Source organism: Enterobacter cloacae complex sp. P6RS (assembly GCF_014982245.1).
Lineage (GTDB): Bacteria > Pseudomonadota > Gammaproteobacteria > Enterobacterales > Enterobacteriaceae > Enterobacter > Enterobacter bugandensis.
Map to the genome: position 1 here is coordinate 56326 of NZ_JADCLB010000018.1, position 57671 is coordinate 113996.

At 59.0% G+C, this 57671-nt stretch carries 44 protein-coding genes and 1 pseudogene (2 of these 45 only partly in view); 31 read left to right on the top strand and 14 right to left on the bottom strand.

What is annotated here, in order from left to right:
• From INF73_RS11730 to INF73_RS11745, 4 genes and pseudogenes are all read right to left on the bottom strand, one after another.
• A pseudogene (locus tag INF73_RS11730) lies at window positions 1-622 on the bottom strand (MurR/RpiR family transcriptional regulator) (it extends 149 nt beyond the left edge of the window).
• Window positions 622-1467, bottom strand: coding sequence for a 3-mercaptopyruvate sulfurtransferase (gene sseA / locus INF73_RS11735; RefSeq protein ID WP_069733425.1), 846 nt, complete (start codon window positions 1465-1467; stop codon window positions 622-624). Before sseA ends, INF73_RS11730 begins: the two are co-directional and overlap by 1 nt.
• 90 nt (window positions 1468-1557) lie before the next feature.
• On the bottom strand, window positions 1558-2925 hold the full coding sequence (locus INF73_RS11740; RefSeq protein WP_047364170.1) for a 6-phospho-alpha-glucosidase: 1368 nt from the start codon (window positions 2923-2925) through the stop codon (window positions 1558-1560).
• A 12-nt stretch (window positions 2926-2937) separates the two neighbouring features.
• On the bottom strand, window positions 2938-4482 hold the full coding sequence (locus INF73_RS11745; protein ID WP_193540779.1) for a PTS transporter subunit EIIC: 1545 nt from the start codon (window positions 4480-4482) through the stop codon (window positions 2938-2940).
• Window positions 4483-4769: 287 nt separating this feature from the next.
• On the opposite strand from INF73_RS11745, the gene INF73_RS11750 reads away from it, so the two are divergent.
• From INF73_RS11750 to INF73_RS11830, 17 genes are all read left to right on the top strand, one after another.
• Window positions 4770-9722 carry an alpha-2-macroglobulin gene (locus tag INF73_RS11750; RefSeq protein ID WP_193540777.1) on the top strand — a complete coding sequence of 1651 codons (4953 nt, stop codon included), beginning with the start codon at window positions 4770-4772 and terminating at the stop codon, window positions 9720-9722.
• A gap of 1 nt (window position 9723) precedes the next feature.
• Window positions 9724-12051 carry a peptidoglycan glycosyltransferase PbpC gene (pbpC, locus tag INF73_RS11755; protein ID WP_193540775.1) on the top strand — a complete coding sequence of 776 codons (2328 nt, stop codon included), beginning with the start codon at window positions 9724-9726 and terminating at the stop codon, window positions 12049-12051.
• An 88-nt stretch (window positions 12052-12139) separates the two neighbouring features.
• Complete coding sequence (locus INF73_RS11760; protein WP_305038826.1) at window positions 12140-14518, top strand: DMSO/selenate family reductase complex A subunit; 2379 nt, start codon at window positions 12140-12142, stop codon at window positions 14516-14518.
• The gene (locus INF73_RS11765) at window positions 14515-15144 is read left to right on the top strand and encodes a DMSO/selenate family reductase complex B subunit (RefSeq protein WP_193540771.1); all 630 of its coding nucleotides are present in this window, start codon (window positions 14515-14517) and stop codon (window positions 15142-15144) included. Before INF73_RS11760 ends, INF73_RS11765 begins: the two co-directional genes overlap by 4 nt.
• Entirely contained in the window at window positions 15137-15925 is a 789-nt protein-coding gene (locus tag INF73_RS11770) for a DmsC/YnfH family molybdoenzyme membrane anchor subunit (RefSeq protein WP_192971206.1), read from the top strand. The genes INF73_RS11765 and INF73_RS11770 overlap by 8 nt, the downstream gene beginning before the upstream one ends.
• Window positions 15925-16800 (top strand): 4Fe-4S dicluster domain-containing protein, encoded by an 876-nt coding sequence (locus INF73_RS11775; protein WP_193540769.1) that lies wholly within the window; start codon window positions 15925-15927, stop codon window positions 16798-16800. Before INF73_RS11770 ends, INF73_RS11775 begins: the two co-directional genes overlap by 1 nt.
• A 122-nt stretch (window positions 16801-16922) precedes the next feature.
• Window positions 16923-17354, top strand: coding sequence for a nucleoside-diphosphate kinase (gene ndk, locus INF73_RS11780; RefSeq protein ID WP_003860625.1), 432 nt, complete (start codon window positions 16923-16925; stop codon window positions 17352-17354).
• A 147-nt stretch (window positions 17355-17501) separates the two neighbouring features.
• Window positions 17502-18668, top strand: a complete 1167-nt coding sequence (locus INF73_RS11785) for a bifunctional tRNA (adenosine(37)-C2)-methyltransferase TrmG/ribosomal RNA large subunit methyltransferase RlmN (protein ID WP_028014062.1) — start codon at window positions 17502-17504, stop codon at window positions 18666-18668.
• A 291-nt stretch (window positions 18669-18959) separates the two neighbouring features.
• Window positions 18960-19967 (top strand): cytoskeleton protein RodZ, encoded by a 1008-nt coding sequence (rodZ, locus tag INF73_RS11790; protein ID WP_126345901.1) that lies wholly within the window; start codon window positions 18960-18962, stop codon window positions 19965-19967.
• Window positions 19968-19993: 26 nt separating this feature from the next.
• Window positions 19994-21112 carry a flavodoxin-dependent (E)-4-hydroxy-3-methylbut-2-enyl-diphosphate synthase gene (gene ispG / locus INF73_RS11795; RefSeq protein ID WP_025757688.1) on the top strand — a complete coding sequence of 373 codons (1119 nt, stop codon included), beginning with the start codon at window positions 19994-19996 and terminating at the stop codon, window positions 21110-21112.
• Window positions 21113-21192: 80 nt separating this feature from the next.
• Complete coding sequence (hisS, locus tag INF73_RS11800; protein WP_193540768.1) at window positions 21193-22467, top strand: histidine--tRNA ligase; 1275 nt, start codon at window positions 21193-21195, stop codon at window positions 22465-22467.
• Between the two features lie 13 nt (window positions 22468-22480).
• Window positions 22481-23101 carry a YfgM family protein gene (locus tag INF73_RS11805; protein ID WP_028014059.1) on the top strand — a complete coding sequence of 207 codons (621 nt, stop codon included), beginning with the start codon at window positions 22481-22483 and terminating at the stop codon, window positions 23099-23101.
• Between the two features lie 10 nt (window positions 23102-23111).
• Window positions 23112-24290, top strand: a complete 1179-nt coding sequence (gene bamB, locus INF73_RS11810) for an outer membrane protein assembly factor BamB (protein ID WP_028014058.1) — start codon at window positions 23112-23114, stop codon at window positions 24288-24290.
• Between the two features lie 112 nt (window positions 24291-24402).
• Window positions 24403-25878 carry a ribosome biogenesis GTPase Der gene (gene der, locus INF73_RS11815; protein ID WP_028014057.1) on the top strand — a complete coding sequence of 492 codons (1476 nt, stop codon included), beginning with the start codon at window positions 24403-24405 and terminating at the stop codon, window positions 25876-25878.
• 299 nt (window positions 25879-26177) lie between these two features.
• Window positions 26178-27722: a peptide MFS transporter gene (locus tag INF73_RS11820; protein ID WP_045630992.1), complete on the top strand. Its 1545-nt coding sequence runs from the start codon at window positions 26178-26180 to the stop codon at window positions 27720-27722.
• Window positions 27723-27780: 58 nt separating this feature from the next.
• Window positions 27781-28815 carry an oxidoreductase gene (locus INF73_RS11825; RefSeq protein WP_193540765.1) on the top strand — a complete coding sequence of 345 codons (1035 nt, stop codon included), beginning with the start codon at window positions 27781-27783 and terminating at the stop codon, window positions 28813-28815.
• A 47-nt stretch (window positions 28816-28862) separates the two neighbouring features.
• Window positions 28863-29084 carry a zinc ribbon domain-containing protein gene (locus INF73_RS11830; RefSeq protein WP_028014054.1) on the top strand — a complete coding sequence of 74 codons (222 nt, stop codon included), beginning with the start codon at window positions 28863-28865 and terminating at the stop codon, window positions 29082-29084.
• Here INF73_RS11830 and INF73_RS11835 read toward each other — a convergent pair.
• From INF73_RS11835 to xseA, 3 genes are read right to left on the bottom strand one after another with little or no spacing between them, the layout of a single operon-like run.
• Window positions 29081-29431, bottom strand: a complete 351-nt coding sequence (locus INF73_RS11835) for a protealysin inhibitor emfourin (protein WP_028014053.1) — start codon at window positions 29429-29431, stop codon at window positions 29081-29083. The genes INF73_RS11830 and INF73_RS11835 overlap by 4 nt on opposite strands.
• Window positions 29432-30451 carry a M4 family metallopeptidase gene (locus INF73_RS11840; RefSeq protein WP_193540763.1) on the bottom strand — a complete coding sequence of 340 codons (1020 nt, stop codon included), beginning with the start codon at window positions 30449-30451 and terminating at the stop codon, window positions 29432-29434. It lies immediately after the preceding gene.
• A gap of 58 nt (window positions 30452-30509) precedes the next feature.
• On the bottom strand, window positions 30510-31883 hold the full coding sequence (gene xseA, locus INF73_RS11845) for an exodeoxyribonuclease VII large subunit (RefSeq protein WP_193540761.1): 1374 nt from the start codon (window positions 31881-31883) through the stop codon (window positions 30510-30512).
• 158 nt (window positions 31884-32041) lie between these two features.
• Here xseA and guaB point away from each other — a divergent pair, with 158 nt between their 5' ends.
• Both guaB and guaA read left to right on the top strand, forming a co-directional pair.
• Window positions 32042-33508, top strand: coding sequence for an IMP dehydrogenase (gene guaB / locus INF73_RS11850; RefSeq protein WP_014884799.1), 1467 nt, complete (start codon window positions 32042-32044; stop codon window positions 33506-33508).
• A gap of 66 nt (window positions 33509-33574) precedes the next feature.
• The gene (guaA, locus tag INF73_RS11855; RefSeq protein WP_003860599.1) at window positions 33575-35152 is read left to right on the top strand and encodes a glutamine-hydrolyzing GMP synthase; all 1578 of its coding nucleotides are present in this window, start codon (window positions 33575-33577) and stop codon (window positions 35150-35152) included.
• Window positions 35153-35208: 56 nt separating this feature from the next.
• On the opposite strand, the gene INF73_RS11860 is transcribed toward guaA, so the two are convergent.
• Entirely contained in the window at window positions 35209-36039 is an 831-nt protein-coding gene (locus tag INF73_RS11860) for a MurR/RpiR family transcriptional regulator (RefSeq protein WP_008502123.1), read from the bottom strand.
• A gap of 292 nt (window positions 36040-36331) precedes the next feature.
• On the opposite strand from INF73_RS11860, the gene INF73_RS11865 reads away from it, so the two are divergent.
• From INF73_RS11865 to iolB, 10 genes are all read left to right on the top strand, one after another.
• Complete coding sequence (locus INF73_RS11865) at window positions 36332-37837, top strand: CoA-acylating methylmalonate-semialdehyde dehydrogenase (protein ID WP_045260198.1); 1506 nt, start codon at window positions 36332-36334, stop codon at window positions 37835-37837.
• 11 nt (window positions 37838-37848) lie between these two features.
• Window positions 37849-39774, top strand: a complete 1926-nt coding sequence (gene iolD / locus INF73_RS11870; protein ID WP_193540759.1) for a 3D-(3,5/4)-trihydroxycyclohexane-1,2-dione acylhydrolase (decyclizing) — start codon at window positions 37849-37851, stop codon at window positions 39772-39774.
• Between the two features lie 300 nt (window positions 39775-40074).
• Window positions 40075-41061 (top strand): inositol 2-dehydrogenase, encoded by a 987-nt coding sequence (iolG, locus tag INF73_RS11875; RefSeq protein WP_126327192.1) that lies wholly within the window; start codon window positions 40075-40077, stop codon window positions 41059-41061.
• A gap of 31 nt (window positions 41062-41092) precedes the next feature.
• Window positions 41093-42022: a sugar ABC transporter substrate-binding protein gene (locus INF73_RS11880; RefSeq protein WP_041908742.1), complete on the top strand. Its 930-nt coding sequence runs from the start codon at window positions 41093-41095 to the stop codon at window positions 42020-42022.
• A 48-nt stretch (window positions 42023-42070) separates the two neighbouring features.
• Complete coding sequence (locus INF73_RS11885; protein ID WP_028014046.1) at window positions 42071-43618, top strand: sugar ABC transporter ATP-binding protein; 1548 nt, start codon at window positions 42071-42073, stop codon at window positions 43616-43618.
• 11 nt (window positions 43619-43629) lie between these two features.
• On the top strand, window positions 43630-44658 hold the full coding sequence (locus INF73_RS11890) for an ABC transporter permease (protein WP_028014045.1): 1029 nt from the start codon (window positions 43630-43632) through the stop codon (window positions 44656-44658).
• A gap of 8 nt (window positions 44659-44666) precedes the next feature.
• Complete coding sequence (locus tag INF73_RS11895; RefSeq protein ID WP_193540757.1) at window positions 44667-45800, top strand: Gfo/Idh/MocA family protein; 1134 nt, start codon at window positions 44667-44669, stop codon at window positions 45798-45800.
• Between the two features lie 12 nt (window positions 45801-45812).
• Window positions 45813-47717 carry a 5-dehydro-2-deoxygluconokinase gene (gene iolC / locus INF73_RS11900; RefSeq protein ID WP_182035058.1) on the top strand — a complete coding sequence of 635 codons (1905 nt, stop codon included), beginning with the start codon at window positions 45813-45815 and terminating at the stop codon, window positions 47715-47717.
• An 11-nt stretch (window positions 47718-47728) separates the two neighbouring features.
• Complete coding sequence (gene iolE / locus INF73_RS11905; RefSeq protein WP_028014042.1) at window positions 47729-48619, top strand: myo-inosose-2 dehydratase; 891 nt, start codon at window positions 47729-47731, stop codon at window positions 48617-48619.
• A gap of 9 nt (window positions 48620-48628) precedes the next feature.
• Entirely contained in the window at window positions 48629-49453 is an 825-nt protein-coding gene (iolB, locus tag INF73_RS11910; protein WP_193540755.1) for a 5-deoxy-glucuronate isomerase, read from the top strand.
• Between the two features lie 89 nt (window positions 49454-49542).
• On the opposite strand, the gene INF73_RS11915 is transcribed toward iolB, so the two are convergent.
• Genes INF73_RS11915 through INF73_RS11925 form a run of 3 tightly spaced genes read right to left on the bottom strand, consistent with a single transcriptional unit; the run spans window position 49543 to window position 52044 of the window.
• A complete protein-coding gene (locus INF73_RS11915) occupies window positions 49543-50286 on the bottom strand; it encodes an alpha/beta fold hydrolase (protein WP_193540753.1) in 744 nt (247 codons plus the stop codon).
• Between the two features lie 11 nt (window positions 50287-50297).
• Window positions 50298-50765 carry a DUF6130 family protein gene (locus INF73_RS11920; protein WP_047368080.1) on the bottom strand — a complete coding sequence of 156 codons (468 nt, stop codon included), beginning with the start codon at window positions 50763-50765 and terminating at the stop codon, window positions 50298-50300.
• A 49-nt stretch (window positions 50766-50814) separates the two neighbouring features.
• Entirely contained in the window at window positions 50815-52044 is a 1230-nt protein-coding gene (locus INF73_RS11925; RefSeq protein WP_193540751.1) for an MFS transporter, read from the bottom strand.
• Between the two features lie 97 nt (window positions 52045-52141).
• On the opposite strand from INF73_RS11925, the gene INF73_RS11930 reads away from it, so the two are divergent.
• Window positions 52142-53032, top strand: a complete 891-nt coding sequence (locus tag INF73_RS11930; protein WP_045631007.1) for a LysR family transcriptional regulator — start codon at window positions 52142-52144, stop codon at window positions 53030-53032.
• Here the strand turns inward: INF73_RS11930 and INF73_RS11935 are convergent.
• Window positions 53029-53199: a YfgG family protein gene (locus INF73_RS11935; protein WP_023337595.1), complete on the bottom strand. Its 171-nt coding sequence runs from the start codon at window positions 53197-53199 to the stop codon at window positions 53029-53031. The two genes, INF73_RS11930 and INF73_RS11935, sit on opposite strands and share 4 nt — an antisense overlap.
• 371 nt (window positions 53200-53570) lie before the next feature.
• Between INF73_RS11935 and INF73_RS11940 the strand changes: the two genes are divergently transcribed.
• Window positions 53571-55811: an EAL domain-containing protein gene (locus INF73_RS11940; RefSeq protein ID WP_028014035.1), complete on the top strand. Its 2241-nt coding sequence runs from the start codon at window positions 53571-53573 to the stop codon at window positions 55809-55811.
• Window positions 55812-55815: 4 nt separating this feature from the next.
• Here INF73_RS11940 and ppx read toward each other — a convergent pair whose 3' ends face one another.
• Window positions 55816-57354 (bottom strand): exopolyphosphatase, encoded by a 1539-nt coding sequence (gene ppx, locus INF73_RS11945; RefSeq protein WP_028014034.1) that lies wholly within the window; start codon window positions 57352-57354, stop codon window positions 55816-55818.
• A 3-nt stretch (window positions 57355-57357) separates the two neighbouring features.
• A protein-coding gene (gene ppk1 / locus INF73_RS11950) for a polyphosphate kinase 1 (RefSeq protein WP_028014033.1) crosses the window boundary here: on the bottom strand, window positions 57358-57671 show its end. 1747 nt of this gene lie beyond the right edge of the window; the window shows 314 of its 2061 coding nt (coding positions 1748-2061); its start codon lies beyond the right edge, outside the window; its stop codon occupies window positions 57358-57360.

Here is a 57671-nt window from a genome sequence, read left to right on the forward strand (position 1 = left end):
AGGCGCGGGTAAAGGCGACGACCGTCATGCCGACGTTTTTGGCAATCCGCGCCTTATCCAGCACCTGTTCCGTTTCGCCGCTGCGGGAGACGGCAATAAATACCTGATAACGCGCGGCGTTGCTGAGAAAAATGTTTCGGCTGCCCCCCGGCCCGGAGATGAACGCCGTTTTGCCCAGCACCTGCAGCTTCTTGGTCAGGTATTCGGCAAAGAGATAGGAAAACCCGGCCCCGTAGAGGAAAAAGCTTTCTTTCTGCCGCAGCAGGTCGGCGAACTGCTGGCGCTTCTCCTGCGTGATCCACTGGAAGGTGTGCTGATAGTTAGCGATAAACTGATTAAACAGCGCCGGGAGCTCAGGAAGGGATTGAGCCTGAGCGGCAATATGTGGCGTGTCGGAGAGCAGCTGCTTGCAGTGCCAGATAAACTCGCTAAAGCCGCTAAACCCCAGCTTCTGACACAGCCGCATAATGGTGGCGGTAGAAACAAATGTCGCCTGCGCCAGTTCGCGCACCGTGATGTTGCCCACCAGCAGCGGATGCTCCGTCAGGTGGGCGAGGACGCGTTACTCCGCGCGGGTCAGGGACGCCCCGCGCGTTAACAGCGTGGCCAGGCGGTTATCCATTATTTCGCCGGTTCAACTGGCAGATCGTCACGCGCCCCCCATTCGCTCCAGGCGCCGTCGTAGAGCGTAACGTCGTTGACGCCGAGGGTGGCGAGCGCCAGGATCACCACGCAGGCCGTCACGCCGGAGCCGCAGCTGGCAATAATCGGGCGATGTAAATCCACGCCCGCGCGGTCAAAAATGGCACGCAGCTCGTCGGTAGTTTTCAGCTCGCCCTCAAACACCAGGTCGCCCCACGGCACGTTCAGCGCACCTGGAATATGGCCTCGTCTCAGCCCTGGACGTGGTTCATCCGCTTCAGCGTTAAAGCGTGGTGCAGGGCGCGCATCGACGATTTGCGCCGTCTTTTCATGGCTCGCGACCAGTACGTCGGTCAGGCGCTTTACCACGTTGACGTCGAACGTCGCGTCGAACTCGCCTTCCGGCAGCGTCACGTCGCCCTGCTGGAGCGGCAGCTCGTCACGCTTCCAGCCCGCCAGACCGCCCGCCAGAATCGAGACTTTTTCCACGCCAAACTGTTTCAGCATCCACCATGCGCGCGGCGCGGAGAACAGATTGCCTTCATCGTAAACAACAAGATGTTTGTCTTTGCTGACGCCCAGCTCGCGCATCGCCACGGAAAAAGCTTCCGGGCGTGGCAGCATGTGCGGCAGGGGAGAAGTATGATCGGAGAGGGCTTCGATATCAAAAAATACCGCGCCAGGCAGATGCCCTGCGCGGTATTCACCGGGAACGTCACGATGTTCCTGGCCCGGCGGGGCCATACGCGCGTCAATAATCTGGACTTCCGGATCGTCGCCGTGCTCAATCAGCCAGTCGGCGGCGACAAAATATGAGGTGGACATGGGTTGCCTCCATTCTTTTCCGTAAAAAAGGATTGTCGGTGTTTTTTCTGACACCGACAAGCAAACCACGTTCAACTCGCGAGCAAGCCCCTACTTTTTCACCGTTTCGCCGTCCTGCCAGGCTTTTTGCAGCGCAGGCCAGTAGTCGCGGTTGGCTTCTATCATCTCATCCAGAATCGCTTTTGCGTGCTCCATGGTGGGCACGGTGCGGTTGAGGGTGAACGCCTGAAGCGCTTTCTCATAGCTGCCTTCGATGGTCGCCTCTACCAGCAGCTGTTCAGACGCCAGCTGCTGTTGCAGCAGGGTCTGGTGGAACAGCGGTACCAGCCCCACGCGCACAGGCTCCGGCCCTTCGGAGGTGATGTAGGCGGGTACTTCCACCACCGCATCGTATGGCAGATTAGTAATCGCCCCGCGGTTCTCCACCATTACCAGATGGCGTTGGCGCAGGTTAAAGGCCAGCGAGCAGGCGACATCGACGATAAACTCGCCGTGAACGCCCACGTGGAAGGCATCCGGTAAAATCCCGGTGTGCTTGTACTCTTCGGCGGCGGCGAACAGCTTTTTCTCACGCCCGTTCATCACTTCATTGGCGCGGGTATAGTCCGGGTTCTGATGCTCCACAATCTGGTTCGGCATCAGGTAGTACTGCAGGTACGGGTTCGGCAGGTACTCCGGGAAGTTATCCATAATCGGCTTGATGTTGCGCCAGGTTTTAACCCACGAAGGATCCGAGTGCTGCGGATCGGTTTTTGCCGCATCTTCCGTCAGCAGGCCAAACTTCGCGATATGTTTACGCAGCTCCGGTAATTTGTCCTCGCCGTCCACCAGCACGCGGGTAAACCAGCCGAAGTGGTTCAGGCCAAAGTAGTCCACCTCCAGTTTGCGACGATCGACACCCAGAATGGCCCCCATATTACGCATCGCCGCGACCGGCATATCGCAGATGTTCAGCACGCGAGCATTTGGTCGCAGGCGTCGCACGCCCTCCGCGACGATCGCCGCCGGGTTGGAGTAGTTCACGATCCAGGCTTTCTCATGCGCGTAGCGATCCACCAGATCGATAAGCTCGACCATCGGCAGGATCGTGCGCAGTCCGTAGGCCAGCCCGCCGGGGCCGCAGGTCTCCTGGCCGACCACGCCGTGACGCAGCGGGATCTTCTCATCCTGCTCGCGCATTTTGTACTGGCCGACGCGCATCTGGGCGAAAACGAAATGCGCGCCGCTGAACGCCACTTCCGGGTCACTGGTGACGGTAAATTTGATGCTCTGACTGTGGTCGCGAATCACTTTCTCAACCACCGGCGCAATGGTGTTCTGACGCGCCTCGTCGATGTCATAGAGGCGGATTTCGGCCAGCGGGAAATCCTGCAGGCGCACCATCAGGCTTTTCACAATACCCGGCGTGTAAGTGCTGCCGCCGCCGGCAATCGACAGAATGAATGGGGGTGTAAACATCTTTAGCTCCTTTCAGAGAAACGTCTCAACGGCTTCTCGCATTTTTTTGACGTGCAGCCCGTAGACCACCTGAACGTTGTTACCTTGTTTGATAACCCCTTTCGCGCCGGTCGCCTTCAGGCGCGGCTCGTCGATGATGGCGACATCCTTCACCGTGACGCGTAAGCGGGTGTAGCAGTTATCCACAACCTCAATATTTTCCCGGCCGCCCAGGCCCACCACGATGGACTCGCCCAGCCCGTCGTTATTGCCCTTCGCCTGGTACTCCTGCTTGCTGTAGAGGCGCGTCTCCTGGTCCTCATCTTCACGGCCCGGTGTTTTCATGTTGAAGCGCAGGATCAGGAAGCGGAACACCACAAAGTAGAGGGCAAACATGATCAGCCCAACCACGATGTACATCGGCCAGTTGGATTTCTCGGTGCCGAGCGGCAGGTTGTAAAGAATGAAATCGATAATCCCGTTGGCGCCGATGGCATGAACGCCCAGCAGCGAGAACAGCATCATGCCAATACCGGTCAGGACCGCATGCACCACGAACAGTAGCGGGGCGACGAACAGGAAGGAGAATTCAATCGGTTCGGTCACGCCGACCAGCACTGAGGTTAGCGCCGCTGGGATCAGAATGGCTTTCGCAACGGCTTTACGCTCCGGCTTCGCGGTCATGTACATCGCCAGCGCCGCGGCGGGCAGGCCGAACATCTTGCTGATGCCGCGCGCGTCCCACACTACCGTGCTGCTGAGCTGCTTCACATCCGGGCATGCCATCTCGGCGAAGTAGATATTGCGCGCGCCCTGGTAAGCCGTGCCGCACACCTCCTGCGTGCCCCCCAGTTCGGTATACAGGAACGGCGTATAAACCAGATGGTGCAGGCCGGTCGGCACCAGAATGCGCTCAAGGAAACCGTAGATCGCCACCCCGAACGGGCCAGAGCCTTTAATTGCCAGCGCCAGGGCGCTAATCCCATGCTGCGCGTACGGCCAGAGTTCGCTCATTACCACGCCGAGCAGCATAGAGACGGGCAACATGACAATGGCGACAAAACAGTGGCCGGAGTAAATCGCCATCGCGCCGTTAAACTGTACGCCGGAGTATTTGTTGTACAGGTAACCGGAGAGCGCCCCGGTCAGGATCCCGGCGAAAACGCCCATCTCCAGCACCTGAACGCCCAGCACCATGCTTTGCCCGGCGGCTTTCATCTGCTCAGCAGGGGCCAGCTCGCCCTGCAGCTGCAGCGTCACGTTCATGGCGTTGATAAACACCACGAAAGTCACCAGACCAATCAGCGCCGCGTAGCCTTTATCGCGCGTCGCCAGACCAATCGGGATCCCGACGGCAAACACCAGCGCCAGGTTGACCAGCACCGACACGGCAGATTTGGCGATCAGCTGGCCGATACTCTGGATAAGCGGATGACCAAGGAACGGCAGGTATTCGGCCAGGTTACCGTTGCCCAGCACATTGCCAAAGGCGATAAACAGACCGACAATCGGTAAGATAAGTACCGGTCCGTATAATGATTTTCCGAAATTTTGTAGGGCGTTCACGGCTCGTTTCATGGCTTTCTCTCTTTTTGAACCGCGCACTCGGGGTGCGTCATGGTCATAAAACTAGCAGGCTCTGAGCGAACATATCCAGCTATCTTCTTGTTTTAAAAACAAATGACGTAAAAGGTAACATGTGACGTTATGCGCTGTGATCGCGGTTCCATCACGGTGTAGCGGCGTGATGCCATTCTGCGAGGCGCTTTCCAGATTCTTAAATTGGACTTTTTGTATTAACGAAACTTGCGGATAATACTTATCCGGACGACGACCAACAGGCCCCCTCAGGCCAGGGACACAGGATGAAACCGTTTCGCTTAGCCGCGATCTCTCTCGCGCTGCTCACCACCTTTACGCTTGTCGCCTGTGATAACAGCGACGATAAACCTCAGGCTGCGGCTGCCGCAGCATCCACCGCATCAACACCGAAAGCCGCGGAAAAGCCCGACGCTGAAAAGCTGGCTAAAATGGCCGCCCAGAGTCAGGGAAAAGCGCTGACTCTGCTTGATGCGTCTGAAGTGCAACTGGACGGCGCCGCTACGCTGGTGCTGACCTTCTCTGTCCCGCTGGATCCGGAACAGGATTTCGCGAAAACAGTGCATGTTGTGGATAAGAAAAGCGGCAAAGTTGACGGGGCGTGGGAACTTGCGCCTAACCTGAAAGAGCTTCGCCTGCGCCATCTGGAGCCAAACCGTAATCTGGTTATCACCGTGGATCGTGGCCTGGTGGCGCTGAACAAAGCGACCTTTGGCATTGATTATGAAAAAGCCCTGACCACGCGAGATATAGAGCCGTCGGTCGGTTTCGCCAGCCGCGGCTCGCTGCTGCCGGGCAAGGTGGTGGAAGGGCTGCCGGTGATGGCGCTTAACGTCAACAATGTGGACGTCAATTTCTACCGCGTGAAGCCGGAATCGCTGGCCTCGTTTGTCAGCCAGTGGGAGTACCGCAACTCGCTGACCAACTGGGAATCTGACAATCTGCTGAAGATGGCGGAACTGGTCTATACCGGTCGTTTTGACCTCAACCCGGCGCGCAACACGCGTGAAAAACTGCTCCTGCCGCTCAAGGATATTAAGCCGCTCCAGCAGTCCGGCGTCTATATCGCGGTCATGAGCCAGGCAGGGCACTACAACTACAGCAATGCCGCAACGCTCTTTACCCTGAGCGATATCGGTTTGTCTGCTCACCGCTATCATAACCGGCTGGACATCTTCACCCAGAGCCTGGAAAACGGTGCGGCGCAGTCCGGGGTCACCGTCACGCTGCTGAATGACAAAGGTCAGACGCTCGCCGAAGCCAGCAGCGACGCCGATGGCCATGCGAAGCTTGAAACAGACAAAGAAGCCGCGCTGATCCTCGCCAGCAAAGACGGCCAGACTACGCTGCTCGATCTCAAGCTGCCAGCGCTCGACCTGGCAGAGTTCGACATCGCCGGTAGCCCCGGCTTCAGCAAGCAATTCTTTATGTTTGGCCCGCGCGATCTTTATCGTCCGGGTGAAACTGTGATCCTTAACGGCCTGCTGCGCGACAGCGACGGAAAACCGCTTCCCGATCAGCCCGTGAAGCTTGACGTGCTGCGCCCGGACGGCCAGGTGGCACGCACGATCGTTGTTCAGCCTGAGAACGGCCTCTACCGCTTCAATTACCCGCTGGATAGCGGCGCGCAGACCGGCATGTGGCATATTCGCGCCAATACGGGCGATAACCAGCAGCGCCTGTGGGATTTCCACGTCGAAGATTTTATGCCCGAGCGTATGGCGCTCAATCTGACGGGACAAAAAGCACCGGTTTCCCCACAGGATGAGGTGGACTTCAACATCGTGGGCTATTACCTGTATGGTGCTCCGGCCAACGGCAATTCTCTTCAGGGCCAGCTTTTCCTGCGTCCGCTGCGCGACGCGGTCGCCGCGCTGCCGGGCTTCCAGTTTGGTGATATTGCGGAAGAAAACCTGAGCCGCAGTCTGGATGAAGTGCAGCTTACGCTGGATGAGCAGGGGCGCGGGCAGGTGACCACCGAAAGCCAGTGGAAAGAGGTACACTCTCCTCTGCAGCTGATCCTGCAGGCGAGCCTGCTGGAATCAGGCGGTCGTCCGGTGACGCGCCGCGCGGAGCAGGCTATTTGGCCGGCGGCGCAACTGCCGGGTATCCGTCCGCAGTTCGCCAGTAAGGCGGTCTACGACTACCGTACCGATACCACCGTCAACCAACCGATCGTCGACGAGAACGGTAACGCCAGCTTTGACATCGTCTATGCCGATGCCAGCGGCGCGAAAAAAGCGGTATCCGGTTTGCAGGTACGCCTGATCCGTGAACGCCGCGATTATTTCTGGAACTGGTCCGAGAGCGAAGGCTGGCAGTCTCAGTTCGATCAAAAAGATCTGATTGAGGGCGAGCAGGAGCTTAGCCTTAAGGCCGATGAAACCGGCAAAGTCACCTTCCCGGTGGAGTGGGGCTCATACCGACTGGAAGTGAAAGCGCCTGATGATGTGGTCAGCAGCGTGCGCTTCTGGGCAGGTTACAGCTGGCAGGATAACAGCGACGGCACGGGTGCGGCGCGCCCTGACCGCGTGACCCTGAAACTGGATAAACCGGCCTATCAGCCAGGCGATACCATCCAGCTGCACATTGCAGCGCCAGCCGCAGGTAAGGGCTATGCCATGATCGAATCCAGCGAAGGACCGCTGTGGTGGAAAGAGATCGACGTACCGGCAAACGGGCTCGATCTTTCCATTCCGGTGGATAAAGCCTGGAAACGTCACGATCTCTATCTCAGTACGCTGGTGGTGCGTCCTGGCGATAAATCCAAATCCGCCACGCCGAAGCGCGCGGTCGGTCTGCTGCATCTGCCGATGGGCGACGAAAATCGCCGCCTGAACATCGCGCTGGATAACCCGCAGAAAATGCGTCCAAACCAGACGCTCTCCGTGAAGGTGAAGGCCAGCGTGAAAGAGGGGGCGGTTCCGCAGAAAGTGAACGTGCTGGTCTCGGCGGTGGACAGCGGCGTGCTGAACATTACCGATTACGTTACGCCGGATCCGTGGCAGGCTTTCTTTGGCCAGAAGCGCTACGGCGCGGATATCTACGATATTTATGGCCAGGTCATTGAAGGGCAGGGCCGTATGGCCGCGCTGCGCTTCGGTGGTGACGGCGATGAACTCAAGCGCGGCGGTAAACCGCCGGTGAACCACGTCACCATTATTGCCCAGCAGGCTCAGCCGGTTACGCTGGATGCCAACGGAGAAGGCACCGTTACGCTGCCGATTGGTGATTTCAACGGCGAACTGCGTCTGATGGCGCAGGCGTGGACGGAAGATGATTTCGGCAGCAGCGAAAGCAAGGTTGTGGTGGCCGCGCCGGTTATTACCGAGCTTAATACTCCGCGCTTCCTGGCAAGTGGAGATACCTCACGGCTGACGCTGGATCTCACTAACCTGACCGACAAACCGCAATCGCTGAACGTCGCCCTGAGCGCGACAGGCAAACTGTCGCTGGAAGGAGCACAGCCGCAGCCGGTTCAGTTGCCGCCGGGCGCGCGCAGTACCCTGTTTATTCCGGTGCGTGCGCTGGAGGGTTATGGCGACGGTGAGGTGACGGCGCAGGTTACCGGCCTGGAACTTCCGGGCGAAACCTTTGCCCCGCAGCAGAAGAGCTGGAAAATTGGCGTACGTCCGGCATTCCCGGCGCAGACGGTCAATACCGGTGCCATGCTGAACCCCGGCGAGTCCTGGACCGCACCGGCGCAGCACAGCAACGGTTTCTCTCCTGCCACTCTGCAGGGGCAGCTGCTGCTGAGCGGCAAGCCACCGCTCAACCTGGCGCGCTATATTCGTGAACTGCAGGCGTATCCGTATGGCTGCCTGGAGCAGACCACCAGCGGCCTGTTCCCGTCACTCTATACCAACGCCGCGCAGCTTACCGCGCTTGGTATAAAAGGAGATACCGATGACAAGCGCCGTGCTGCCATTGATATCGGGATCTCCCGTCTGCTGCAGATGCAGCGTGATGATGGCGGTTTTGCCTTGTGGGATAAAAACGGCCCTGAAGAGTACTGGCTGACCGCCTATGTGACTGACTTCCTGGTGCGCGCGGGCGAGCAGGGTTATAGCGTACCTGCCGATGCGGTGAACAATGCCAACAACCGTCTGCTGCGCTATCTGCAGGATCCGGGCATGATGTCTATCCGCTATAGCGACGACACTCAGGCCAGCAAATTTGCCGTGCAGGCGTATGCCTCGCTGGTGCTGGCGCGTCAGCAAAAAGCCCCGCTGGGTGCGCTGCGTGAAATCTGGGATCGCCACGCTCAGGCCGCCTCCGGGCTGCCGCTGATGCAGCTGGGTATGGCGCTCAAACTGATGGGCGATGCGCCGCGCAGCCAGCAGGCGCTGGATCTGGCGCTCAAAACGCCGCGCAACGACAGCAAAACATGGATGGCCGATTACGGCAGCCCGCTTCGCGATAACGCGCTGATGCTCTCCCTTCTGGAAGAGTATAAATTGCTGCCGGATGCGCAAAATACGCTGCTGATTGCTCTTTCTGAACAGGCATTCAGCCAGCGCTGGCTATCCACCCAGGAGAGCAATGCGCTGTTCCTGGCCGGACGTTCGCTGCAAACCCTGTCAGGCGCATGGCAGGCGAAAACCTCCCTGTCTGATACCGCATCAGGCGGCGATAAGGCGCAGGTACAAAACGTAAGCGGCGACCAGCTTGGTGCGCTTCAGGTAACCAATACCGGCACGGCACCGCTGTGGGTACGTCTGGACAGCACCGGCTATCCGGAATATGCGCCTCAGCCGAGTTCCAACGTGCTGCAGGTTGAACGTCATATCCTGGCAACCGATGGCAGCAGCAAATCGCTCTCTTCGCTGAAGAGCGGTGAGCTGGTGCTGGTCTGGCTTGAAGTGAAAGCCAGCCAGAACGTGCCGGATGCGCTGGTTGTGGATCTCCTCCCGGCTGGTCTGGAGCTGGAAAACCAGAACCTGGCGAGCAGCAGCGCAAGCCTGCAGGACAGCGGCAGCGAAGTGCAGAACCTGCTCAGCCAGATGCAGCAGGCGGACATTCAGCACATGGAGTTCCGCGACGACCGCTTTGTGGCCGCCGTGCCGGTAAACGAAGGTCAGCCGGTTACGCTGGTTTATCTGGCCCGTGCCGTAACGCCGGGCACCTACCAGGTGCCGGTTCCGATGGTGGAGTCTATGTACGTTCCGCAGTGGCGGGCAACGGGTGCGGCCAGCGGCCCGCTGATTGTTGTTCCGTAATATGTTGATAGCGCGTCTGACACGCTCCCGCTGGCTTTGGCTGGCGGGAGCGCTTCTCGTTTTAGGGGGGCTGATTGTCGCCGCCGACCGCCTGTGGCCGCTGCCTCTGAAAGAGGTTAACCCCGCACGAGTTGTGGTGGACGAGAAGGGCGCGCCGCTCTGGCGTTTTGCCGACAGCGAAGGCATCTGGCGCTACCCGGTGACCATTGAAGAGGTTTCTCCCCGTTATCTTGAGGCTCTGATCCAGTACGAAGATCGCTGGTTCTGGGAGCATCCGGGCGTAAACCCGCTCTCTGTCCTGCGCGCCGCCTGGCAGGATCTCAGTTCCGGAAGAGTGGTTTCGGGAGGAAGCACGCTTACCATGCAGGTGGCACGCCTGCTGGATCCGCATCCGCGCACCTTTGGCGGCAAAATTCGTCAGCTCTGGCGGGCGATGCAGCTGGAATGGCACCTCTCTAAGCGTGACATTCTTACGCTCTATCTCAATCGTGCTCCGTTTGGCGGCACGCTGCAGGGCGTGGGAGCAGCAAGCTGGACCTACCTTGGGAAACCCCCGTCGCAGCTGAGCTACTCCGACGCGGCGTTGCTGGCGGTACTGCCGCAGGCACCCAGCCGTCTGCGCCCGGATCGCTGGCCCGAGCGGGCCGAAGCGGCACGCAACAAAGTGCTCGATCGCATGATGATTCAGGGCGTCTGGTCAGCAAAGCAGGTGAAAGAGTCCCGTGAAGAGCCGGTATGGCTGGCTCCCCGGCAGATGCCGCAGCTGGCGCCGCTCTTTGCACGCATGATGCTCGGCAAAAGCCGCGACACAAAGATTGTCACTACGCTGGATGCCGGACTGCAACGGCAGCTGGAAGAGCTGGCGATGAACTGGAAATCCCGCCTGCCGGCACGCAGTTCGCTGGCGATGATCGTGGTCGATCATACCGACATGAAGGTGCGCGGTTGGGTCGGCTCGGTGGATATCAACGATGACACGCGTTTCAGCCATGTGGATATGGTTAACGCGATCCGATCCCCGGGATCGGTATTGAAACCGTTTATCTACGGTATGGCGCTGGATGATGGCCTGATCCATCCCGCCTCGCTGCTTCAGGACGTGCCCAGAAAAACCGGTGATTATCGCCCGGGAAATTTTGACAGCGGGTTCCACGGGCCGGTCAGCATGAGTGAAGCGCTGGTGCGCTCGCTCAACCTGCCAGCCGTCCAGGTGCTGGAAGCCTACGGTCCCAAACGGTTTGCCGGGATGCTGAGTAACGCAGGCCTGCCGCTGATCCTGCCTGCCGGAGCGCAGCCGAATCTGTCGCTGATCCTGGGTGGCGCAGGCGCGAGGCTGGCAGATATCGCCGCCGCGTACAGCGCCTTTGCAAGGCATGGCAAGGCGGGCCGGCTGCGCTTACAGCCGGGCGACCCGCTAACTGAACGCCCGCTGTTATCGCCAGGTTCGGCGTGGATTATTCGCCGTATTCTGGCGAATGAAGCGCAGCCGCTGCCGGACAGTGCGCTGCCGCAAATTGCGCCGCTGGCGTGGAAAACGGGCACCAGCTATGGCTACCGCGATGCCTGGGCCATCGGTCTGAATGCCCGCTACGTGATAGGCATCTGGACCGGACGACCGGACGGCACGCCAGTGGCGGGGCAGTTTGGTTTCGCCAGCGCAGTGCCGCTATTAAACCAGGTCAATAACCTGCTTCAGTCGCGCTCGACAATAGACGAAGCCCGTCTGCCGCGCGATCCGCGTCCGGAGAGCGTTGGGCGGGGCGTGATCTGCTGGCCGGGCGGCCAGTCGCTGCCGGAGGGCAGTGAAAACTGTCGGCGTCGTCTTTCGACCTGGCTGCTGGAAGGGAGTGAACCACCCACGCTGCTGCTGCCGGAACAGGAAGGCATTCGCGGCATTCGTTTCCCGGTCTGGCTGGATAAAACGGGCAAGCGTGTGGCGGCAGATTGCCCTGATGCCACAGAAAAAGTTCTCGACGTCTGGCCGCTGCCGCTGGAGCCGTGGCTGCCCGCAGCGGAAAAAAGGGCTGCGCGTCTTCCTGCGAGATCGACGCTCTGCCCGCCGCTGGATAATAACAATGCAGCACCGCTTATGATTTCGGGTATCAGAGAGCGGGCTGTTATTAAGCGACTCCCTGGTGAAGGGAACGTGACGCTATCTGTTATTACGACTGGAGGAGAAGGTGGGCGCTGGTGGTTTTTAAATGGAGAACCGTTAGAAGGACGCAATAATACTCATTCATTAAAATTATATTTGCCTGGCGAATATCAATTACTTGTAATGGATGACTCAGGACAAACGGCGACGGTGAATTTTGAATTAGACCGTTAAGTGTTACCCCCGAAGAGTTAGTTTGATAATTATCAATATTCGTTCCTGAAAAAAAACGAGAATGCGTTTTTATTTTAAGGAACGAGCAATGAAGAAAAATAAAAATCAGGGAGAGGGGCTTATTCCCGCGCTATCCCGGCGTCATTTTATTCAGGCAGGGTCGGCGCTCGCCGCCCTTCCTTTTGTAGCGACAACAGGTAAAGCACAGGCACAGAGTACGGCGGCAACACACGCGACGCCTGAAGAAAAAGTCGTGCAGACCTGCAGCACGTTTGACTGCGGCGGTAAATGTGATATTCGCGCTCACGTTAGTGAGGGCGTTGTTACCCGAATTTCAACGCGTCCGGACAATGCGTTAGATCCGCAGATGCCGATAATGCGCGCCTGCGTTCGTGGCCGCGCTTATCGGAAATTTGTTTATCATCCCGATCGGCTTAAATATCCAATGAAACGCGTGGGTAAACGTGGCGAAGGAAAATTCGAGCGTATTACCTGGGATGAAGCCACCACGCTTATTGCGAATCAATTAAAAACGATTACACAAAAATACGGCGCTGCCTCACGCTATGTGCATGTGGGCACTGCGGTATCCGGCGGAACGTTTTCCGGCGATAAAATGGTTCGTCGTCTGCTCAACTTAACCGGCGGCTATCTCGAAAGCTATCACTCGGTCAGTATGGGCAACACGGCGGCAGCCACGCCGTATACCTACGGCACCGCCGCCAGCGGCAGCTCTCTGGACACGCTGCTGGATACCAAACTGGTCATTCTCTGGGGACATAACCCGACGGAGACGATCTTTGGTCACAGCAACTACTTCTATCAGAAGATGAAGCAAAACGGCACGCGCTTTATCGTTGTCGATCCGCGCTATTCCGATACGGTTTCCTCTCTTGCCGACCAGTGGATCCCGCTGCTTCCCACAACAGACAACGCCCTGATGGACGCCATGATGTACACGATCGTCACGGAGAACCTGCACGATCGCGACTTCATCCAGCGCTATACCCTGGGCTTTGACGAAGCATCCATGCCGGAAGGCGTTCCGGCCAATGAATCCCTGATGGCTTATCTGAGCGGCGCAAAAGATGGCGTGGCGAAAACGCCCGAGTGGGCAGAGAAAATCACCCACGTGCCTGCGCAGACCATTCGTCAGCTGGCGCGCGACTACGCAACCACCAAACCCGCCGCGCTGATCCAGGGCTGGGGACCGCAGCGCCATAACTGCGGCGAGCGCACCGCGCGCGGCTCGACGTTACTGGCAACGCTGACGGGTAACGTTGGGGTCAAGGGCGGCTGGGCGGCAGGCTATGGCGGCTGCGCTAATCGTAAATTTGCTGCCGGGCCGGAGATGCCGGATAACCCGGTAAAAGCCAAAATATCGGTGATGAACTGGGTGCAGGCCGCCGATGATGCTTCTAAGGTAACGGCGGAAGACGGCCTGAAGGATGCAGAGAAGCTGGACAGCAATATCCGCATCCTGTTTTCGCTGGCGGGAAATTATCTGGCTAACCAGAACCCGGATCTGCATCAGGCGACGCGCGTGCTGGAAGACGAGTCGAAAATCGAGTTTATCGTCGCAAGCGATCTGTTTATGACGCCGAGCGCCCGATACGCCGATCTTCTCCTGCCGGAAACCAGCTTTATGGAACGCTGGAATATCGGCGAAACCTGGGGCACGGCAAGCTATCTGATCCTGTCGGAAAAGCTGATTGAACCTGAATTTGAGCGCCGTTCAGACTACGACTGGCTGCGGGAAGTTGCTGCTAAGCTTGGCGTCGAACCTGCATTCAGCCAGGGCCGTGACGAAAAGGCGTGGATTGAGCACATCTGGGAGCAGACGCGGCTCTCCATGCCAGATGAAAACCTGCCGGACTTCGCGACGCTACAAAAGACGCGCCAGCATCTTTTCAAAAGCGCGCCGTTCGTCGCTTTTGAAGACAATATTCGCGATCCGCAAAATCATCCGTTCCCGACGCCCTCAGGGAAAATTGAGATCTTCTCGAAGCGTCTGTACGACATGCACCATCCGGAGATTCCGGCGCTGTCGCACTACGTGCCCGCCCATGAAGGGCCGGAAGACGCGCTGGCTAAAACCTTCCCGCTCCAGCTGATCACCTGGAAAGGCAAAAACCGTGCTAACTCAACCCAGTACGCCAACCCGTGGCTGATTGAGGCGCAGCAGCAAAAGCTATGGATCAACCCGCAGGACGCGCAAAAGCGCGGCATTTCCCAGGGGGATACCGTGCGCATTCATAACGCGCGCGGCATTTGTGAAATTCCGGCTGAGGTCACGCCGCGCATCATTCCGGGCGTTGTTGCCATGCAGGCAGGCGCCTGGTGGCAGCCGGACGAACAGGGTGTCGATAAAGGCGGCTGCGCGAACGTGCTCAGCTCTGCCCGTATTACCGCGCTTGCGAAAGGGAATTCCCATCAAACCATGCTGGTGGAGGTAGCTAAAGCATGAGTCAGTTTAAACACTACGCGCCGGTGAGCGATAAACAGCTGGGTTTCTATATTGACTCTTCCCGCTGCTCGGGCTGCAAGGCATGCCAGGTGGCGTGCAAAGACAAAAACAACCTTGAGGTCGGACGTCGTTTCCGTCGCGTATACGAAGTCAACGGCGGGAATTTCATCCCAACCGGGCAGGGCGGCGTTAGCAACAACGTTTTTGCCTACACGCTCTCTATTTCCTGTAACCACTGTGCGGACCCGATCTGCACCAAAAACTGCCCGACCACCGCAATGCACAAGCGTCCGGGCGACGGCATCGTGCGCGTTGATACGGACAAGTGCGTTGGCTGCGGCTACTGCGCGTGGTCTTGCCCTTACGGCGCGCCACAGCTCAACGAGCAGACCGGGCAGATGTCCAAATGCGATTTTTGCGTGGATCTGCAGGCGAAGGGCGAGCAGCCCGTCTGCGTGGCAACCTGTCCGCTTGAGGCGATCAAATTTGGGCCTATTGATGAACTTCGGGCGAAATACGGTGCGGTATGCGATGTGAAGGGCTTGCCTGATTCCTCGATTACAAAACCGAACCTGGTGATCAAAGCGCATCAGGGCGGAGAGAAAGAGGGGAAACGTCATGCATGAGTTACCGCTGCTGATTTTTACGCTGTTCCTGCAGGGATCGGTTGGCGTGACGCTCTGGCTGGCGTTCGGAGGGGCGCATACTACACCGCGTAGCGCGCTGCTGCCTGCCGCTGGGGCGTTTGTGCTGGCGAGCCTGGGGCTGCTCGCCTCAGCTCTGCATATGGGCTATCCGCTCAACGCCCTGAACGCGCTACGCCACGTCTCCAGTTCGTGGCTGAGCCGCGAGATTATCTTCGCCAGCCTTTACCTGGCGGCGCTTGGCCTCGCCGTGCTGCTGATGTTTTCCAATAAGCCAGGCTGGAAGCTGCTTTTGGCCGTGGCGGGTCTTGTCGGGCTGGTGGACGTGTTCTGCATGGCACAAATCTACATGCACGCGTCCGTGGTGACCTGGCAGCATATCAACACGCTGGTGCTGTTTATCGGCTCGGTGGGCATTATTGGTTCTGCCTGCATGGCGGCAGGGATGCGCTCCCGAGCTGCTCTGCGTGCGGCGGTAGTCATTATCACGCTGCTGGTGCTTGTGCGTCTGGTGATGCAGCCCGTCTGGCTGGCCGACATCTCTGCCACAGACACTACCGTGGTGACGTTCCCTCATGATCCGCTCAAGATGCTGGCGCAGCTGCGAACGTTACACCTTCTAAGCTGGTGCGTCTCGGTTGCGGGTATGCTGTGCTTTGCTGCGGGCGGCCTGAAAGCGGCGCGCGGCACGCTGCTGCTGGGCAGCGCCTTGCTGATTGTGGGTGAGCTGATGCTGCGCTTCGTTTTCTTCAGTATTGGCTGATGGGCAGATTGACGTTTGCCCCGGCGATGGACGTGACGCATGCGTGCGTCCGTCGCCGTTTTCGCCACGCTTCCTGCTGCGCCTGCGCGGACGTTTGTCCAGCGCAGGCTTTTTCTTTTACGGAAACCGGCGCCTCGGTTGATGAAAATCGCTGTATTGAATGCGGGGACTGCCTGTTCGTCTGCCCCTCCGGGGCCATTACCGGCATCGCGCCGCGAAAGCGATTTCTGCGTGGAGATACCCTTGTTGGGCCTTTTACTGAACGCGCACCTGGGGTGAATGAGCTGCTGCTGTGGCACGCGCAGCGCCAGGTTCGTTTTATCAGTATCGACGCAGAGCAATACCCTGACTGGCTGCTGGCGCTTGCCCGGCTTAATCTTGCGCTTCGTCGCCGTGGTGAAGCGGAGTGGGGGTTTAAGCTTATACCGATCGGCGAGGTGAATATTGCTCGTCGTGCGCTGATGCACGTTCCCCGCGAGGATGTGAAAGCCTGTCGCGTTTCCCCGGGGCCGCGGGAGCTGCGCAGGGCATTCTCGACGTTTAGCGAGTCAGATATCGCACTCGATATTAATAAGTGCGTGCTGTGTGGTGCATGCTGGAGAAGCTGCCCGGAAAACGCGATTCGGTTTGAGAACGCCGCGCTGGTGGTGGAGACCGGGCGCTGTACCGGCTGCGGTGGCTGTGAGGCAGTATGTCAGCACGAGGCCATAAACGTCGCAGAAACAGATGGACCGGCAAAAAACGTGGCCACTCCCGCATATAAAGCAGTTTGCCTGACGTGTCAGCGCCAGTTCTGGTCATTTACGCCTGATGAAAAGCAGTGCCCGCTCTGTTTACGCCATCAACACGGTATGCGAAATCCGGCCTGTTGCTAATCTTCGTCTCATTTTAAAAAAATGTTATGCAGAACCATAGGCAATGGCGCTATTGCTCTTTATAATCCGCGCCACACCATACTCAGGTATGCAAAACAACAGAACATTTTACAGAGGTTATCATGGCTATTGAACGTACTTTTTCCATCATCAAACCAAACGCGGTGGCAAAAAACGTTATTGGCAGCATCTTCGCTCGCTTTGAATCAGCAGGGTTTAAGATCGTTGGCACCAAAATGCTGCACCTGACCGTTGAGCAGGCTCGCGGTTTCTACGCTGAGCACGAAGGTCGTCCATTCTTTGACGGCCTGGTGGAGTTCATGACCTCCGGTCCAATCGTGGTCTCCGTGCTGGAAGGCGAAAACGCAGTACAGCGTCACCGCGATCTGCTGGGTGCAACCAACCCGGACAACGCGCTGGCAGGTACCCTGCGCGCTGACTACGCGGACAGCTTCACCGAGAACGGCACCCACGGTTCCGACTCCGTTGAGTCTGCCGCGCGCGAAATCGCGTTCTTCTTCGCTGAAGGCGAAGTGTGCCCGCGCACTCGCTAATAATTTCGTAAATGCCGCGTGCAAACGTGGCATCCCTGCGCCAGACTTTGTACAATGCAACGCCCCGGACGAGCAGACTGCTTACCGGGGCGTTTCTTTTCAACCCACCAAGGGCCACAACGTGTAACAACGAGGCCGGAAAAAATTATGTCTGAACTAGTGAATACCTCCGAAGTCGCCATTCCTGCGGTTCCCAATAAAAATGGAAAAATTAACCTGCTGGACCTGAACCGTCAGCAGATGCGCGAGTTCTTTAAAGATATGGGTGAGAAGCCGTTTCGTGCCGATCAGGTAATGAAATGGATGTACCACTACTGCAGCGACAACTTTGATGAGATGACCGACATCAACAAAGTGCTGCGCAACAAGCTCAAAGAAGTGGCTGAAATCCGCGCGCCGGAAGTGGTGGAAGAGCAGCGCTCGGCAGACGGCACCATCAAATGGGCGATTGCCGTAGGCGATCAGCGCGTTGAAACCGTCTACATCCCGGAAGACGATCGTGCCACGCTGTGCGTCTCTTCTCAGGTGGGCTGTGCGCTGGAGTGCAAATTCTGCTCTACGGCTCAGCAAGGTTTTAACCGTAACCTGCGCGTGTCTGAAATCATCGGTCAGGTCTGGCGCGCCGCGAAAATCGTGGGTGCAGCAAAAGTGACCGGCACGCGTCCGATCACCAACGTGGTAATGATGGGGATGGGCGAACCGCTGCTGAACCTGACCAACGTGGTGCCGGCGATGGAAATCATGCTGGATGACTTCGGTTTTGGCCTGTCCAAGCGCCGCGTGACGCTGTCTACCTCAGGCGTTGTGCCTGCGCTGGATAAGCTCGGCGACATGATTGACGTTGCGCTGGCTATCTCCCTGCACGCGCCAAACGATGAAATTCGTGACGAAATTGTACCGATTAACAAAAAGTACAATATCGAAACCTTCCTCGCTGCCGTGCGTCGCTACCTGGAGAAATCCAACGCAAACCAGGGCCGCGTCACCATCGAGTACGTGATGCTGGACCACGTCAACGACGGTACTGAGCATGCGCATCAGCTGGCTGAACTGCTGAAGGATACGCCATGCAAAATCAACCTGATCCCATGGAACCCATTCCCGGGCGCGCCGTATGGCCGTAGCTCGAACAGCCGTATCGACCGTTTCTCCAAGGTGCTGATGGAGTATGGTTTCACCACCATCGTGCGTAAAACCCGTGGTGATGATATTGATGCTGCATGTGGACAGTTGGCCGGTGACGTCATTGACCGTACCAAACGTACCCTGCGTAAACGCATGCAGGGCGAGACCATTGCGGTTAAAGCTGTTTGATTATTATGCATCACGGCGCATTATCTACGCTGTGATGCATAATCTGACTGAATAATCAGTCAGATTCGTGACGTTTGATTAATAATTACGGTGCGTTTCATATGAGTTTCGGGCAGTATGTAACGACGTAACAACAGTTTAGCCACGCGGGCAGAGCTGCACTGTCATCTACCGGCTGACAGTCTTATACTGTCTGTTCAAGGTTAACTGACCTGAAGTTTCGCGGTGCGGGCGGCATTGTGACTCACCGGCACCTGAACCCTTTTTTTCACGTACCAGTAGTTGTAGCGAATGAATACTGAAGCCACTCACGACCAACATGAAGCACTCTCCACTGGCGTTCGTCTTCGCAACGCCCGTGAACAACTCGGACTCAGCCAGCAAGCTGTTGCAGAACGCTTGTGCCTGAAAGTTTCCACGGTTCGCGATATTGAAGAAGATAAGGCGCCTGCCGATCTGGCTTCAACATTTCTGCGCGGCTATATCCGCTCTTACGCAAAACTGGTGCACATCCCCGAAAACGAATTACTGCCAATGATGGAGAAGCAGGCACCGGTTCGTGCAGCAAAAGTTGCCCCGATGCAAACTTTCTCCCTGGGGAAACGTCGTAAAAAACGTGATGGCTGGCTGATGAGCTTTACCTGGCTGGTGCTGTTTGTTGTTGTCGGCCTGACCGGCGCATGGTGGTGGCAAAACCACAAGGCGCAGCAGGAAGAGATCACCACTATGGCCGATCAATCCTCCGCTGAACTCAATCAGGCGAGCAATGGTGGTGCCCAGAGCGTTCCGCTGAACACCGACGGTGCGGCGGCCTCAAGCGAGCCGCAAACAACGGCTCCGGCAACCGATGCAGCACAGGCTCCGGCCGCAACGGCGAACACCGCTGCGCCTCAGGCTCAGGATCAAAACGCGGTCGTCGCCCCTTCTCAGGCAAATGTCGATACTGCGGCGAACGCCCCTGCAGCGACTCAGCCGGCGAACAACGCCGCGGCGTCTCTGCCGACCGACCCGGCTGCAACCGCCGCGCCAGCCGCCGATCCAAACGCGCTGGTGATGAACTTCACGGCTGACTGCTGGCTGGAAGTCACTGACGCAACAGGTAAAAAACTGTTCAGCGGCCTGCAGCGGAAAGATGGCACGTTAAACCTAACGGGTCAGGCACCTTACAAACTTAAAATCGGCGCTCCGGCAGCGGTACAGATCCAGTATCAAGGAAAACCTGTCGACCTGAGCCGCTTTATCAGAACTAACCAGGTTGCACGTCTTACCGTTAATGCCGAACAATCAGCAGCACAGTAACAGACGGGCAACGCGGGAGATTTTTCATGCATAACCAGGCTCCGATTCAACGTAGAAAATCGAAACGGATTTACGTTGGGAATGTGCCAGTCGGCGATGGGGCACCTATCGCCGTCCAGTCGATGACCAATACGCGCACCACGGATGTGGAAGCAACGGTCAACCAAATCAAAGCATTAGAGCGTGTAGGCGCGGACATTGTTCGCGTCTCAGTGCCCACTATGGATGCCGCAGAGGCGTTCAAGCTGATCAAACAGCAGGTCAGCGTGCCGCTGGTTGCAGATATCCACTTCGACTACCGTATCGCGCTGAAAGTTGCTGAATACGGCGTTGATTGCCTGCGTATTAACCCGGGCAACATCGGCAATGAAGAACGCATTCGCATGGTGGTTGACTGCGCCCGCGACAAAAACATTCCAATCCGTATCGGCGTAAACGCCGGCTCTCTGGAAAAAGATCTGCAGGAAAAGTATGGCGAGCCAACGCCGCAGGCGCTGCTCGAATCCGCCATGCGTCACGTCGATCATCTGGATCGTCTTAACTTCGATCAGTTCAAGGTCAGCGTAAAAGCCTCTGACGTTTTCCTGGCCGTTGAATCGTATCGCCTGCTGGCAAAACAGATCGACCAGCCTCTGCATCTCGGGATCACCGAAGCGGGCGGCCTGCGTAGCGGTTCGGTGAAGTCTGCGATCGGCCTGGGCCTGCTGCTCTCCGAAGGGATCGGCGACACCCTGCGCGTCTCGCTGGCGGCGGATCCGGTAGAAGAGATCAAGGTCGGTTTCGATATTCTGAAATCGCTGCGTATCCGCTCGCGTGGGATCAACTTCATTGCCTGCCCAACCTGTTCGCGTCAGGAATTTGACGTGATCGGCACGGTGAATGCCCTGGAGCAGCGTCTGGAAGACATCATCACCCCGATGGACGTCTCCATCATCGGCTGTGTCGTGAACGGTCCGGGTGAAGCGCTGGTCTCAACCCTGGGCGTAACCGGCGGTAACAAGAAAAGTGGTCTCTATGAAGATGGCGTTCGTAAAGATCGTCTGGATAATAGCGACATGATCGACCAGCTTGAAGCCCGCATCCGCGCCAAAGCCGCGATGATGGACGAGACACAGCGCATCAGCGTTCAGCAGGTTGAAAAATAACGTGATGGGAAGCGTGCCGCTTCCCATGTATGATTGAACCCATTCTTTGGGTTTTTTTTGTATATAGAAAGAGAATAAACGTGGCAAAAAACATTCAAGCCATCCGCGGCATGAACGATTACCTGCCTGGCGAAACCGCCATCTGGCAGCGCATTGAAGGCACGCTGAAGCAGGTGCTCGGCAGCTACGGTTACAGCGAAATCCGTTTGCCGATTGTAGAGCAGACCCCGTTATTCAAACGCGCGATCGGTGAAGTAACCGACGTGGTTGAAAAAGAGATGTACACCTTTGAGGACCGCAACGGCGACAGCCTGACCCTGCGTCCGGAAGGTACGGCGGGCTGCGTACGCGCCGGCATCGAACATGGTCTTCTGTACAATCAGGAGCAGCGCCTTTGGTATATCGGCCCGATGTTCCGCCACGAACGTCCGCAGAAAGGTCGTTATCGCCAGTTTAACCAGCTGGGTGTGGAAGTCTTTGGCCTGCAGGGCCCGGACATCGATGCCGAACTGATTATGCTGACCGCCCGCTGGTGGCGCGCCCTCGGTATCTCTGAGCACGTTTCGCTGGAACTGAACTCAATCGGTTCTCTGGAAGCGCGCGCTAACTACCGCGATGCGCTGGTGGCGTTCCTGGAGCAGCATAAAGAGAAGCTGGACGAAGACTGCAAACGTCGCATGTACAGCAACCCGCTGCGCGTGCTGGATTCCAAAAACCCTGATGTTCAGGCACTGCTGAACGATGCCCCTGCGCTGGGTGACTACCTGGACGACGAGTCTCGCGAACACTTTACCGGCCTGTGCAAGCTGCTCGAAGCGGCGGGCATTGCCTACACCGTGAACCAGCGTCTGGTGCGCGGTCTGGACTACTACAACCGCACCGTGTTTGAGTGGGTAACCACCAGCCTCGGTTCTCAGGGCACCGTGTGTGCCGGCGGCCGTTATGACGGTCTGGTTGAGCAACTGGGTGGCCGTGCGGCGCCTGCGGTTGGCTTCGCGATGGGTCTTGAGCGACTTGTTTTGCTGGTTCAGGCAGTTAATCCGGAATTTAAAGCAGATTCCGTTGTCGATATATACCTGGTGGCTTCAGGCGCGGAAACGCAGTCTGCGGCGATGCAGCTTGCCGAACGCGTGCGCGATGCGCTACCGGGCGTTAAGCTGATGACCAACCATGGCGGCGGCAACTTCAAAAAACAGTTTGCTCGTGCCGATAAGTGGGGCGCAAGTATTGCACTGGTGCTGGGCGAGTCCGAAGTGGCTAACGGCGAAGTGGTAATAAAAGACCTGCGCTCTGGTGAGCAGACAACGGTAACGCAGGACGGCGTTGCGGCGCACTTGCGCACTCTATTGGGCTAAGGAGAAAGACGGCGTGGAAATGTACGAGAACGAACACGATCAGGTCGACGCGATTAAACGCTTCTTTGCTGAAAACGGCAAAGCGCTGGTTGTTGGGGTTATTTTAGGTGTGGGTGCGCTGGTGGGCTGGCGTTACTGGAACAACCATCAGGCGGATTCCGCGCGCGGCGCGTCCCTGTCCTATGAAAATACCGTTAGCGCGATTCGTGCCGACCAGCCGCAAACGCTGGCTGCGGCAGAGAAATTTGCCGCTGACAACAAAAACACCTACGGTGCACTGGCAGCGCTGGAAGTGGCTCAGCAGTACGTTGATAAAAACGAACTGGATAAAGCCGCTGCTCAGCTGTCTCAGGGCCTTGCTGCTGCCAGCGATGAAAACCTGAAAGCGGTGATCAATCTGCGCCTGGCACGTATTCAGGTTCAGCAGAAAAAAGCTGACGACGCGCTGAAAACGCTCGATACCATCAAAGGCGAAGGTTTTGCTGCCATCGTTGCCGATCTGCGCGGTGAAGCACTGCTGAGCAAAGGTGACAAAGCGGGCGCGCGTAAAGCGTGGCAAGCTGGTGTAGAGAGCAAAGCGTCACCTGCGCTGAGCGAAATGATGCAGATGAAAATAAATAATTTGTCCGTCTGAGAGGGACCCGATGCAATTGCGTAAATTACTTCTGCCAGGACTGCTTTCTGTTACGTTATTAAGTGGTTGTTCACTGTTCAGTGGCGAAGAAGACGTTGTGAAAATGTCCCCACTGCCGACGGTTGAAAACCAGTTTACCCCATCCACCGCGTGGGATGTCTCCGTGGGCAGTGGGATTGGTGATTTCTATTCCAACCTTCATCCTGCGTATGCAGACAGCGTTGTCTATGCCGCTGACCGCAAAGGTACCGTGAAAGCGGTGAACGCCGATGACGGGAAAGAAGTGTGGTCCGTTAACCTGGCGGAAAAAGACGGCTGGTTCTCCCGTAAACCGGCACTGCTGTCTGGCGGCCTGACCGTTTCCGGTGGTCACGTGTACGTGGGCAGCGAAAAAGCGCAGGTTTACGCGCTGAATGCCAGCGATGGTTCTGTTGCATGGCAGACCGCCGTAGCCGGTGAATCCTTGTCACGTCCGGTCGTGAGCGACGGGCTGGTGCTGATCCATACCAGCAACGGCCAGCTGCAGGCGCTGAACGAAGCGGACGGTCTGGTGAAATGGACCGTTAACCTGGATATGCCTGCGCTCTCTCTGCGCGGTGAATCCGCGCCGGCAACCGCGTTTGGCGCTGCCATTGTGGGCGGTGACAACGGTCGCGTGAGTGCCGTGCTGATGCAGCAGGGCCAGATGATCTGGCAGCAGCGTATCTCGCAGGCCACTGGCTCAACGGAAATCGACCGCCTGAGCGACGTAGACACTACTCCGGTTATCGTTGACGGTGTGGTTTACGCCCTGGCCTATAACGGCAACCTGACCGCGCTGGACCTGCGCAGCGGCCAGATCATGTGGAAACGTGAGCTGGGCTCTGTGAATGATTTCATCGTTGACGGTAACCGCATCTATATGGTTGACCAGAACGATCGCCTGCTGGCGCTGAGCACCGAAGGCGGCGTGACGCTGTGGACGCAAAGCGATCTGCTGCACCGTCTGCTGACCGCGCCAGTGCTGTACAACGGTAGCCTGGTGGTTGGCGACAGCGAAGGCTATATGCACTGGGTTGATCCAGAGAATGGCCGCTTCGTGGCGCAGCAGAAAGTGGACGGTTCAGGCTTCCTGACCGACCCGGTTGTGGCTGACGGCAAACTGCTGATTCAGGCAAAAGACGGCACGCTGTACGCGATCACGCGTTAATTACCCGGCGGTTGTAGTATACTAAACGGCTCCTGTTCACTCAGGAGCCGTTTTGACATTTTTAAAAACGCCGCGAATGCGACGTTTATTTGAATTTTATGAGGCTTCAAACATGGTACCTGTGGTCGCGCTTGTCGGGCGCCCTAACGTTGGAAAATCCACTCTTTTTAACCGTTTAACACGCACCCGTGATGCGCTGGTTGCGGATTTCCCGGGGCTGACGCGTGACCGTAAGTACGGTCGTGCAGAGGTGGAAGGACGCGAGTTCATCTGTATTGATACCGGCGGTATTGATGGCACAGAAGACGGCGTTGAAACCCGCATGGCGGAACAGTCCTTGCTGGCGATTGAAGAAGCGGATGTTGTGCTGTTCATGGTGGATGCGCGCGCTGGCCTGATGCCGGCGGACTCCGCAATTGCTAAGCACCTGCGTTCTCGCGAAAAGCCAACTTTCCTGGTGGCGAATAAAACTGACGGCATCGATGCCGATCAGGCTATCGCGGACTTCTGGTCTCTGGGCATGGGGGATATCCACCCGATTGCGGCATCGCATGGTCGCGGTGTGACCAGCCTGCTGGAAACCGTTCTGCTGCCGTGGGTGGACGAAGTGAACCCGCCGGAAGAGGTGGACGAAGACGCCGCATACTGGGCGCAGTTCGAAGACGGTGAAGAGGGCGAAGAAGAAGAGCCTGAGGATGACTTCAACCCGCAGGATCTGCCGATCAAGCTGGCTATCGTCGGTCGTCCAAACGTAGGTAAGTCTACGCTTACTAACCGTATTCTGGGTGAAGAGCGCGTGGTGGTTTACGACATGCCGGGCACTACGCGTGACAGCATCTACATCCCGATGCAGCGCGATGAACGTGAGTATGTCCTCATCGACACCGCCGGTGTACGTAAGCGCGGAAAAATCACCGACGTGGTGGAAAAATTCTCCGTTATCAAAACCCTGCAGGCGATTGAAGATGCCAACGTGGTGCTGCTGGTCATCGACGCGCGCGAAGGTATCTCCGATCAGGATCTCTCTCTGCTCGGCTTTATCCTCAATAGTGGGCGCTCACTGGTCATCGTCGTCAACAAGTGGGATGGCCTGAGCAATGAAGTGCGCGAGCAGGTGAAAGAGACCCTGGACTTCCGTCTGGGCTTTATCGACTTTGCCCGCGTGCACTTTATCTCTGCGCTGCACGGCAGCGGCGTCGGTAACCTGTTCGAATCCGTGCGTGAAGCCTACGACAGCTCCACCCGTCGTCAGAGCACCGCCATGCTGACCCGTATCATGAATATGGCAGCGGAAGACCACCAGCCGCCGCTGGTGCGCGGTCGTCGCGTGAAGCTGAAATATGCCCACGCCGGTGGCTATAACCCGCCAATCGTGGTGATTCACGGCAACCAGGTGAAAGACCTGCCGGATTCCTACAAGCGCTACCTGATGAACTACTTCCGTAAATCGCTGGACGTGATGGGCACGCCTATTCGTATCCAGTTTAAGGAAGGGGAAAACCCGTTCGCCAACAAGCGCAACACCCTGACGCCGAACCAGATGCGTAAGCGTAAGCGTTTGATTAAGCACATTAAGAAAAGCAAATAATCATTGCCGATCTCACAAAGGCCCGCGTTTATCGCGGGCTTTTTTTGGCCCAATCATACCGTCGGTTCTCTCTGTGTGAAGTCAATCACTATTCACTCCCAACCATCTTTAAATCCAGAAAAGTAGACAATCGTCGAATTTTCATCTTAAAGTCCCTGGTCCGGTACTAGACAAAACTAGCGACTGGTTATCAAATGGTTAACTAACTTTTCGCCGCATGTAAAAAATCGGTCAGATACGTAACTGGCCGGCGTACCTGCTGGTGTTTACAAGCACGACACATACCTTTCGGGAGAATTATGCAATCCTCTGTTAATCACAAAGAGAGCCGAACCTTCTTCGGCCATCCTTATCCGCTCGGTTCGCTGTTCTTTACCGAGATGTGGGAGCGTTTCTCGTTCTACGGCATTCGCCCGCTGCTGATCCTGTTTATGGCCGCCACCGTCTATGACGGCGGGATGGGGCTGGCGCGCGAAAACGCCTCGGCGATTGTCGGTATTTTTGCCGGTACCATGTACCTGGCCGCGCTGCCGGGCGGCTGGCTGGCGGATAACTGGCTCGGCCAGCAGAGAGCCGTCTGGTACGGTTCGATTCTGATCGCGCTCGGCCACCTGTCGATTGCGCTGTCGGCTATCATGGGCAACAACCTGTTCTTTATCGGCCTGATGTTCATCGTGCTCGGCTCTGGCCTGTTCAAAACCTGTATCTCGGTGATGGTCGGCACCCTGTATAAAAAAGGCGATGCACGTCGTGACGGCGGTTTCTCGCTGTTCTACATGGGCATTAATATGGGCTCGTTCATCGCCCCGCTGATTTCCGGCTGGCTGATAAAAACCCACGGCTGGCACTGGGGCTTTGGTATTGGCGGCATCGGGATGCTGGTGGCGCTGATTATCTTCCGCGTATTTGCGGTTCCGGCGATGAAGCGCTACGACAGCGAAGTCGGTCTGGACTCGACATGGAACAGCCCGGTGGTGAAGCGCAACGGCGTGGGCGTCTGGCTGCTGGCGCTGGCGGCAGGCGTGGCAACGCTCGTGACGCTGATCGCGCAGGGCGTGATTGTCATTAACCCGGTCGCGGTAGCCAGCGTGCTGGTCTACGTAATTGCGGCGTCCGTTGCCCTCTACTTCATCTACCTGTTCATCTTCGCGGGCCTGAACCGCAAAGAGCGCGCCAGGCTGCTGGTCTGCTTTATTCTGCTGGTCTCCGCTGCGTTCTTCTGGTCCGCGTTTGAGCAGAAGCCAACCTCGTTCAACCTGTTTGCCAACGACTACACTAACCGCATGATCGGTGATTTTGAAATTCCTGCGGTATGGTTCCAGTCGATCAACGCCCTGTTCATCATCCTGCTGGCCCCGGTGTTCAGCTGGGCATGGCCAAAGCTCGCGAGCATGAACATTCGCCCGAGCAGCATCACCAAGTTTGTTATCGGTATTCTGTGTGCGGCAGCGGGCTTTGGCCTGATGATGCTGGCGGCACAGAACGTGCTGAGCAACGGCGGGGCGGGCGTGTCGCCGTTCTGGCTGGTGGGCAGTATCTTAATGCTGACGCTCGGTGAGCTGTGCCTGAGCCCGATCGGTCTGGCGACCATGACCCTGCTGGCGCCGGAGAGAATGCGCGGCCAGATGATGGGGTTGTGGTTCTGCGCCAGCGCGCTAGGTAACCTGGCGGCGGGCCTGATTGGCGGTCACGTGAAGGCCGACCAGCTGGATATGCTGCCGGATCTCTTCGCGCGCTGCTCCATCGCGCTGCTGATTTGTGCCGCAGTGCTGATCGTCCTCATTGTTCCGGTGCGCCGCATGCTGGAAAATGCACAAACTAAACCGGCAGCTAGCGCCTCATAAACCTCAGTGTGCCGGGGCAGGCGTTATGCCCCGGCACTGTACTTCCTGAGGTGAAACCATGCGGTTAGGATTTGTTGGTCTTGGTGCGGTAGTGGAAACAGCCTATCTGCCCGCACTACGTAATCTGTTCGATGGCGCTGTTCGTTGTTTCGGCTTTGATGTTCTCCCCGCAAAGCACCCTGAAGGCGTTACGCGCTGCGCCTCGCTTGCGGCGCTTTTAGCCACCCCGCTGGATACCCTTTTTATTACCACCGCATCGCTGCACCACCTTGAAGTGCTTGAGCTGGCGATTGCCTCGCCGGTTCCGCGGATTGTGATTGAAAAACCGATTGTCGCCACGCTTCCTCAAATCGAAAAACTTAACACGCTGCTGGCAACGCCCGGCGTGGCGTCCCGCGTGCTGGCGCTCGACCACTGGATGGCGCGCATCGAAACGGTGAAGCGGTCGCTGGTCGGCCATGTATCTGACATTGCCAGAATCGAAGGTTTTTTGCAGGAGCCGAGCGGATACAACGCCGCAGGGGAACCCATCGCGCTCAATTTCGCGACCGGAGAACCGGATACCAGAACGCTTCGCCACCCGGACGGCGTGATTCTGGATATCGGAACGCACGTGCTGGCGATGCTGCGTGAAACGTTGCGCTATCTGGGCGGTCAGGACGATATGACGCTGCAGATGGTAACGGCTAAAGACCGCCTGGGCCACGATATCGCAAAGGGTGACCAGACCACCGCGGAAGGCGAGGCGCACTTGCAGGGAACCATCAGCGGCGTGCCGGTGGGCATCTGGCTTAATAAATACGCGGGACCCGCGGGCGGGCAAAAGGGCCTGCGTCTCTATTTACGTGACGGCCGCATTATCAACTACGACCGACGCGGCGCGGAAGATGTGCTGGAGCTAGTTAAAGGTAAGACTATTCAGCGCTGGCATATCCCCGGCACGATTTACGAACGCTGTCTTGCCGGTCATATTCTTGGCGCAAACAGTCTGTTTGAGCGCGATCCGCAGGAGGTGAGCCGCACAACGCGCCGCAGGATCGATGAGGTGGCGCTGCTGCTGACCTTGCAGCAACAGTTGCGTGGCCCGCACTGAAGACGTGGTAAAATTATCGCAGACCTGAACGCCCTGAAGGAGACACCATGACCATTACCTGCCCGGATTGCCAGGCACAGCTTGAACCCCTGAACGGAGCGGCGCACTGCGACAGCTGTAATAAAGATATTGCGCTCGAAGCCCGCTGCCCGGAGTGCCATCAGCCACTCCAGGTCTTAAAGGCCTGCGGGGCGGTGGACTATTTCTGCCAGAACGGCCACGGCTTAATTTCTAAAAAGCGCGTGGAGTTTGTTCCGGCCGAAGATTAATCGCACACGCAGTCTTCGCCTTTTTTCCACAGCTCGACCAGCGACTCGGGCGCTTCCTGCTCGGGTACCAGCACGATGATATCGGCGTAGTGCGCCTGATTTTGGCCGGTCCAGATAATCTGGATGCGGAAATAGCGCTGGTCCCCGCTGCCGGGTGACGACGTCTGACCCGGCGGCTGACCGCGCGGAAAGGCCTGCTCCAGGATGCTCACCAGGCGCTGGCGCTGGGCCTCATTGAGCGAGGAGAGCGCGATGGTACGCTGGCCGCTCAGTTTAGGAATAAAAGCGACGCCGCCTTCCCGGGCCAGCTCAACCACGGCGTCATCCGTCAGTTCCGGAACCTGCATTTACAGCACTCCCACCTGTTCCCAGGCCTGTTTTATCGCCGCCCCGACGTCGCTACCGGAGCGTTTCTCTCCGTGCGCTATCGTCAGTTTTGCGAAGGCATCAAAATCCGCATCCTGCGCCAGATTGCGATCGCAAACCGTGTCGTACCAGGCATAACCGGCTTTTTCCCAGGCGTAACCGCCGATCGCCGTCGCGGCCAGGTAAAACGCCCGGTTGGGGATGCCGGAGTTAAGATGGACGCCGCCGTTATCCTCGCGCGTTTTGATGAAATCTTTCATGTGCGCGGGCTGCGGGTCTTTGCCGAGCAGGGGATCGTCGTAGGCGGTGCCGGGTTCAGACATGGAGCGCAGCCCTTTGCCGTTAATGCCCGCGGCCAGCAGCCCTTCACCAATCAACCAGTCTGCTTTATCGGCGGTTTGCTTGAGATGGTACTGTTTCACCAGCGAACCAAACACGTCTGACAGGGACTCATTCAGCGCGCCCGACTGTTCAAAATAGATTAGCCCGGCTTCGGTCTCGGTGACGCCGTGGCTCAGCTCGTGCGCCACCACGTCGATGGCAATCGTAAAGCGGTTAAAGATCTCCCCGTCGCCGTCGCCAAACACCATCTGCTGACCGTTCCAGAAGGCGTTCTGATATTCCCGGCCATAGTGAACGGTGCCGGTCAAAATCAGCCCCTTATTATCGAGCGAATCGCGCTGATATTCTTTCCAGAAGAAATCATGGGTGATACCCAAATAATCGTACGCCTCGTCCACGGCCACATCGCCATTCGACGGCTGGCCCTCGTAACGCGCCTGGGTACCCGGCAGCTCCTGGGTCTGTTTCGCATCGTAGATATCGCGCTCAAGCTGACCGGCTTTATTCACGTGCGGCGCGGCGGGTTTGCCCGGCATATGCGCCATCAGCGTCTGGACGTGGGTTAAGGTCTGACGGGCATAGCGCTGCTGCGGTTCGGAACCGCTTTCGATAATACGACGAAGAATATAAGGGGGAATAACGCTACGAAGATGGGACATGCTGCTCTCCTTATTAAAAAAGGGAATAGCAGCAGTATAGTAAGTAACCGGCGAAGAATTATCCGGTTTTGCGCTGACGCGTCTTTTTCACCGGTTTAATTGATTTCACTTCGCTTTCCACCCAGCCGTCAGACAGGCGGGTGGTAAGAACGTCACCGGTGTTCACCTGTTTGGTTTGCTTCAGCACTTTGCCGTCCGCTGCCGTCGTTACGCTATAGCCGCGCGCCAGCGTGGAGAGGGGGCTGACGGCTTCCAGATGGGTCACCGCGTTGCCAAAACGCTCACGTGTGGTGCTCAGGCGCGCCCGGAGAGTCTCTGCCAGACGATATTCCAGATGCTGAATGCGCGTTTGCGCACGATAGATTTTCGGCTGCGGATTCTGCTGGTTCAGGCGCTGGGTCACACGCTGCTGGCGCGTCACCGCGCGCTTAAGCTGATTATCAAGCGCAAAGTTCATGCGCTGACGCAGGCGTTCCAGCACGGTCTGCTGACGCGCCAGACGAAGCTGCGGGTGCTGCTGCTGAAGACGGTGATGAAGCTGGGTAAAGCGGCGGGTACGGTTGGCAAGGAAGTAGTCTATCGCCATCTCAAGACGCTGCTGGCCGTTCTGAAGCTGACGCAGCAGCTCCAGCTGGTTACGGCTCACCACTTCCGCCGCCGCGGACGGCGTAGGCGCACGCAGATCCGCAACAAAATCCGCGATTGTTACGTCCGTTTCATGCCCGACGGCGCTCACCACGGGGATCTCGCTTGCAAAGATTGCCCGCGCCACGCGCTCGTCGTTAAAGCTCCACAGGTCTTCCAGCGAGCCGCCGCCGCGCCCGACGATCAACACGTCACACTCCTTACGCGCATTTGCCAGTTCAATGGCGCGTACAATCTGGCCTGGCGCATCGTCACCCTGAACGGCGGTCGGGTAGATAATGACGGGCAGGGAAGGATCGCGACGCTTCAGTACGTGCAAAATGTCGTGCAGGGCGGCACCGGTTTTCGAGGTGATGACACCCACGCAGTGGGCAGGCGAGGGCAGCGGCTTTTTGAACTGTTGGTCGAAAAGTCCCTCTTCAGAGAGCTTCGCCTTTAACTGTTCATACTTTTGCTGCAGCAGGCCTTCGCCCGCGGGCTGCATGCTCTCAACGATGATTTGATAATCGCCGCGCGGCTCATACAGGGTGATATTGGCGCGAACCAGAACCTGCTGGCCGTGCTGCGGACGGAACGTCACGCGACGGTTGCTGTTGCGGAACATCGCACAACGCACCTGGGCGGTGTCGTCTTTTAAGGTAAAGTACCAGTGTCCGGAAGACGGCTGCGTGAAGTTTGAGATTTCACCGCTGATCCAGACCTGCCCCATTTCCTGCTCAAGCAGCAAACGCACCGTCTGATTAAGGCGGCTGACGGTATAAATTGAGGGGGATTGAGAGGATAACATGTGAGCGGGATCAAATTCTAAATCAGCAAGTTATTCAGTCGATAGTAACCTGCTGAGAGGCATTCGCAAGCATTTTTTCAAAAAAGTGTAGATGCAATCGGTTACGCTCTGTATAATGCCACGGCAATATTTAACCACCCAGGTCAGAGATATTGCCCATGCTACGTATCGCTAAAGAAGCACTGACGTTTGACGACGTCCTCCTCGTTCCCGCTCATTCCACCGTTCTGCCGAATACTGCCGACCTCAGCACGCAGTTGACGAAAACCATTCGTCTGAACATTCCTATGCTCTCCGCGGCAATGGACACCGTGACTGAAGCGCGCCTGGCTATCGCCCTGGCACAGGAAGGCGGCATTGGCTTTATCCACAAAAACATGTCTATCGAGCGTCAGGCGGAAGAAGTTCGCCGCGTGAAGAAGCATGAGTCCGGCATCGTGTCCGACCCTCAGACCGTTCTGCCAACCACTACCCTGCACGAAGTGAAAGCCCTGACCGAACGTAACGGCTTTGCCGGCTACCCGGTAGTGACCGAAGACAATGAACTGGTGGGCATCATCACCGGTCGTGACGTGCGCTTTGTGACTGACCTGAACCAGCCTGTCAGCGTCTACATGACGCCAAAAGAGCGTCTGGTGACCGTCCGCGAAGGCGAAACTCGCGACGTGGTGCTGGCGAAAATGCACGAAAAACGCGTTGAGAAAGCGCTGGTTGTGGATGCGAACTTCCACCTGCGCGGCATGATCACCGTTAAAGATTTCCAGAAAGCAGAACGTAAACCGAACGCCTGTAAAGACGAGCATGGCCGTCTGCGCGTCGGCGCTGCCGTAGGCGCAGGTGCAGGTAACGAAGAGCGCGTTGACGCGCTGGTGGCGGCGGGCGTTGACGTCCTGCTGATTGACTCCTCTCACGGCCACTCCGAAGGCGTGCTGCAGCGTATTCGCGACACCCGTGCAAAATACCCTGACCTGCAGATCATCGGCGGCAACGTGGCGACGGGCGCAGGCGCTCGCGCGCTGGCTGACGCCGGCTGCAGCGCGGTGAAAGTGGGTATCGGCCCTGGCTCCATCTGTACCACCCGTATCGTGACCGGCGTGGGCGTTCCGCAGATTACCGCGGTTTCTGACGCGGTTGAAGCGCTGGAAGGCACCGGTATTCCGGTTATCGCTGACGGCGGTATCCGCTTCTCTGGCGACATCGCTAAAGCCATCGCCGCGGGCGCTGCTGCCGTAATGGTAGGCTCCATGCTCGCTGGTACCGAAGAATCCCCGGGCGAAATCGAACTCTACCAGGGCCGTTCTTACAAATCTTACCGTGGGATGGGCTCCCTGGGCGCGATGTCCAAAGGTTCCTCTGACCGTTACTTCCAGACCGATAACGCTGCTGACAAACTGGTACCGGAAGGTATCGAAGGCCGCGTGGCCTATAAAGGCCGTCTGAAAGAGATCATTCACCAGCAGATGGGCGGCCTGCGTTCCTGTATGGGTCTGACCGGCTGTGGTACCATTGACCTGCTGCGTACCAAAGCGGAATTCGTACGCATCAGCGGTGCGGGTATCCAGGAGAGCCACGTTCACGACGTGACGATCACCAAAGAGTCCCCGAACTACCGTCTGGGCTCCTGATAAGTTTCCGCGCCCGGCTTCTGCCGGGCGCTTTGTTTTGTTTCACTTGCCTCGGAATTAGCGTCAATGACGGAAAACATTCATAAACATCGCATTCTCATCCTGGACTTCGGTTCTCAGTACACTCAGCTGGTCGCGCGCCGCGTGCGTGAACTGGGCGTTTACTGTGAGCTGTGGGCGTGGGATGTCACGGAAGCACAGATTCGCGAATTCAATCCAAGCGGCATCATCCTGTCCGGCGGCCCGGAAAGCACCACCGAAGAGAACAGCCCGCGCGCGCCGCAGTACGTGTTCGAAGCGGGCGTGCCGGTATTCGGCGTCTGCTACGGCATGCAGACCATGGCGATGCAGCTGGGCGGCCATGTAGAAGGCTCTAACGAGCGTGAGTTCGGCTACGCGCAGGTTGAAGTTGTCACCGACAGCGCGCTGGTGCGCGGTATCGAAGACTCCCTGACCGCAGACGGCAAGCCGCTGCTGGACGTGTGGATGAGCCACGGCGACAAGGTTACCGCCATCCCGTCCGACTTCGTGACCGTTGCCAGCACCGAAAGCTGCCCGTTCGCCATCATGGCGAACGAAGAAAAACGCTTCTACGGCGTGCAGTTCCACCCGGAAGTGACCCACACCCGTCAGGGTATGCGCATGCTGGAGCGCTTCGTGCGTGACATCTGCCAGTGTGAAGCCCTGTGGACCCCGGCAAAAATCATCGACGACGCCGTTGAGCGTATCCGCCAGCAGGTTGGCGATGACAAAGTAATCCTCGGCCTCTCCGGCGGCGTGGACTCCTCCGTCACCGCGATGCTGCTGCACCGCGCCATCGGCAAAAACCTGACCTGCGTCTTCGTGGACAACGGTCTGCTGCGTCTGAACGAAGCGAAGCAGGTCATGGACATGTTCGGCGACCACTTCGGTCTGAACATCGTTCACGTGGAAGGCGAGCAGCGCTTCCTGGACGCGCTGAAAGGCGAGAACGATCCGGAAGCGAAACGTAAGATCATCGGCCGCGTCTTCGTCGAAGTGTTCGATGAAGAAGCGCTGAAGCTGGAAGACGTGAAGTGGCTGGCGCAGGGTACCATCTACCCGGACGTGATCGAGTCTGCGGCTTCCGCAACCGGTAAAGCGCACGTCATCAAATCTCACCACAACGTGGGCGGCCTGCCGAAAGAGATGAAGATGGGGCTGGTTGAGCCGCTGCGCGAGCTGTTCAAAGACGAAGTGCGTAAGATCGGTCTGGAACTGGGTCTGCCGTACGACATGCTCTACCGTCACCCGTTCCCGGGGCCGGGTCTGGGCGTGCGCGTGCTGGGTGAAGTGAAGAAAGAGTACTGCGACCTGCTGCGTCGCGCGGACGCGATCTTCATCGAAGAGCTGCACAAAGCTGACCTGTACAACAAAGTGAGCCAGGCGTTCACCGTGTTCCTGCCGGTTCGCTCCGTCGGCGTCATGGGCGATGGCCGTAAGTACGACTGGGTTGTCTCCCTGCGTGCGGTGGAAACCATCGACTTCATGACCGCGCACTGGGCGCACCTGCCGTATGACTTCTTAGGCCGCGTGTCTAACAGAATAATCAACGAAGTCAATGGGATATCGCGAGTCGTATATGACATCAGCGGTAAGCCACCGGCTACGATTGAATGGGAATGATTTCCCTATGAATTAACACCCAAACCCTCTGCCTGCGCAGGGGGTTTTTTATTGCCTTATTTCCCTTCACCCAACCGATACGCCAGCGCCACCACCAGCGACTGCACCAGGCACAGCGTTGCCGACTGAGACCGGAACGCATCCACCTGTGCCTCCTTCACCACAAAGCAGAGATCGCTGAACGTTGCCAGGGGGCTTATCTGACTGTCCGTAATCACGATCTGCCGGGCGCCGACGCTGGCGGCGGTTTCGCTGACCATCACCGTCTCTTCCGCGTACGGCGAGAAGCTGATCGACACCACGATGTCGCGCGCCTTAATGCGGCTGATCTGCTCGCGCAGCATCCCGCCCATGCCGTCGAGCAGGATAGGGCGGCACTCCAGGTGGCTCAGGGCGTAGGTGAGGTAGGCAGCGACGCTAAACGAGCGGCGCAGTCCGGCGATGTAGATAGTGTCGGCGTCGGCCAGCAGCTGTACCGCGCGCTCCAGCATTTCCGGCTCGGCGCGGGCGGCCAGCTGCTGCAGCGCCTGCGCGTTCGAGCGGGCGAACTCCTGCAGAATATCGAGAGGCGTTTCCGGCACGGCCTCGCTCTCCATTTCGCGGAACAGCCGCGCGCGGTCGCTGTAGCTGGCAGTCTCCTCCACCAGGTTCATGCGAAACAGCTGTTTCATTTCGTTGAAACCGGTGAAGTCAAAGGCGTTGGCAAAGCGGATCAGCGTCGAAGGCGGCACGTCGGCTCGCTCGGCAATGACGGCAACCGTATCAAAGGCCACGCTGTTGGTGTTATCCAGCACGTAGCGGGAGACCTGCTGCAGCCTCTTGCTCAGGCTATCGTAGCGATCGCGGATTTGCTGCTGCAGTTCGTTCAGGCTGGTTGCTGTCGTCATGTTATCCCCCAAATACAGTCTGATGATTCTAAACGCAAAACCGCGTCTTTTAAATGTCGGCCATCCATCTGGCAGCAAAAATGAAACAGAAGCTTCAGTCATTTCCTCGCCCGAAATCCCTTAATAGCGCACGCAGCGTCAGTGTTGCTGGCTGTTAACATAAAAATCCATCCTTGATCACAATAATCATCATTTATTTTATTTCAACTTAAAATGGAATATTTGTTTCATATATAGTGTCCAGTACACAGCGTTCAGGTAACAGTCACGTATCAACAGCGAGAGGTTAAGGATGGAGACGGTAGCGAATTTTATTCACGGCGAATGTGTCACCGGTTCAGGCCAGCGCGTTCAGGCGATCTTCAACCCGGCCACCGGCGAGCAGATCCGCCAGGTGGTGATGAGTACGGCGCAGGAAACGGAGCAGGCGATTGCCGCCGCGCATCAGGCGTTTCCCGCGTGGGCGCGCCAGGCTCCGCTTAAGCGCGCGCGCGTGATGTTCCGCTTCAAGGCGCTGCTGGAAGAGAACATGACGCGCCTGGCCCGCATCATCAGCGAAGAGCACGGCAAGGTCTTCTCCGACGCGGTGGGCGAACTGACCCGCGGTCTGGAAGTGGTGGAATTTGCCTGCGGTATCCCGCATCTGCAAAAGGGTGAACACTCTGCGAACGTCGGTACCGGCGTCGACAGCCACTCCCTGATGCAGCCGCTCGGCGTCTGCGCCGGGATCACGCCGTTTAACTTCCCGGCGATGGTGCCGATGTGGATGTTTCCCATTGCGCTGGCGACCGGGAATACCTTCGTGCTGAAGCCGTCGGAAAAAGACCCTTCTCTCGCGCTCGCGCTGGCGCAGCTGCTAAAAGAGGCAGGCTTGCCGGACGGCGTCTTCAACGTGGTGCAGGGGGATAAAGAGTCCGTTGACGTGCTCCTGACCGACCCGCGCGTACAGGCGGTGAGCTTTGTCGGCTCCACGCCGATTGCCGAATACATTTACCAGACCGCCTCCGCCCACGGTAAGCGCTGTCAGGCGCTGGGCGGCGCGAAAAACCACTGCATTTTAATGCCGGATGCCGACATGGAGATGGCGACCAACGCCATCATGGGCGCGGCCTACGGCGCGGCGGGGGAACGCTGCATGGCGCTTTCAGTGGTACTGGCGGTGGGGGATAAAACCGCCGATGACCTCTGCACCCGGCTGGAAAAACAGATTGAAGCGCTGCGCGTCGGGCCGGGGCTGGACCAGACACCGGAAAACGAAATGGGGCCGCTTATCTCCTCCGCGCACCGCAGCAAGGTGCTGGGCTATATCGACAGCGGGGAAGCGCAGGGGGCGAAACTGCGCGTGGACGGGCGCGGCTTCAGCGTGAAGGGCCACGAGCAGGGCTACTTCGTCGGGCCGACGCTGTTTGATAACGTCACACCGGAGATGACCATCTATAAAGAAGAGATTTTTGGCCCGGTGCTTTCTGTGGTGCGGGTAGCAGATTACGCCAGCGCGGTGGACCTCATTAACCGCCATGAATATGGTAATGGCTCGGCGATCTTCACCCGTGACGGCGGCTGCGCGCGCCGCTTCTGCGAAGAGGTGCAGGCGGGCATGGTGGGGGTCAACGTGCCGATCCCGGTGCCGATGGCATTCCACAGTTTCGGTGGCTGGAAGCGTTCCATCTTTGGCGCGCTCAACGTGCACGGCAACGACGGCGTGCGTTTCTACACCCGAATGAAAACCATCACCGCGCGCTGGCCGGAAATGCAGCAGGAGACAGGCGCTGCGTTCTCCATGCCGACGCTGGGCTGACAGGAGGCATTATGCAAACCGAACGTATGACCATGGCCCAGGCGCTGGTCCGGTTCCTGAATCAACAGTACGTCAGCGTTGACGGCAACGAAACGCCCTTCGTGGAGGGCGTGGCGACGATCTTTGGGCACGGCAACGTGCTGGGTATTGGCCAGGCGCTGGAGCAGGATCCCGGTCATCTGAAAATCATGCAGGGGTGCAACGAGCAGGGCATTGCCCACATGGCGACGGGCTTCGCCAAACAGCACCGCCGCCAGCGCATTTTTGCCGTCACCTCCTCGGTCGGGCCGGGCGCCGCCAATATGGTCACGGCGGCGGCCACCGCCACGGCGAACCGCATCCCGCTTTTACTGCTGCCGGGCGATATCTACGCCAGCCGCCAGCCGGACCCGGTGCTGCAGCAGATTGAGCAGTATCACGATCTCAGCATCAGCACCAACGACTGCTTCCGTCCGGTTTCCCGCTACTGGGACCGCATCAACCGCCCCGAGCAGCTCATGAGCGCCATGCTAAGCGCGATGCGAACGCTTACTGACCCCGCAGATACCGGAGCGGTGACCCTCTGTCTGCCGCAGGACGTGCAAGGGGAAGCGTGGGACTACCCGCTAAGCTTCTTCGCGCGTCGGGTGCACCACATCGAACGCCGTCCGCCCGATCCGCAGCGACTGGCGCAGGCGCGGACGCTGATCGCCCGCAAGCGCCGTCCGCTGGTGGTGTGCGGCGGCGGCGTGCGTTACTCCGGCGCGCATGAGGCGTTTCGCGAATTTGTCGAGACGCTGCAGCTGCCGTTTGCCGAAACGCAGGCCGGGAAGGGGGCGCTGGTAAGTGACCACCCACTTAACCTCGGCGGCGTAGGAGTGACGGGCGGAATGGCCGCCAACCAGCTCGCGCCACAGGCTGACTTAGTGATTGGCGTCGGCACGCGCCTGACCGACTTTACCACCGGCTCCAAGGCGCTCTTTTCCCACCCGGACGTCGAATTCCTGCTGCTGAACGTGGCCGAGTTTGACGCCCTGAAGCTGGACGCCACCGCGCTGATTGCCGATGCCCAAACCGGGCTGCAGGCCTTAACCCACGCGCTCGGCGATTACCGCAGCGGCTGGGGAGAGGCGATCGCCCAGGCTAAATCCGCGTGGCGCGATGAGTGCCGCCGCTTGTGGGATCGCCAGTGGCATCCGGACGACGCGCCCGAAGTGGCGGGGCATCTGGACGCGCAGCTGACGGAATACGGCGAGACGCTCAACACCCGCCTGACCCAGACGCGGGTGCTGGGGCTGATCAATCAGCATGTGGAAGATAACGCCATCGTGGTGGGCGCGGCCGGTTCGCTGCCGGGAGATTTACAGCGCCTCTGGCAGGTCAAAACGCCGGACAGCTATCACCTGGAGTACGGATACTCCTGCATGGGCTACGAGATTGCGGCGGCCATCGGCGCGAAGCTCGCCCGCCCCGGGCAGCCGGTTTACGCCATGGTGGGGGATGGCTCCTACATGATGCTGCACTCCGAGCTGCAAACCGCGGTGCAGGAGGGCATTAAGGTCACCGTTCTGCTGTTTGATAACGCCAGCTTCGGCTGCATTAACAACCTGCAGATGGGTCACGGAATGGGCAGCTTTGGCACGGAAAATCGCCATCGCAACCCGGAAACCGGGCGGCTTGACGGGCCGCTGGTGAAGGTCGACTTTGCGCAAAACGCGGAAAGCTACGGTTGCTGCGCGTGGCGGGTGAACGACGAGCAGAGCCTGCTGGCGGCGCTTGAGGCGTCACGCGCCCATCCGGGCCCGACGCTGCTGGACATCAAGGTATTGCCGAAGACCATGACCCATGACTACGCCTCGTGGTGGCGAACCGGTGACGCGCAGGTGGCAGAGTCGTCTGCCGTGCGTGAGGCCGCGGAGCAAACGCAGGCGCAGGTGAAAAAAGCCCGTCAGTATTGAGTTTTACTGTCTTAACGAAATTTTCATTTCATTTTCCCCTCACCCTAACCCTCTCCCAAAAGTGGAGAGGGGATGGGTTGGTGCACTCTTTTCTCCCTCGCTCCTTTGGGGAGAGGGCCGGGGTGAGGGGTGAGCAGTACCTTCTTTCATGTTGTGAGATTGATAACAAAAATTATCTCATACATCTCAAAAGTGTTAACCCGCACTCAAAAACATAATTTTCACTATTTATAAAAATGAAATAAATGTTTTATTTATAGGGTCGTTAGTTCACAGCATTCACCAACACCGGGAGCCGTTATGTTTAACATTGCTTTACTGGGCGCTGGCCGAATTGGCCAGGTACATGCAGCTAACATCGCCAGCCACGGCGCGACCACGCTCTGGTCCGTGGTTGACCCGAATCAGGAATTTGCCACCCGTCTCGCCGCACACTATCAGGCCCGCCAGCAGAGCGTGGATGAGGCGATGACCGACCCTAACGTTCACGCCGTGCTGATCGCCTCCGCCACCGACACCCACGCGGATCTGATTGAAATGGCCGCCCGCCACGGCAAGGCTATCTTCTGCGAAAAGCCGGTACACCTCGACCTCGCCCGCGTACGCGACTGCCTGAAAGTGGTTAAAGAGTACGACGTGCCGCTGTTCATCGGCTTTAACCGCCGCTTTGACCCACAGTTCCGCCGCGTGAAAACCGATGCCCAGGCCGGGCGCATCGGCAAGCCGGAATCGTTGCTGATCATCTCCCGCGACCCGTCTCCGCCGCCCGCCGAGTACGTGCGCGTCTCCGGCGGCATGTTCCGCGATATGACCATTCACGACTTCGACATGGCCCGTTTCATCATGGGCGAAGAGCCGGTGTCGGTGTATGCCCAGGGCAGTAACCTGGTGGATCCGGCGATTGGCGAGGCGGGGGATATCGATACCGCGTTTATCGTTCTGAAATATGCCTCCGGCGCGATGGCGACCATCGTCAACAGCCGCCGCTCCTCTTACGGCTACGACCAGCGCCTGGAGCTGCACGGCTCCGAAGGGCTGCTGTGCGCCGGCAATATTCTGGAAAACCAGGTGCAGCACTACGGCAAACAGGGCTGCACCAGCGCGCTGCCGGAACACTTCTTCCTGCAGCGCTACAAATCCGCTTACGCCGCGGAATGGGAACACTTTGTTGCGGTCCTGCGCGGCGAAGCGGTGCCTGACTGCAGCGGCGATGATGGTGAACGTGCGCTGTACCTCGCGGATAAAGCGCTGGAGTCGCTGCGTAGCCAGCGCGAGATCGTCCTCTAAACACAACAACCCTACACAGAGAGACATAATAATGAAAAAACTGATCTTAGCCGCCCTCATCGCAATGACGTCCGGGGCCGCCCTCGCCGAAAACGAGCAGATTGTTTTCAGTACGCCAAACCTGGCCATGCCGTTTGAGGTTCACATGCAGCGTACGGCGGTGAAAGCCGCGAAAGAGATGGGCGTGAAGCTTCAGGTACTGGACGGGCAGGGCAGTTCACCCAAGCAGGTGGCTGACCTGGAAAACGCCATCACCCGCGGGGCGCAGGGCTTTATCGTCTCCCCGAACGACGTGAACGCGGTCTCCAGCGCGGTGGATGAAATTCAGGATGCAAAACTGCCGGTGGTCACCCTTGACCGCTCCGTCGACAGCCAGAAAAAAGTGCCCCACTTTGGCGCCAACAACTACAAAGGCGGCCAGGCGATTGGCGACTTCGTCAAAACCAAATTCCCCGACGGGGCAGAGATCATCCTGCTCACCGGCCAGCCGGGTTCCTCTTCCAATATTGAACGCACCAAAGGGATCCGCGACAGCCTGAAGGCGGGCGGGGATAAGTACAAGATCGTCGCCGATCAGACCGGCAACTGGATGCGTTCTGAAGGGATGCGCATCGTCGAAAGTGTTCTGCCTTCGCTACCGAAACGCCCGCAGGTGATCCTCTCCGCCAACGACGATATGGCGCTGGGCGCGATTGAAGCCCTGCAGAGCCAGGGCGTGAAGCCGGGTGAAATCCTCGTGACCGGTTTTGATGCGGTGCCGGAAGCGCTGGCCCGCGTGCGCGACGGCTGGCTGGCGGTCACGGCGGATCAGCGTCCCGGCTTTGCGGTGCAGACGGCGATGAGCCAGCTGGTGGCCAACGTGCGCGAGAAGAAAGCCATCACCGGGGCCGACTACCCGCCAACGCTGATCACCAAAGAGAACCTGCAGCAGGCTGAGCGTATCGGTGAGGCCGGTAACTGATATGTCCCGAGCCGCCTCTGGCGGCTCAACATGAGGAGGAGCAGACCGATGTCGCAACCCTTACTGAAAGTGACCGACCTGGCAAAAAGCTTTTCCGGCGTCTGGGCGCTAAGCAGCGCCCAGCTGACCGTCGGCGCGGGGGAGATCCACGCCCTGCTGGGGGAAAACGGGGCGGGTAAATCCACGCTGCTGAAGGCGCTTGCGGGCGCGCAGCCGCAAACCCGCGGGGATATCTGGTTCAACGGCGAAATGCTGCCGGTGGACGACTCTCCGGTGGAACGGCAGAACAAGGGCATTATCACCATCTATCAGGAATTCAACCTGCTGCCCAACATGACCGTCGCGGAAAACATGTTTCTCGGGCGCGAGCCGCGTAAACGGAACCTGATTGTCGACGAAAGGGCGGTAAACCAGGAGGCGCAGGTCATTCTCGATTACCTGCAGCTAAATGTTGCGCCGACCACGCCGGTCGCCCGTCTGAGCGTTGCCCAGCAGCAGATGGTGGAGATAGCCCGGGCGCTGACCCTCAACGCTCGCCTGATCATCATGGACGAACCTTCCGCCGCGCTGAGCGATAGCGAGGTGGAAAGCCTGCACCGCGTGGTGCGGGAGCTTAAAAACCGCGGCGTGAGCATTATTTACGTTACCCACCGCCTGCACGAAGTTTTCCAGCTCTGCGATCGCTTCACCGTATTTCAGGACGGCCGCTTCACCGGTACCGGCGCGGTGGCGGAGACCAACGTCGAACAGCTGATCCGCCTGATGGTCGGGCGCGACGTGGCCTTTAACCGTCGCCCCGCCAGCGAAACCCATCATCAAGACAAACCCGTCCGCCTGGCGGTGAAGGGGCTGAGCCGCGAAAAGCCGCCGCTGGATCCGCACGGCATCGCCCTGCACGACATCAGCTTCCACGTCCACGCTGGGGAAGTTCTGGGCATTGCCGGGCTGGTGGGCGCGGGACGCACCGAGGTGGCCCGCTGCCTGTTTGGCGCAGACGCCTTTACCTCAGGGAGCTTTGAGCTGGACGGCGTGCCATACCAGCCGCGCGACCCGCTGTATGCCCTCGACCAGGGCGTGGCGCTGGTGCCCGAAGACCGTAAAAAAGAGGGGGCGGTGCTGGGACTGTCGATTCGCGACAACCTGTCGCTCTCGTGCCTCTCCTCGCTGCTGCAGTGGCGCTGGTTTGTGAACACCCGCAAAGAGGACGATCTGATTGAGTCCTATCGCCAGGCCCTGCAGATCAAAATGGTCAACAGCGCGCAGGAGGTGCGCAAGCTCTCCGGCGGTAACCAGCAGAAGGTGATCCTCGCGCGCTGCATGGCGCTCAACCCGCGGGTGCTGATCGTTGATGAGCCGACGCGCGGCATCGACGTGGGGACCAAATCGGAAGTGCACCAGGTGCTGTTTGACATGGCGAAAAAGGGCGTGGCGGTGATCGTGATCTCCTCCGATCTGCCTGAAGTGATGGCGGTGTCTGACCGGATCATCACCCTCAGCGAAGGCCGGGTGACCGGCGAGATCCACGGTGACGACGCTAACGAAGAACGGCTGATGACGATGATGGCCATCAACCACAACGCCCTGAACGCGGCATAACGGAGTTTCTCATGACGCAGATGATTTCTAAAACGCAGGCCCCGGTCAAACGCGCCGGACGCATCGATCCCATCGCCTTTTTCGAGCGCTTCGGGGTGCTGATTTTCATGATCCTGCTGCTGATCTTCTTCCAGTCGCAGAACAGCAACTTTTTCTCTGAACGCAATATTTTCAACATCCTGACCGAAGTCTCCATCTACGGGATCATGGCCGTGGGGATGACCTTCGTCATTCTGACCGCCGGGATCGACCTCTCCGTGGGCTCCATTCTGGCGGTGTGCGCCATGACCGCGGCGTACGTCATTAAGGGCGATAACTTCACCACCGTCGACCCGAACGCCTGGGGCGGCATGAGCTGGCTGATCGGGCTGGGGATTTGTCTGGCGATGGGCACAGCGATTGGCTTCCTGCACGGTCTGGGCGTCACCCGCCTGCGCCTGCCGCCGTTTATCGTCACCCTCGGCGGGATGACCATCTGGCGCGGCCTGACGCTGGTGATCAACGACGGCGCACCGATCGCCGGTTTCGACCCCGGCTACCGCTGGTGGGGACGCGGCGAGCTGCTCGGCATCTCCATTCCGATCTGGATCTTCGCCATCGTCGCCGTCGGCGGCTATCTGGCGCTGCATAAAACCCGCTGGGGCCGCTTCGTCTACGCCATCGGCGGCAACCCGGAGGCGGCGCGCCTGGCGGGGGTTAACGTCAAGCGCGTGCTCGTCAGCGTCTACGTGCTGATCGGCTGTCTGGCCGGGCTGGCGGGCTTCATCCTGAGCGCGCGTCTGGGGAGCGCCGAGGCGGTGGCCGGGATCTCCTTTGAGCTGCGCGTCATCGCCTCGGTGGTGATCGGCGGTACCTCGCTGATGGGCGGCTACGGGCGCATCGGCGGCACCATTATCGGCTCCATCATTATGGGCATTCTGATTAACGGCCTGGTGCTGATGAACGTCTCGGCTTACTACCAGCAGATTATCACCGGGTTAATTATCGTTCTGGCGGTGGCGTTTGATACCTACGCCAAGAGCCGTCGCGGCGCACTGTGAGGATCGTGATGAAAGAGGTTCGTATTGGATTGATTGGCACCGGGTATATCGGCAAGGCGCACGCTATCGCCTATGCCCAGGCCCCGACGGTGTTCAACCTTCGCGGCAGGCTGGTGCGCGAGATGGTGGCGGAAGTCACGCCGGAGCTGGCGGCAGAGCGCGCCCGGGCGTTTGGCTTTAACCGTTCAACGGGAGACTGGCGGGCGCTGGTGGCCGACCCGGCCATTGACGTGGTGGATATTTGCTCACCTAACCACCTGCATAAAGAGATGGCGCTGGAGGCGATCCGCCACGGCAAGCACGTCTACTCGGAGAAGCCTCTGGCGCTCAACGCCCACGAAGCGCGCGAGATGGTCGACGCCGCGAAGCGGGCCGGGGTGAAAACGCTGGTGGGGTTCAACTACATGAAGAACCCGACGGCGCAGCTGGCGAAGGAGATTATCGCCCGCGGCGAGATTGGCGATGTGATCCACTTCTACGGCACCCACAACGAAGACTACATGGCCGACCCGCTGTCGCCCATCCACTGGCACTGCTTTAAAGAGACCGCCGGGCTGGGCGCGCTGGGCGATCTCGCGGCGCATATCGTCAATATGGCTCAGTACCTGGTGGGCGATATCGAGCAGGTCTGCGGCGATCTGAAGATCGTGGTCCCGGCGCGCCCGGCGAAGGCCGGATCGTCAGAGATGATTGCGGTGGAAAACGAGGATCAGGCCCACGCGATGGTGCGCTTCGCGGGCGGGGCGCAGGGTGTCATTGAAACCTCCCGCGTCGCCTGCGGCCGCAAGATGGGACTCTCGTACGTGATCACCGGGACGAAGGGCGCCATCAGCTTCACCCAGGAGCGCATGGCGGAGCTAAAGCTCTATCTGCATGACGATCCGGTGAACCGTCAGGGGTTCCGCACGCTGCTCGTCGGCCCGGCGCACCCGGACTACGCCGCGTTCTGCATGGGCGCAGGCCACGGAATTGGCTTTAACGATCAAAAAACGGTGGAGGTGCGCGACCTGGTGGACGGGATTGCCGCCGACGCGCCGATGTGGCCGGACTTCGAAGAGGGCTGGAAGGTGTCGCGCGTGCTGGACGCGATTGCGCTTTCGCACCGGGAAGGCCGCTGGCTGAACGTGAACGACATTGTCTGATGAGGTATCAACGTGGAAAAGCAGTTTGATGTGATATGCATGGGCCGCGTGGCGGTAGACCTCTATAGTCAGCAGATTGGTGCCCGCCTGGAGGACGTGTCGAGCTTCGCCAAATACCTTGGCGGATCCTCCGGCAACGTGGCGTACGGCACCGCGCGCCAGGGCTTGCGCTCGTCGATGCTGGCGCGCGTCGGCGATGAACATATGGGCCGCTTCCTGCGCGAAGAGCTCAACCAGGTAGGCTGCGATACCAGCCATCTGATTACCGATAAAGAGCGCCTCACGGCGCTGGTGCTGCTCGGCATTAAAGACCGGGACACCTTTCCTCTGATTTTTTACCGCGATAACTGCGCGGATATGGCGATTACCGCCAGCGATGTGGACGAAAGCTACATTGCCTCCGCACGTTGTCTTGCCATCACCGGGACCCACCTTTCTCATCCGCAGACCCGCGAGGCGGTGCTGACGGCGCTGGGCTATGCCCGCCGTCACGGCGTGCGCACGGTGCTGGACATCGACTACCGTCCGGTGCTGTGGGGGCTCACCTCCTTAGGCGACGGCGAAACGCGCTTTATCGCCGCCGACCAGGTCACCCGCGAGCTGCAGGAGGTACTGCACCTCTTCGACGTCATTGTCGGCACCGAAGAGGAGTTCCACATTGCGGGCGGCAGCACGGATACCCTGCAGGCGCTGGGGCAGGTGCGCGCCGTCAGTGAAGCAACGCTGGTCTGCAAGCGCGGCGCGCTGGGCTGCTCGGTCTATACCGACGCCATTCCGTCCCGGCTGGACGACGGCCTGACGGTGACCGGCGTGCGCGTGGAGGTGCTGAACGTTCTCGGGGCGGGGGACGCGTTTATGTCCGGCCTGCTGCGCGGCTATCTGAACGACGAGGGCTGGGAGCAGGCGTGCCGCTACGCCAATGCCTGCGGCGCGCTGGTGGTCTCGCGCCACGGCTGCGCCCCGGCGATGCCGAGCAAAATCGAGCTGGATGACTATCTCTCCCGCGCTGCGGTTGTGCCGCGCCCGGATCTTGACCCGCGTCTTAACCATCTCCACCGGGTGACCACCCGCCGCCGCGAATGGCCGGAGCTGTGCGTGATGGCCTTCGATCACCGCAGCCAGCTTGAGGATATGGCGATGCAGTGCGGCGCGTCGCTTAAGCGCATTCCGGCGCTGAAGCAGCTGATCCTGCAGGCCAGCCGCGAGGCGGCGAGCCGCGCCGGGCTTGAGGGCAAAGCCGGCCTGCTGTGCGACGGCACCTTTGGTCAGGACGCGCTGAACGCGATCACCGGGGAAGGGTGGTGGATTGGTCGCCCCATTGAGCTGCCGGGCTCCCGCCCGCTGGAGATGGAGCACGGCAATATCGGCACCCAGCTTATCAGCTGGCCGCAGGAGCACGTGGTGAAGTGCCTGGTCTTCTTCCACCCGGAAGACGCCCACGGCCTGCGTCTGGAGCAGGAGCAGAAAATCGCTGAGGTGTACCACGCCTGCTGCCGGTCCGGGCACGAGCTGCTGCTGGAGGTGATCCTGCCCGCCAGCATGCCGCGCAGCGACGAGCTCTACCTGCGCGCTATCTCCCGCTTCTACAACCTGGGCATTTACCCGGACTGGTGGAAGCTGCCGCCGCTTTCCGCCGACGGCTGGACGGCGCTCGGCGAGATTATCGAACGCCGGGACCCGCACTGCCGCGGGGTGGTGATCCTCGGTCTGGACGCGCCGGCGGAACAGCTGCGCGCGGGCTTCAAGGCCGCAGCGGGGCAGCCGCTGGTTAAAGGCTTCGCCGTGGGGCGCACGCTGTTTGGCGACGCCTCCCGCGCGTGGCTGAAGCACGATATTGACGATGCGCAACTGGTGGCGCGCATCCGGGACAACTACCTGCAGCTTATCGCCTGGTGGCGCGAGCGCGGACACGCATAATGGAGATAACAATGAGTGTGCAATTAGGCATTAACCCGCTGACGTGGACGAACGACGATCTGCCTTCCCTCGGCGCGGAAACCTCGCTGGAGACCTGCCTGAGCGAAGGGAAAGAGGCCGGTTTTGCTGGCTTTGAGCTGGGCAACAAATTCCCGCGTGAAGCGCGCCTGCTTGGCCCGATTTTGCAGCGCCACGACCTGCAGCTGGTCTCCGGCTGGTACTCCGGCCGCCTGCTGGAGCGCAGCGTAGAGGCGGAGATCGCCGCCGTGCAGCCGCACCTGACGCTGCTGCGCGAGCTGGGGGCGAAGGTGCTGGTCTTTGCGGAAGTGAGCGGCTGCATTCACGGCGAGCAGCAGACCCCGGTGCATCTGCGTCCGCGCTTCCCTCAGGCGCGCTGGAAGGAGTACGGCGAGAAGCTCACCGAATTTGCCCGCTACACGCAGCAGCAGGGAGTCCAGATTGCTTACCATCATCACATGGGTACGGTGATTGAGTCCGCCGACGACGTGGACAACCTGATGACCCACACCGGAGAGGCGGTAGGACTGCTGCTGGACACCGGTCACCTGACCTTTGCCGGGGCCGATCCGCTGGCGGTGGCGCAGCGCTGGGCGTCGCGCATCAACCACGTTCACTGCAAAGACGTGCGCGCCGACGTGCTGGCGGACGTGAAAAACCGCAAAACCAGTTTCCTCGATGCGGTGCTGAGCGGCGTGTTTACCGTGCCGGGCGATGGCTGCGTCGATTACCCGCCGATCATGAGTCTGCTGAAGGCGCAGGACTATCGCGGCTGGCTGGTGGTGGAGGCCGAGCAGGATCCGGCGATTGCCCATCCGCTGACCTACGCTCGTCTGGGGTATAACAACCTGAGCCGCCTGGCGCGCGACGCCGGGCTTATTTGAGGAGGTGACATGTCACGTCTGTTATCACGCTGGCAGCAGCCGAACGCGGAGGGGCGCACTCAGTCCGTCACCCCGGAACGCGCAGGGTGGGGGTACGTCGGGTTTGAGGCGTATGAGCTGCAGGAGGGGCAGACGCTGACGCTGCCCGCCGTCAGGGAAGAACGCTGCCTGGTGCTGGTCGCCGGGCGCGCCTCTATCACCACTCCTTCCGCGCAGTTTAACGATATCGGCGAGCGGATGAGCCCCTTCGAGCGCATCAAACCGTGGGCAGTGTACGTTACCCCGCAGGAGACGGTGCAGGTGAAGGCGCTGACGGCGCTGGAGCTGGCGGTCTGCGCCGCGCCGGGCAAGAGCTCGTACCCGACGCGGCTGATTGCCCCGCAGGATATCGACGCTGAAGCGCGCGGCAAGGGGCACAACCAGCGCTACGTGCACAACATTCTGCCGGAAGACAAGCCCGCCGACAGCCTGCTGGTGGTGGAGGTCTGGACTAACGAGGGCTGTACCAGCTCGTACCCGAGCCACAAGCATGACACGGATAACCCGCCGCAGGAGACCTACCTGGAGGAGACCTACTATCATCGCCTCAACCCGGAGCAGGGGTTCTGCATGCAGCGCGTCTACACCGACGACAGAACGCTGGATGAGTGTATGGCGGTCTACAACCGTGACGTGGTGATGGTGCCGAAGGGGTATCATCCGGTGGCGACGATAGCGGGGTATGACAGCTACTACCTCAACGTGATGGCCGGTCCGGTGCGCAAATGGATGTTCACCTGGGAAGAGGACCACGCGTGGATTAATCGCGATTATCCCGCAGAGAGGGGGGGCTGAGACGGCCTTTCTTGTCGGGAGGCGCTGCGCTTACCCGGCCTACGAAATCGTAGGTTCGTGCAAGCGTAGCGCCGCCGGGCGAATTGTCCTCAGTGCGTCCGCCTCGCCTGCTCAATCGTCCGGGCGATGGCCTCCGGCTGACTCACCATCGCCACGTGGCTCGCGGCCACCTCGGTGGTTTTCGCATGTATCGCCTTCGCCATCGCACGTTCCAGGTCGGGGTTGATCATCCGGTCATGCTTGCTGACCACAAACCAGCTCGGTTTATCATGCCACGCCGCGTGAGTCACCTTTTCACCAAACGCATCGGCTTTGATCGGCCCCTGCGTGGCTGCGATAGCGTTTTGTTCACCCGGCTTCACGTCAGGCGCGAAGTCCTTCCTGACGGCTTCTGTCGGCAGGTATAAATAGCCGTCCGCCGTTTTAGCGATGCCCGCGCTACCCGGCGGCGGAGGGAAGCTACCTGCCCGATCCGCCGTCGACTGGCCGGAATCCGGCGCGAACGCCGCCACATACACCAGCGATTTTACCCGTGCATCGTTGCCCGCCTCGCTAATAACGGTGCCGCCCCAGGAGTGGCCTACCAGCACCACCTCGCCGTGCGCCCGGGCGATGGCCCGTTTTGTGGCGGCAACATCATCATTAAGCGAGGTGAGCGGGAGCTGGACGGCAATGACCTCTGCGTGTTGTTTCTGCAGAAGGGTTATCACCTTATTCCAGCTGCTCCCGTCGGCAAACGCGCCGTGCACCAGCACGACGCTGGTTTTATTTTCCGCGAAGGCGCTGGCAGAAAGCGCCAGCAGGCCCGCCGTCAGTACAGACAGTGCTTTCATGTTCAGACTCCTTAAAAATGGTGGATCGCCGCGTGGGGCGGGACGGTGAATTCAATGGTTTTGTGGTCGAGCGGCTTGTGCGTCGGGTCAGCCAGGATGATCGTTACCTTGTGCTTGCCGGCGGGCAGCCCCACCAGGATCACCGGCTCGCCGCTGGCGTCAGCCCAGTGCCACGGCGCACCGTCCACCACCACGTGAATGTGCCCGATGCGCGGGGTCACCTTGAGTGCCTCGGGGCCGAATACCGGCTCGATGCGCAGGTTTTCGGCCCGGTACTGAATAAACACCGCGCCTTTGCTCAGCGGCCCGGCAAGCGGCGGATCGACGATCAGTTTTGCAGGCGGTTGCGGCTGCGCCAGCGGGGCAACGGCGGCGGGGCCGTTAACGTCCGCGGCGCTCAGGTTGTCCAGCGGCGTGGCCTGGGCATGTGTTACAGAGGCCAGGACGAGCAGGGGTAAAATTGCGTAACGACGAATCATGGTTCTCTCCTCATCAGTTCTGAATGACAACAGGGAAAGAAAACCATTTTTATGTATCGGAGATATTTGCCGGAGGGGGCGTTTTGTACCCGTTTGTCAGCGCGTCGCGCGGGATACAGTGCGATACAGTTTGCCTACCGGGATGGCGCACGATCGCTATCGCCAGCCCGGCAATCACCAGCGTTAACCCCGTCGACACTCCCATTGCACCCGCGATCCCCAGCGTTTTGTTCAGCCACGCATAGGCAAACGGTGCGGCTGCGGCCATCAGCTGGCCCGGGATAAGCAGCATACCCGTGCGGCGGGCATAGCTTTCCGTGCAAAACAGCTCCAGTGGCAGCGTGGCTTTTACTATGGTGACCAGCCCGTTGATGGCGCCGTAGCCCAGCACAAACCCGGCCGCACACCACGCAAAGAGGGGGCTGCTCATCCCCAGAATAAAGCAGAGCGGCATGGCGAGGGCGGTGAAGAGCGTGAGTTTGAAGGGGGTTAAGCGGCCGCCTGCCAGCACCTCCAGCGAGCGCGCGCCCGTCTGGCCGATCCCCCACAGCATGCCGATGGCGACCGGCAGGCCAAAGTGGGCAATAAACTCCGGCAGATGGGTGGAGGTGCCGTTAGAGACAAAGGTGATAAGGGCGATGAAGGCCGCATAAAGCCAGGCGTTACGCCGCTCGTTGCGCAGGGGCGGCGCGATGGCCTTTGTGTTTTCCGTCAACCGCTGCCGGGGAAGCGTGCGGATCAGCGCTGCGCTCAGCAGGCCAAGCAGGGCATAAATGCGTAACGCGTCCTGCCAGCTCATGATGTGCAGCAGGCAATCGCCCAGCGGCCAGAAGACGGCAGACGCCAGCCCGCCCGCCAGCGTGACGCGTGAGATCGTTCTTCGCGCCTGCTGCCCGTAGAGGTTGACCAGCGCGGCGAACAGCGCATCATACAGCGACAGACGCATCCCGATGCCGCACAGTAGCCAGGCGCCGTACCAGCCAGACAGCGTCCGGGTATACGCCATACCGGCGCAGCTTGCGGCGATCAGCAGCGTTCCGACCATCACCACTTTCTGCCCGCCAAAGCGTGCCAGCAGGCGGGCGACAAAAGGTGATACCGCCGCCATCACCAGCATCGCCAGCGTCAGGCCGAGGTAAATCTGCGGCGCTGACCATCCCCGGTCGGCTGAAATTGCCCGCGCAAAGGTGCCGGGCAGATAAAACGAGATCCCCCAGTTGATAAGCTGATTACATCCGGCAGTAAGGGCAAGGCTACGAGGCAGGGCAGGTGTTTCCATTGTTTTTCATTCCGTTATGCAGTTGTCCTGAGCATAGCGAGCGCGGTATTGTGCTGGCAGGCCTGCAACCTTATGCGCTGTATAAGAGAAACTTTGAATGACGACGCTTAACCTTGGCTATCTCGCGACGTTCCGTCTGGTGATCCAGCGCGGCAGCTTTTCGGCGGCGGCGGATCTGCTGGGCATTTCCCAACCCGCCGTTAGTCTGCAAATACGTCAGCTGGAGCAGTTTCTGCAAACGCGGCTGGTGGAGCGTACCGGGCGGGGCATTAAGGCCACGGCGGCAGGAGAGTCACTGCTGGTGCACGGAGAGCGCATTCAGCAGGTTGTGGACGAAACCCTGCGGTCCGTGAGCGCGTTCAGCCACGATGTCAGCGGGACCATTACTCTTGGTACGGGGGCGACGGCCTGTATCCATCTTCTGCCGCCCCTGCTGGAGCAGCTGCGCCGCGACTATCCGCTCCTGCGGGTGGGCGTAACAACGGGCAACACCCTCGACATCGTCAGGGCCATCGAAGAGAACCGTCTCGATATGGGGCTGGTGACGCTGCCGGTCAGCGGCAGAGCGCTGGACGTTATGCCGGTGATGGACGAGGAGTTTGTTTTTATCGCGTCGCGGGAACAGCAGGATGCTTTCAGGGAGTTAACCCCAGAGGCGCTCCATGCCCAGCCGCTGATCGCCTTTGAGTCTGGCAGCGGTACCCGGGCGCTCATTGATGGCTGGTTTGCGGCCAATGGGTTAGCGATCGCGCCGGTGATGCAGCTTGGCAGCATTGAGGCGATTAAGCGTATGGTTCGGGTGGGGCTCGGCTACAGTATCGTTCCGCGAATGGCGGTTGAGCATGATGCTGACCGTGAAGGGCTCTGCGTCATGTCGCTCACGCCCGTGCTGCAGCGACAGCTCGCCATCGTGATGCGGCAGGACAAGATCCTCAGCAAAGGGATCGCGGGGATTATTCGGCTGGTGCAAAACCCATCGCAGGGCTAGCGGTCAGCGGCGTCGACATTCAGGCTGGACTGCTGCGACTGGATTTTGTCCTGATGGTGATACCAGGCGCCGATGGAAGAGTAAACGAAGCGGCCAAAGAAAAACAGAAAGCTGATGAGCAGTATAATGCGGGTCATCCGGGTGTTAAAACGGTGTCGTTTGCGCATACGCGTGGCCTGACTCACTCTTCTTTTTCCTGGGCATGCCCTTCTGGGCGACGGGGATATTAAGGCACAGCGGAAAGAGAGGGTCAATTCCGTCATGTGTAAATAACCGTCAACGTTTACATTAATTATTGTTATTGAAATTAATATTTGCATTTACCATATTGATAATATGAAGAAAATTATTTCAAAAAAACGCTGTGCAAAGCTTATTTGCGTAAAATAGTTTGATTTATGTCAACGGATTCCCGGCCCTGATATTTAAAATCCCTCCTCCATACCGTTCGCCCCGCACGTCGCCGGGCGGCGCCAGGTCAGGTTGGATGCCTGTCATTATTTTCCTTCTGGAGAAAAAGGGGTTTAACCGGGCATCTATGAACATTTTTGCTTTCCTGAAAAAGAATCAACACCGCTGGTGGGTATTGCCGCTTATTTTACCGGTGGTTTTACTTCCCGTACTGAGCGTGGCGAATACGTTCACGCACCTGGGCGACGGGATAGCGGCACTTTATTATTTACCGCTCTCGTTTTTGCTTTCGCTGATGATGTTTTTTGGTCTGGAAGCCCTTCCCGGGATCGTGTTGTCGCTGTTTATCCGTTATTACCCGTCGGTCGGGATGTTTGAAACCGTCGCCGGCGTGCTTCATTTTATTGTCCCTATAGTGCTTAGCTGGGGCGGCTACCGGGTGTTTGCGCCCAGACGCAATATGACGGCGTACGGCGACGTACGGCTGATGGCGCAGCGCATCTTCTGGCAGGCCTTCTGCCCCGCGACGCTGTTTCTGCTGTTGTTCCAGTTTGCGGTGTATCTGGGCGTGTACGAGAGTCGCCAGAGCCTGGCAGGGCTTAACCCCCTCAACATTCGCACGCTGATCAACTATCAGGCCTTGCTGGTCAGCGGTCTGACGGGCGTGCCGTTAAGTTATCTGCTGATCCGCCTGATTCGTCATCCGCGCTATCTCAAAAGCCTCATCTCGCAGATCCGTACCCAGATAGACAAAAAGGTGACGCGCGCTGAGTTTCTGATTTGGGCCATTGCGCTTGCCGGGCTGCTTTCGCTCCTGCTGCTGCCGATGAATGAAAACAGTTCGATTTTCACCACTAACTACACCCTGTCGCTGCTGATGCCGGTGATGCTCTGGGGGGCGATGCGCTTTGGCTATAAGCTGATTTCGCTTATCTGGATCCCGATACTGCTGGTGTCTATTCACTATTTTTACCGCTATATCCCCGTGAACCAGGGGTACGACATTCAGCTGGCAATCACCTCTTCCAGCTATCTGGTCTTCTCGTTTGTGGTGATTTATATGTCGATGCTGGCGACCCGGCAGCGGGCGGTGAACAAACGCTCCCGCAGGCTGGCGCTGCTCGACCCGGTTCTGCATATGCCTAACCTGCGGGCGCTCTCGCGCGATCTGGCGAAAAACCCATGGTCGGCGCTCTGTTTACTCCGCGTTCCGGAGCTTGAAATTCTGGGCCGTAACTATGGCGTGTTACTGCGCATTCAGTACAAACAGCAGCTCGCGCAATGGATTAACGGCACGCTCCAGCCCAATGAGCAGGTCTATCACCTGACGGGCTGTGACATGGCGGTTCGCCTTAATGCCGAATCGCACCAGCAGCGGATTGAAACCCTGGACGAACACATCAAGCAGTTCCGCTTTGTCTGGGACGGCATGCCGCTGCAGCCGCAGGTGGGGGTGAGCTACTGCTATGTGCGTTCGCCGGTTAACCACCTCTATCTGGTGCTGGGTGAGCTGGGGGTGGTGGCCGATCTGTCGCTCTCCTCTAACCACCCGGAAAATCTTCAGCAGCGCGGCGCCGTCCATCTGCAGCGTAGCCTGAAGGATAAAGTCGCGGTGATGAGTCGCCTGCAGCGTGCGCTGGATAACAACGCATTCACGCTGCTCGTTCAGCCCGTACGCGGCCTGCGTGGCGATAGGTATCATGAGGTCTTGCTGCGGATGACTGATGCAAACGGGCTGTTGATCTCCCCTGAACAATTCCTGCCGATAGCCCAGGAGTTCGGCCTCTCTTCGCGGGTGGATTTGTGGGTGCTGGAGCATACGCTGCGCTTCCTCGCCGCGCATCGCGAAAGGCTACCCGGCCAGCGCTTTGCCATTAATCTGGCCCCTTCAACGGTGTGTCGGGTGCAGTTCCCGCTTGAGGTGAGTCGCCTGCTGGCGAAATATGCCATTGAGCCGTGGCAGCTGATCTTTGAAGTGACGGAGTGCAGCACCTTCTGCAACGCGGAGCAGGGGCTCCATATTCTGCGGCAGCTGCAGAAAATGGGGGTACGCATTGCGATCGATGATTTTGGTACCGGCTATGCGAGCTATGCGCGGCTGAAAAGCGTGGATGCGGACATTCTCAAAATCGACGGCGATTTCATCCGCAATATCGTCAACAACAGTCTGGATTACCAGATTGTGGCCTCTATCTGTCATCTGGCGCGCATGAAGAAGATGCTGGTGGTGGCGGAATATGTCGAGACCGAAGAGATACGTAGCGCGGTGCACGCGCTAGGCATTGATTATGTGCAGGGCTATCTGATTGGCAGACCGGCACCGCTTGAGTCACTGCTGGAAGCAGAGGCGTCCACGGCGGACGCCTGAGCCGTTACGCGGCGACGTCGGCGCTATCTTCCTCGATTTTGAGCATCCAGCCGGTGACCGCTTCCCAGTACTGCTGCTCTTTTTCCAGGTCCAGCAGGACCAGCGCGTTCTGGCTGAACCAGTCGTGCGGGAAGCTCAGCGTCCAGTGGTGATCGTCGGTTTTCAGCTTCAGCGTCGGCGGTGTGGTGGTGGCCTGACGCTGATTGTTCAGCAGCACGCCCAGGCGCAGCAGCTGAATAAGCGGCAGGAACTGCTTTTTCTTAAACAGCGTGAAGCGCGGCAGATCGTCGAGCTTGATGGCTTTACGGTGATAGCGCACCAGGGTCGCCATCATTGTTTGCTGCTCCTGGTTGAAGCCGGGCAGATCGCTGTTTTGCAGAATATACGCTGAATGGCGGTGCATCCCGCTGTGGTTGATGTTCAGCCCCACCTCGTGCAGCATCGCGGCCCATTTCAGCAGCGCGGCAAGCTGCGGGTGCGCCAGCTTGGGGTTCTGCTCCTGCCACTGCTCGTACATCTGCACCGTGGTTTCCAGGACGCGCTTCGCCTGCTCGCGGTCGATGTTGTACTGGTTGGCCAGGCTCTGCGCGGTGCGGCTGCGAATGTCCTGATGGCGGAAGCGGCCCTCCATTTCATACAGCACCCCCTCACGCAGCGCGCCGTCGGAAAGGCGCAGCTCTTTAATCGCCAGGGCGTCAAACACGCCGCAGAGAATAGCCAGGCCCGGCACGAAGACTGCCTTACGCTCGTCGGAAAGCCCCGGCAGGCTTAGGGCGTCAAAACTTTTATGCTTCAGCACCTCTTCGGTCAGCAGGGTCAGGCGTTCAGGCGTGATAAAACCGTCTTTTTCACCCATCGCCAGCAGCACTTCATGCGCCGCCTTGATGGTGCCCGACGCGCCCAGCGCCACGTTCCAGCCCTGAATGCGGTACTGCCAGGCCAGATTCTCCAGCTTCTGGATCGCAGCCATTTTCGCCCGCTGGAAGTTTTCACGGGTAATGGTGCCGCCGGGGAAGTACATCTGCGCGAAGCTGACGCAGCCCATGCGACGGCTTTCCACCAGGCGCGGCTCAAAGTCTTCGCCGATCACCAGCTCCGTAGAACCACCGCCGATGTCGATCACCAGCTTGCGCCCTTTTTCCGGCTGGGTATGTTCAACGCCCATGAAAATCAGACGCGCCTCCTCGTTACCGGAGATGATCTCAATCGGGTAGGGGATCACTTTTTCGGCCCGCTTGAGGAACTCCGGCGCGTTCAGCGCCTGGCGCAGCGTGTGGGTGCCCACGATGCAAACGCTGGAGGGCGAGAAGCCCTGCAGGCGTTCGGCAAACAGCGACAGGCAGTTTAAACCACGCTCCATCGCCTCTTCGCTGAGCATGCTGCGCTCATCAAGCCCATCCGCCAGGTGTACGCGCTGCTTCAGACGACCGATGATCTGCAGCGCGCCATCCACCTCACGGGCGATGACCATGTGAAAACTGTTAGAGCCAAGATCGACCGCGGCGTATTCCTGCGGGCGTGGGGTCTTATCATTTATCGGCATAGGTTAATCGGGTTGCTCGAGTGATTTGATATAGTCGTAAATCGCCAGTTGTGACCGCACTTTACGGCGGTTGCCGCGCGGTACGTAGCGGTTACTGAGTTCTTTGTCGATATAGCGCGCCTTCACCGTATCGCTGAACAGGATCTCGATAATGTCGAGGATACGCTGTTTCAGACGCGGATCCAGCAGCGGCGTCGCGACTTCAATTCGATAGTCAATATTGCGCGTCATCCAGTCTGCCGAAGAGAGATAGACCTGTTTATCGCCCGCATTATCGAAAATATAGACCCGATCGTGCTCCAGGTAGCGGTCAACGA

What these genes read in the sequence shown, in the direction of transcription:
- INF73_RS11860 (WP_008502123.1), bottom strand. Translation starts at nt 36,039, where the DNA reads ATGACGACAGCAACCAGCCTGAACGAACTGCAGCAGCAAATCCGCGAT.
- iolB (WP_193540755.1), top strand. Translation starts at nt 48,629, where the DNA reads ATGTCACGTCTGTTATCACGCTGGCAGCAGCCGAACGCGGAGGGGCGC.
- ndk (WP_003860625.1), top strand. Translation starts at nt 16,923, where the DNA reads ATGGCTATTGAACGTACTTTTTCCATCATCAAACCAAACGCGGTGGCA.
- xseA (WP_193540761.1), bottom strand. Translation starts at nt 31,883, where the DNA reads ATGTTATCCTCTCAATCCCCCTCAATTTATACCGTCAGCCGCCTTAAT.
- ispG (WP_025757688.1), top strand. Translation starts at nt 19,994, where the DNA reads ATGCATAACCAGGCTCCGATTCAACGTAGAAAATCGAAACGGATTTAC.
- INF73_RS11930 (WP_045631007.1), top strand. Translation starts at nt 52,142, where the DNA reads ATGACGACGCTTAACCTTGGCTATCTCGCGACGTTCCGTCTGGTGATC.
- iolE (WP_028014042.1), top strand. Translation starts at nt 47,729, where the DNA reads ATGAGTGTGCAATTAGGCATTAACCCGCTGACGTGGACGAACGACGAT.
- INF73_RS11925 (WP_193540751.1), bottom strand. Translation starts at nt 52,044, where the DNA reads ATGGAAACACCTGCCCTGCCTCGTAGCCTTGCCCTTACTGCCGGATGT.
- der (WP_028014057.1), top strand. Translation starts at nt 24,403, where the DNA reads ATGGTACCTGTGGTCGCGCTTGTCGGGCGCCCTAACGTTGGAAAATCC.
- guaA (WP_003860599.1), top strand. Translation starts at nt 33,575, where the DNA reads ATGACGGAAAACATTCATAAACATCGCATTCTCATCCTGGACTTCGGT.
- INF73_RS11885 (WP_028014046.1), top strand. Translation starts at nt 42,071, where the DNA reads ATGTCGCAACCCTTACTGAAAGTGACCGACCTGGCAAAAAGCTTTTCC.
- INF73_RS11895 (WP_193540757.1), top strand. Translation starts at nt 44,667, where the DNA reads ATGAAAGAGGTTCGTATTGGATTGATTGGCACCGGGTATATCGGCAAG.
- pbpC (WP_193540775.1), top strand. Translation starts at nt 9,724, where the DNA reads ATGTTGATAGCGCGTCTGACACGCTCCCGCTGGCTTTGGCTGGCGGGA.
- INF73_RS11740 (WP_047364170.1), bottom strand. Translation starts at nt 2,925, where the DNA reads ATGTTTACACCCCCATTCATTCTGTCGATTGCCGGCGGCGGCAGCACT.
- INF73_RS11840 (WP_193540763.1), bottom strand. Translation starts at nt 30,451, where the DNA reads ATGTCCCATCTTCGTAGCGTTATTCCCCCTTATATTCTTCGTCGTATT.
- INF73_RS11835 (WP_028014053.1), bottom strand. Translation starts at nt 29,431, where the DNA reads ATGCAGGTTCCGGAACTGACGGATGACGCCGTGGTTGAGCTGGCCCGG.
- ppx (WP_028014034.1), bottom strand. Translation starts at nt 57,354, where the DNA reads ATGCCGATAAATGATAAGACCCCACGCCCGCAGGAATACGCCGCGGTC.
- iolD (WP_193540759.1), top strand. Translation starts at nt 37,849, where the DNA reads ATGCAAACCGAACGTATGACCATGGCCCAGGCGCTGGTCCGGTTCCTG.
- INF73_RS11825 (WP_193540765.1), top strand. Translation starts at nt 27,781, where the DNA reads ATGCGGTTAGGATTTGTTGGTCTTGGTGCGGTAGTGGAAACAGCCTAT.
- rodZ (WP_126345901.1), top strand. Translation starts at nt 18,960, where the DNA reads ATGAATACTGAAGCCACTCACGACCAACATGAAGCACTCTCCACTGGC.
- INF73_RS11940 (WP_028014035.1), top strand. Translation starts at nt 53,571, where the DNA reads ATGAACATTTTTGCTTTCCTGAAAAAGAATCAACACCGCTGGTGGGTA.
- INF73_RS11935 (WP_023337595.1), bottom strand. Translation starts at nt 53,199, where the DNA reads ATGCGCAAACGACACCGTTTTAACACCCGGATGACCCGCATTATACTG.
- INF73_RS11830 (WP_028014054.1), top strand. Translation starts at nt 28,863, where the DNA reads ATGACCATTACCTGCCCGGATTGCCAGGCACAGCTTGAACCCCTGAAC.
- INF73_RS11915 (WP_193540753.1), bottom strand. Translation starts at nt 50,286, where the DNA reads ATGAAAGCACTGTCTGTACTGACGGCGGGCCTGCTGGCGCTTTCTGCC.
- sseA (WP_069733425.1), bottom strand. Translation starts at nt 1,467, where the DNA reads ATGTCCACCTCATATTTTGTCGCCGCCGACTGGCTGATTGAGCACGGC.
- INF73_RS11745 (WP_193540779.1), bottom strand. Translation starts at nt 4,482, where the DNA reads ATGAAACGAGCCGTGAACGCCCTACAAAATTTCGGAAAATCATTATAC.
- INF73_RS11880 (WP_041908742.1), top strand. Translation starts at nt 41,093, where the DNA reads ATGAAAAAACTGATCTTAGCCGCCCTCATCGCAATGACGTCCGGGGCC.
- INF73_RS11890 (WP_028014045.1), top strand. Translation starts at nt 43,630, where the DNA reads ATGACGCAGATGATTTCTAAAACGCAGGCCCCGGTCAAACGCGCCGGA.
- INF73_RS11775 (WP_193540769.1), top strand. Translation starts at nt 15,925, where the DNA reads ATGGGCAGATTGACGTTTGCCCCGGCGATGGACGTGACGCATGCGTGC.
- INF73_RS11820 (WP_045630992.1), top strand. Translation starts at nt 26,178, where the DNA reads ATGCAATCCTCTGTTAATCACAAAGAGAGCCGAACCTTCTTCGGCCAT.
- guaB (WP_014884799.1), top strand. Translation starts at nt 32,042, where the DNA reads ATGCTACGTATCGCTAAAGAAGCACTGACGTTTGACGACGTCCTCCTC.
- INF73_RS11760 (WP_305038826.1), top strand. Translation starts at nt 12,140, where the DNA reads ATGAAGAAAAATAAAAATCAGGGAGAGGGGCTTATTCCCGCGCTATCC.
- INF73_RS11765 (WP_193540771.1), top strand. Translation starts at nt 14,515, where the DNA reads ATGAGTCAGTTTAAACACTACGCGCCGGTGAGCGATAAACAGCTGGGT.
- INF73_RS11770 (WP_192971206.1), top strand. Translation starts at nt 15,137, where the DNA reads ATGCATGAGTTACCGCTGCTGATTTTTACGCTGTTCCTGCAGGGATCG.
- INF73_RS11750 (WP_193540777.1), top strand. Translation starts at nt 4,770, where the DNA reads ATGAAACCGTTTCGCTTAGCCGCGATCTCTCTCGCGCTGCTCACCACC.
- INF73_RS11865 (WP_045260198.1), top strand. Translation starts at nt 36,332, where the DNA reads ATGGAGACGGTAGCGAATTTTATTCACGGCGAATGTGTCACCGGTTCA.
- INF73_RS11920 (WP_047368080.1), bottom strand. Translation starts at nt 50,765, where the DNA reads ATGATTCGTCGTTACGCAATTTTACCCCTGCTCGTCCTGGCCTCTGTA.
- INF73_RS11785 (WP_028014062.1), top strand. Translation starts at nt 17,502, where the DNA reads ATGTCTGAACTAGTGAATACCTCCGAAGTCGCCATTCCTGCGGTTCCC.
- iolG (WP_126327192.1), top strand. Translation starts at nt 40,075, where the DNA reads ATGTTTAACATTGCTTTACTGGGCGCTGGCCGAATTGGCCAGGTACAT.
- bamB (WP_028014058.1), top strand. Translation starts at nt 23,112, where the DNA reads ATGCAATTGCGTAAATTACTTCTGCCAGGACTGCTTTCTGTTACGTTA.